General features: G+C 69.5%; 58 protein-coding genes and 7 pseudogenes (1 of these 65 only partly in view). 24 read left to right on the forward strand and 41 right to left on the reverse strand.

Translation table 11 applies throughout. The features are described from left to right. Positions 1-95 precede the first annotated feature (95 nt). Positions 96-395: pseudogene (locus tag ADK86_RS45700) on the forward strand (DUF4158 domain-containing protein); the annotation flags it as partial. A gap of 326 nt (positions 396-721) precedes the next feature. On the opposite strand, the gene ADK86_RS45705 reads toward ADK86_RS45700, so the two are convergent. Both ADK86_RS45705 and mobF read right to left on the reverse strand, forming a co-directional pair. Further along, positions 722-979 carry an AAA family ATPase gene (locus ADK86_RS45705; protein ID WP_107088549.1) on the reverse strand — a complete coding sequence of 86 codons (258 nt, stop codon included), beginning with the start codon at positions 977-979 and terminating at the stop codon, positions 722-724. Positions 980-1,529: 550 nt separating this feature from the next. Further along, positions 1,530-2,684: pseudogene (mobF, locus tag ADK86_RS44665) on the reverse strand (MobF family relaxase); the annotation flags it as partial. A gap of 202 nt (positions 2,685-2,886) precedes the next feature. Between mobF and ADK86_RS44670 the strand changes: the two are divergent. Beyond that, positions 2,887-3,765: a DUF4231 domain-containing protein gene (locus tag ADK86_RS44670; RefSeq protein ID WP_053698438.1), complete on the forward strand. Its 879-nt coding sequence runs from the start codon at positions 2,887-2,889 to the stop codon at positions 3,763-3,765. On the opposite strand, the gene ADK86_RS23915 is transcribed toward ADK86_RS44670, so the two are convergent. Continuing rightward, positions 3,751-4,299 (reverse strand): GNAT family N-acetyltransferase, encoded by a 549-nt coding sequence (locus ADK86_RS23915; protein ID WP_053698439.1) that lies wholly within the window; start codon positions 4,297-4,299, stop codon positions 3,751-3,753. The genes ADK86_RS44670 and ADK86_RS23915 overlap by 15 nt on opposite strands. Further along, positions 4,296-5,540 carry a hypothetical protein gene (locus ADK86_RS23920; protein ID WP_234345991.1) on the reverse strand — a complete coding sequence of 415 codons (1,245 nt, stop codon included), beginning with the start codon at positions 5,538-5,540 and terminating at the stop codon, positions 4,296-4,298. Before ADK86_RS23920 ends, ADK86_RS23915 begins: the two co-directional genes overlap by 4 nt. 249 nt (positions 5,541-5,789) lie before the next feature. Here ADK86_RS23920 and ADK86_RS23925 point away from each other — a divergent pair, with 249 nt between their 5' ends. Both ADK86_RS23925 and ADK86_RS23930 read left to right on the forward strand, forming a co-directional pair. Further along, entirely contained in the window at positions 5,790-6,119 is a 330-nt protein-coding gene (locus tag ADK86_RS23925; RefSeq protein WP_053698440.1) for a DUF6415 family natural product biosynthesis protein, read from the forward strand. Then, the gene (locus ADK86_RS23930; protein ID WP_053698441.1) at positions 6,116-6,505 is read left to right on the forward strand and encodes a DUF6415 family natural product biosynthesis protein; all 390 of its coding nucleotides are present in this window, start codon (positions 6,116-6,118) and stop codon (positions 6,503-6,505) included. Before ADK86_RS23925 ends, ADK86_RS23930 begins: the two co-directional genes overlap by 4 nt. Positions 6,506-6,643: 138 nt before the next feature. Here the strand turns inward: ADK86_RS23930 and ADK86_RS41270 are convergent, their stop codons facing one another. The 7 genes from ADK86_RS41270 to ADK86_RS23960 all read right to left on the reverse strand — a co-directional run bounded on the left by ADK86_RS41270 (position 6,644) and on the right by ADK86_RS23960 (position 15,884). After that, positions 6,644-7,459, reverse strand: coding sequence for a hypothetical protein (locus tag ADK86_RS41270; RefSeq protein WP_234345992.1), 816 nt, complete (start codon positions 7,457-7,459; stop codon positions 6,644-6,646). A gap of 818 nt (positions 7,460-8,277) precedes the next feature. After that, the gene (locus tag ADK86_RS23940) at positions 8,278-9,678 is read right to left on the reverse strand and encodes a phospholipase D-like domain-containing protein (protein WP_053698443.1); all 1,401 of its coding nucleotides are present in this window, start codon (positions 9,676-9,678) and stop codon (positions 8,278-8,280) included. Continuing rightward, the gene (locus tag ADK86_RS23945; RefSeq protein ID WP_234345993.1) at positions 9,665-13,174 is read right to left on the reverse strand and encodes a serine/threonine-protein kinase; all 3,510 of its coding nucleotides are present in this window, start codon (positions 13,172-13,174) and stop codon (positions 9,665-9,667) included. The genes ADK86_RS23940 and ADK86_RS23945 overlap by 14 nt, the downstream gene beginning before the upstream one ends. A gap of 216 nt (positions 13,175-13,390) precedes the next feature. Beyond that, positions 13,391-13,663 (reverse strand): hypothetical protein, encoded by a 273-nt coding sequence (locus ADK86_RS23950; RefSeq protein ID WP_053698445.1) that lies wholly within the window; start codon positions 13,661-13,663, stop codon positions 13,391-13,393. A gap of 163 nt (positions 13,664-13,826) precedes the next feature. Next, positions 13,827-14,696, reverse strand: a complete 870-nt coding sequence (locus tag ADK86_RS23955) for a methyltransferase domain-containing protein (RefSeq protein WP_053698446.1) — start codon at positions 14,694-14,696, stop codon at positions 13,827-13,829. A gap of 23 nt (positions 14,697-14,719) precedes the next feature. Beyond that, positions 14,720-14,845 carry a hypothetical protein gene (locus ADK86_RS45250; RefSeq protein ID WP_255304263.1) on the reverse strand — a complete coding sequence of 42 codons (126 nt, stop codon included), beginning with the start codon at positions 14,843-14,845 and terminating at the stop codon, positions 14,720-14,722. Positions 14,846-15,044: 199 nt separating this feature from the next. Next, entirely contained in the window at positions 15,045-15,884 is an 840-nt protein-coding gene (locus ADK86_RS23960) for a DUF721 domain-containing protein (RefSeq protein WP_053698447.1), read from the reverse strand. A gap of 462 nt (positions 15,885-16,346) precedes the next feature. On the opposite strand from ADK86_RS23960, the gene ADK86_RS23965 reads away from it, so the two are divergent. From ADK86_RS23965 to ADK86_RS44680, 3 genes are all read left to right on the forward strand, one after another. Beyond that, positions 16,347-16,661: a single-stranded DNA-binding protein gene (locus ADK86_RS23965; RefSeq protein WP_234345994.1), complete on the forward strand. Its 315-nt coding sequence runs from the start codon at positions 16,347-16,349 to the stop codon at positions 16,659-16,661. Between the two features lie 593 nt (positions 16,662-17,254). After that, positions 17,255-17,542 (forward strand): AsnC family transcriptional regulator, encoded by a 288-nt coding sequence (locus ADK86_RS44675; protein ID WP_420718880.1) that lies wholly within the window; start codon positions 17,255-17,257, stop codon positions 17,540-17,542. Then, positions 17,425-17,688, forward strand: a complete 264-nt coding sequence (locus ADK86_RS44680) for an Lrp/AsnC ligand binding domain-containing protein (protein ID WP_053698449.1) — start codon at positions 17,425-17,427, stop codon at positions 17,686-17,688. Before ADK86_RS44675 ends, ADK86_RS44680 begins: the two co-directional genes overlap by 118 nt. 27 nt (positions 17,689-17,715) lie before the next feature. Here ADK86_RS44680 and ADK86_RS23980 read toward each other — a convergent pair whose 3' ends face one another. Beyond that, positions 17,716-19,278 carry an FAD-dependent oxidoreductase gene (locus ADK86_RS23980; protein ID WP_053698450.1) on the reverse strand — a complete coding sequence of 521 codons (1,563 nt, stop codon included), beginning with the start codon at positions 19,276-19,278 and terminating at the stop codon, positions 17,716-17,718. A 278-nt stretch (positions 19,279-19,556) separates the two neighbouring features. Here ADK86_RS23980 and ADK86_RS43245 point away from each other — a divergent pair, with 278 nt between their 5' ends. Continuing rightward, entirely contained in the window at positions 19,557-19,694 is a 138-nt protein-coding gene (locus tag ADK86_RS43245) for a hypothetical protein (protein WP_159393926.1), read from the forward strand. Positions 19,695-19,708: 14 nt separating this feature from the next. Here the strand turns inward: ADK86_RS43245 and ADK86_RS42505 are convergent. After that, positions 19,709-19,954: pseudogene (locus ADK86_RS42505) on the reverse strand (MarR family winged helix-turn-helix transcriptional regulator); the annotation flags it as partial. Positions 19,955-20,040: 86 nt separating this feature from the next. Beyond that, entirely contained in the window at positions 20,041-20,802 is a 762-nt protein-coding gene (locus tag ADK86_RS23990; protein WP_159393927.1) for a hypothetical protein, read from the reverse strand. A gap of 169 nt (positions 20,803-20,971) precedes the next feature. On the opposite strand from ADK86_RS23990, the gene ADK86_RS23995 reads away from it, so the two are divergent. The 7 genes from ADK86_RS23995 to ADK86_RS24015 all read left to right on the forward strand — a co-directional run bounded on the left by ADK86_RS23995 (position 20,972) and on the right by ADK86_RS24015 (position 27,830). Further along, on the forward strand, positions 20,972-22,069 hold the full coding sequence (locus ADK86_RS23995; RefSeq protein WP_234345996.1) for a hypothetical protein: 1,098 nt from the start codon (positions 20,972-20,974) through the stop codon (positions 22,067-22,069). Between the two features lie 375 nt (positions 22,070-22,444). Further along, positions 22,445-23,080, forward strand: coding sequence for a nucleotidyltransferase domain-containing protein (locus ADK86_RS24000; RefSeq protein WP_159393928.1), 636 nt, complete (start codon positions 22,445-22,447; stop codon positions 23,078-23,080). 565 nt (positions 23,081-23,645) lie between these two features. After that, entirely contained in the window at positions 23,646-25,343 is a 1,698-nt protein-coding gene (locus ADK86_RS24005; protein ID WP_159393929.1) for a hypothetical protein, read from the forward strand. Positions 25,344-25,510: 167 nt separating this feature from the next. Beyond that, a complete protein-coding gene (locus ADK86_RS43250; protein WP_159393930.1) occupies positions 25,511-25,678 on the forward strand; it encodes a hypothetical protein in 168 nt (55 codons plus the stop codon). A 287-nt stretch (positions 25,679-25,965) separates the two neighbouring features. Then, positions 25,966-26,202, forward strand: coding sequence for a hypothetical protein (locus tag ADK86_RS43255; RefSeq protein WP_159393931.1), 237 nt, complete (start codon positions 25,966-25,968; stop codon positions 26,200-26,202). Positions 26,203-26,253: 51 nt separating this feature from the next. Further along, a complete protein-coding gene (locus tag ADK86_RS24010; RefSeq protein WP_053698454.1) occupies positions 26,254-26,517 on the forward strand; it encodes a hypothetical protein in 264 nt (87 codons plus the stop codon). A gap of 11 nt (positions 26,518-26,528) precedes the next feature. Continuing rightward, positions 26,529-27,830, forward strand: a complete 1,302-nt coding sequence (locus ADK86_RS24015; protein ID WP_078952225.1) for a helix-turn-helix domain-containing protein — start codon at positions 26,529-26,531, stop codon at positions 27,828-27,830. A 106-nt stretch (positions 27,831-27,936) separates the two neighbouring features. On the opposite strand, the gene ADK86_RS24020 is transcribed toward ADK86_RS24015, so the two are convergent. Genes ADK86_RS24020 through ADK86_RS24030 form a run of 3 tightly spaced genes read right to left on the reverse strand, consistent with a single transcriptional unit; the run spans position 27,937 to position 28,828 of the window. Next, positions 27,937-28,311 (reverse strand): hypothetical protein, encoded by a 375-nt coding sequence (locus tag ADK86_RS24020; protein ID WP_053698456.1) that lies wholly within the window; start codon positions 28,309-28,311, stop codon positions 27,937-27,939. Beyond that, positions 28,308-28,547, reverse strand: coding sequence for a hypothetical protein (locus tag ADK86_RS24025; RefSeq protein WP_053698457.1), 240 nt, complete (start codon positions 28,545-28,547; stop codon positions 28,308-28,310). Before ADK86_RS24025 ends, ADK86_RS24020 begins: the two co-directional genes overlap by 4 nt. A gap of 41 nt (positions 28,548-28,588) precedes the next feature. Beyond that, the gene (locus ADK86_RS24030) at positions 28,589-28,828 is read right to left on the reverse strand and encodes a hypothetical protein (RefSeq protein WP_234345997.1); all 240 of its coding nucleotides are present in this window, start codon (positions 28,826-28,828) and stop codon (positions 28,589-28,591) included. A gap of 260 nt (positions 28,829-29,088) precedes the next feature. On the opposite strand from ADK86_RS24030, the gene ADK86_RS24035 reads away from it, so the two are divergent. Further along, the gene (locus ADK86_RS24035; RefSeq protein ID WP_053698458.1) at positions 29,089-30,327 is read left to right on the forward strand and encodes an FAD-dependent oxidoreductase; all 1,239 of its coding nucleotides are present in this window, start codon (positions 29,089-29,091) and stop codon (positions 30,325-30,327) included. 240 nt (positions 30,328-30,567) lie between these two features. Here ADK86_RS24035 and ADK86_RS24040 read toward each other — a convergent pair whose 3' ends face one another. Then, positions 30,568-30,966 carry a hypothetical protein gene (locus ADK86_RS24040; RefSeq protein ID WP_053698459.1) on the reverse strand — a complete coding sequence of 133 codons (399 nt, stop codon included), beginning with the start codon at positions 30,964-30,966 and terminating at the stop codon, positions 30,568-30,570. Next, positions 30,963-31,247: a hypothetical protein gene (locus ADK86_RS24045; RefSeq protein ID WP_053698460.1), complete on the reverse strand. Its 285-nt coding sequence runs from the start codon at positions 31,245-31,247 to the stop codon at positions 30,963-30,965. Before ADK86_RS24045 ends, ADK86_RS24040 begins: the two co-directional genes overlap by 4 nt. Positions 31,248-31,510: 263 nt before the next feature. On the opposite strand from ADK86_RS24045, the gene ADK86_RS24050 reads away from it, so the two are divergent. Both ADK86_RS24050 and ADK86_RS24055 read left to right on the forward strand, forming a co-directional pair. Then, positions 31,511-32,218, forward strand: coding sequence for a hypothetical protein (locus ADK86_RS24050; protein ID WP_053698461.1), 708 nt, complete (start codon positions 31,511-31,513; stop codon positions 32,216-32,218). A gap of 13 nt (positions 32,219-32,231) precedes the next feature. Then, on the forward strand, positions 32,232-32,525 hold the full coding sequence (locus ADK86_RS24055; protein WP_053698462.1) for a hypothetical protein: 294 nt from the start codon (positions 32,232-32,234) through the stop codon (positions 32,523-32,525). Between the two features lie 279 nt (positions 32,526-32,804). Here the strand turns inward: ADK86_RS24055 and ADK86_RS43260 are convergent, their stop codons facing one another. The 9 genes from ADK86_RS43260 to ADK86_RS24100 form a co-directional block, all read right to left on the reverse strand. Further along, entirely contained in the window at positions 32,805-33,131 is a 327-nt protein-coding gene (locus ADK86_RS43260) for a hypothetical protein (protein WP_159393932.1), read from the reverse strand. Positions 33,132-33,295: 164 nt separating this feature from the next. Continuing rightward, entirely contained in the window at positions 33,296-33,832 is a 537-nt protein-coding gene (locus tag ADK86_RS44690; protein WP_053698464.1) for a hypothetical protein, read from the reverse strand. 83 nt (positions 33,833-33,915) lie between these two features. Beyond that, positions 33,916-34,428, reverse strand: coding sequence for a hypothetical protein (locus ADK86_RS24070; protein ID WP_234345998.1), 513 nt, complete (start codon positions 34,426-34,428; stop codon positions 33,916-33,918). Beyond that, positions 34,413-35,363, reverse strand: coding sequence for a nucleoside 2-deoxyribosyltransferase (locus ADK86_RS24075; protein ID WP_053698466.1), 951 nt, complete (start codon positions 35,361-35,363; stop codon positions 34,413-34,415). Before ADK86_RS24075 ends, ADK86_RS24070 begins: the two co-directional genes overlap by 16 nt. A 25-nt stretch (positions 35,364-35,388) precedes the next feature. Next, on the reverse strand, positions 35,389-36,195 hold the full coding sequence (locus ADK86_RS24080) for a PfkB family carbohydrate kinase (protein ID WP_053698467.1): 807 nt from the start codon (positions 36,193-36,195) through the stop codon (positions 35,389-35,391). Between the two features lie 22 nt (positions 36,196-36,217). Beyond that, positions 36,218-37,009 (reverse strand): hypothetical protein, encoded by a 792-nt coding sequence (locus ADK86_RS24085; RefSeq protein ID WP_053698468.1) that lies wholly within the window; start codon positions 37,007-37,009, stop codon positions 36,218-36,220. Continuing rightward, positions 37,006-37,725, reverse strand: a complete 720-nt coding sequence (locus tag ADK86_RS24090) for a hypothetical protein (RefSeq protein WP_053698469.1) — start codon at positions 37,723-37,725, stop codon at positions 37,006-37,008. Before ADK86_RS24090 ends, ADK86_RS24085 begins: the two co-directional genes overlap by 4 nt. Then, complete coding sequence (locus tag ADK86_RS24095) at positions 37,709-39,103, reverse strand: radical SAM protein (protein ID WP_234345999.1); 1,395 nt, start codon at positions 39,101-39,103, stop codon at positions 37,709-37,711. The genes ADK86_RS24090 and ADK86_RS24095 overlap by 17 nt, the downstream gene beginning before the upstream one ends. Before the next feature lie 670 nt (positions 39,104-39,773). Then, a complete protein-coding gene (locus ADK86_RS24100) occupies positions 39,774-40,685 on the reverse strand; it encodes a hypothetical protein (RefSeq protein ID WP_159393933.1) in 912 nt (303 codons plus the stop codon). Between the two features lie 715 nt (positions 40,686-41,400). On the opposite strand from ADK86_RS24100, the gene ADK86_RS24105 reads away from it, so the two are divergent. After that, positions 41,401-42,354 (forward strand): ribosome-inactivating family protein, encoded by a 954-nt coding sequence (locus ADK86_RS24105; RefSeq protein ID WP_053698472.1) that lies wholly within the window; start codon positions 41,401-41,403, stop codon positions 42,352-42,354. Positions 42,355-42,742: 388 nt separating this feature from the next. On the opposite strand, the pseudogene ADK86_RS24110 reads toward ADK86_RS24105, so the two are convergent. The 4 genes and pseudogenes from ADK86_RS24110 to ADK86_RS44705 all read right to left on the reverse strand — a co-directional run. Next, a pseudogene (locus ADK86_RS24110) lies at positions 42,743-43,637 on the reverse strand (IS5 family transposase); the annotation flags it as partial. A gap of 13 nt (positions 43,638-43,650) precedes the next feature. Then, the gene (locus tag ADK86_RS45255) at positions 43,651-43,776 is read right to left on the reverse strand and encodes a hypothetical protein (RefSeq protein ID WP_267888807.1); all 126 of its coding nucleotides are present in this window, start codon (positions 43,774-43,776) and stop codon (positions 43,651-43,653) included. A 285-nt stretch (positions 43,777-44,061) separates the two neighbouring features. Next, positions 44,062-44,628, reverse strand: a complete 567-nt coding sequence (locus ADK86_RS44695; protein ID WP_053698473.1) for a WD40 repeat domain-containing protein — start codon at positions 44,626-44,628, stop codon at positions 44,062-44,064. Between the two features lie 96 nt (positions 44,629-44,724). Beyond that, a pseudogene (locus ADK86_RS44705) lies at positions 44,725-46,103 on the reverse strand (hypothetical protein). A 424-nt stretch (positions 46,104-46,527) separates the two neighbouring features. Here ADK86_RS44705 and ADK86_RS43265 point away from each other — a divergent pair. After that, the gene (locus ADK86_RS43265) at positions 46,528-46,704 is read left to right on the forward strand and encodes a hypothetical protein (RefSeq protein ID WP_159393935.1); all 177 of its coding nucleotides are present in this window, start codon (positions 46,528-46,530) and stop codon (positions 46,702-46,704) included. Between the two features lie 83 nt (positions 46,705-46,787). Here the strand turns inward: ADK86_RS43265 and ADK86_RS44710 are convergent, their stop codons facing one another. Together ADK86_RS44710 and ADK86_RS24135 are read right to left on the reverse strand one after the other, a co-directional pair. Then, positions 46,788-47,309 carry a hypothetical protein gene (locus ADK86_RS44710; RefSeq protein WP_234346000.1) on the reverse strand — a complete coding sequence of 174 codons (522 nt, stop codon included), beginning with the start codon at positions 47,307-47,309 and terminating at the stop codon, positions 46,788-46,790. Beyond that, positions 47,309-47,602: pseudogene (locus tag ADK86_RS24135) on the reverse strand (DNA-binding protein); the annotation flags it as partial. The pseudogene ADK86_RS24135 and the gene ADK86_RS44710, both read right to left, overlap by 1 nt. 161 nt (positions 47,603-47,763) lie before the next feature. On the opposite strand from ADK86_RS24135, the gene ADK86_RS24140 reads away from it, so the two are divergent. After that, entirely contained in the window at positions 47,764-48,225 is a 462-nt protein-coding gene (locus ADK86_RS24140; RefSeq protein ID WP_053698476.1) for a DUF4279 domain-containing protein, read from the forward strand. A gap of 37 nt (positions 48,226-48,262) precedes the next feature. Here the strand turns inward: ADK86_RS24140 and ADK86_RS24145 are convergent. Further along, a pseudogene (locus ADK86_RS24145) lies at positions 48,263-49,799 on the reverse strand (ISKra4 family transposase). A gap of 68 nt (positions 49,800-49,867) precedes the next feature. After that, on the reverse strand, positions 49,868-50,440 hold the full coding sequence (locus ADK86_RS24150) for a hypothetical protein (protein WP_234346001.1): 573 nt from the start codon (positions 50,438-50,440) through the stop codon (positions 49,868-49,870). Positions 50,441-51,025: 585 nt separating this feature from the next. On the opposite strand from ADK86_RS24150, the gene ADK86_RS43270 reads away from it, so the two are divergent. From ADK86_RS43270 to ADK86_RS24165, 3 genes are all read left to right on the forward strand, one after another. Beyond that, positions 51,026-51,601 (forward strand): hypothetical protein, encoded by a 576-nt coding sequence (locus ADK86_RS43270; RefSeq protein ID WP_159393936.1) that lies wholly within the window; start codon positions 51,026-51,028, stop codon positions 51,599-51,601. 393 nt (positions 51,602-51,994) lie between these two features. Beyond that, positions 51,995-52,408: a transposase gene (locus tag ADK86_RS24160; protein WP_234346002.1), complete on the forward strand. Its 414-nt coding sequence runs from the start codon at positions 51,995-51,997 to the stop codon at positions 52,406-52,408. A 142-nt stretch (positions 52,409-52,550) separates the two neighbouring features. Further along, positions 52,551-53,441, forward strand: a complete 891-nt coding sequence (locus tag ADK86_RS24165) for a class I SAM-dependent methyltransferase (RefSeq protein WP_234346003.1) — start codon at positions 52,551-52,553, stop codon at positions 53,439-53,441. A 91-nt stretch (positions 53,442-53,532) separates the two neighbouring features. Here the strand turns inward: ADK86_RS24165 and ADK86_RS44715 are convergent, their stop codons facing one another. The 5 genes from ADK86_RS44715 to ADK86_RS24190 form a co-directional block, all read right to left on the reverse strand. Continuing rightward, on the reverse strand, positions 53,533-53,910 hold the full coding sequence (locus ADK86_RS44715; protein WP_234346004.1) for a hypothetical protein: 378 nt from the start codon (positions 53,908-53,910) through the stop codon (positions 53,533-53,535). 126 nt (positions 53,911-54,036) lie between these two features. Next, positions 54,037-54,414, reverse strand: a complete 378-nt coding sequence (locus tag ADK86_RS24175) for a hypothetical protein (RefSeq protein ID WP_053698479.1) — start codon at positions 54,412-54,414, stop codon at positions 54,037-54,039. A 3-nt stretch (positions 54,415-54,417) separates the two neighbouring features. Then, entirely contained in the window at positions 54,418-54,666 is a 249-nt protein-coding gene (locus ADK86_RS24180; RefSeq protein WP_053698480.1) for a hypothetical protein, read from the reverse strand. Positions 54,667-54,756: 90 nt separating this feature from the next. Then, the gene (locus ADK86_RS24185; protein ID WP_053698481.1) at positions 54,757-55,332 is read right to left on the reverse strand and encodes a hypothetical protein; all 576 of its coding nucleotides are present in this window, start codon (positions 55,330-55,332) and stop codon (positions 54,757-54,759) included. 378 nt (positions 55,333-55,710) lie between these two features. Then, positions 55,711-55,776, reverse strand: the 3' portion of a protein-coding gene (locus ADK86_RS24190) for a TIGR03564 family F420-dependent LLM class oxidoreductase (RefSeq protein WP_199834464.1). The gene runs 882 nt beyond the window's last position; only the last 66 of its 948 coding nucleotides appear in the window; the start codon falls outside the window, past its right edge; the stop codon is at positions 55,711-55,713.

Below are 55,776 nucleotides of genomic sequence, written 5' to 3' on the forward strand. Positions count from 1 at the left end.
CCGCTACGAACGCAAGCCCGAACACTTCCTCGCCTTCACCGCCATCGCCTCAACCCTCATCTGCCATCGACGACTCCAAATGAAATGACGTCTTAGTGCAGAGAAGCACGGTCCGGTACCTGGGGCTGTTCCTGGAGGACCCGCTGGACGTGCCGTGGTCGGTGGTCGCGTACGTGGCCGAGCACCTGGGCGTGGAGGACCCCTCGGTGGTGAAGCGGTACACCGAGCGGCAGATGACGGCGTACGAGCACGCCTGGGAGATCCGGGACGCCTACGGCTACCACCAGTTCGAGGACCCGGCGTGGGGCCGGCGGTTCCGCACTTTCCTGCACGGGCGGGCCTGGACGCACGCCGAGGGGTCGGTGGCGCTGTTCAACCAGGCGGTGGGGTGCCTCGCCCACGGCACCCTGGAAGTGTGCCGCGGACTGCTGCGCCACACCCTCTACCTCGAAGAACTCACCCACCAGCTCACCGCCGACTGGCTCACCTACCGTCACCGCCGCTGGCCCACCTCCACCAACCCCCACCTGCTGGTCACCCAGAAAACCGCTCCCGACCCCGACCAGCCACCTGTCTCCCCCGGAACGCTGCACCTGGTGCCGCCCAAGGGGCTGACGTTGTCCGGGCTGCGCCAGGACCGCATCCTGGACGAAGCGGCCGAGACGGCAGATCCTCTCAGGCTGATGCGGCTGTTCGGGATCGCGGAGCAGACCGCCATGCGCTACATCAACGCGGCCCACCCGGCGAGCGCGGTGGTGCGGGCGCCGTCGCGCCAGTCCTGCAGCGCGGCGCGCTCGATTAGATCGCGCTGGCGCCGGTTCTCGGTGAGCGCCAGTCCGCCGACGATGTCGTGGATGCGGGCGAAGCTGCCGCCCACGCCGACGGCGCGCAGCTGCAGTTCGTCGCCGACCATCACGACCTTCGTGCCGGTCTGGCGGGCGTGCTGAAGGAGCACGGCCAGGGCGCGGTCGTCGACCATCGCGGCCTGCGGTCAGCAGCCGGGTGATGACGCCGCGCTGCTGGCCGGAGTAGACGAAGGCGCGCTCGGGGGTGGAGTTGGCGAGCTCCATGGTGGCGATCGTCATCTCGGCGGCCTCGGCGGTCAGCTGCGCGAGATGGGCGTTCAACCCGTCACTGGCAGCCTCGGTGCTGGTCCGCTCGGCCTCGATGACCGTGCCGTGCGTGTAGCGCTGGCGGTGCAGGTAGTGGGTGCGCCCAGAGTCCGGCAGCCGCACCGCGTGCCCGTCGACGGCCAGGACCTGGTCGGTCAGCTCGGTGAGCTGCTCGGCGGACCGCAGGTAGGGCACCGCGGCCGCGACCGCGGCCAGCACGTGCACGTGCGTCACAAACTTCTTCGCCGCGGTCAGGCCGTGCTCGGGATCCCAGATGCGCGCGGCGATCTGCTCCGGGGAGGGCATGCGCGGACCGGAGCCGGCCGGCAGTGCGGGGCCGTCCGGGCCGGGGCCGGGCAGCGCGGCCGCCACCATCGCATCGACGTTCTCTTCGCCGTCCAGGACGGCGGCGGCGCGGGTGCGCCAGTTCTCGCGCGGCGCCGCAGGGCCGACGTCCTCCTTGGCCTCGGCGCTCTTGAGGGCGGCGGCCTTCTGCTGGTCGCGGGTCGCCTCACGCCCGACCAGTTCGACGATCTTCTGATGGCGGCGGGAGAAGGCGGTACGCACCCGCTGGTCGATGCCGACCAGTTCCCAGGCGCCCTTGTCGGACAGCTCGAAGCGGGCGCCGTACTTCTCGATCAGCTTGGCGCGCAGCCGGGCCTCGGCGACCTCGTTGACCAGGCGCGCGTAGCGGTGGAACTCCTCACCGCCGGCGCCGGGCGCACGCCACGCGCCGTCCGCGCAGTGCACGAGGTGCGCCAGGTTGATGTGCGCGTGCAGGTGCGGGTCGCCGGGCGAGGCAGTGTCGACCGGGCGGGCGGAGCGGTGCAGCGTGATCCAGCCGATCAGACCGGAGGACTCCACCCGCGCGGCGCGCTCGCCGTCGCCGTGGTGCCCGGCCATGCCGTACGCGGCGGCGGGCTCCAGGACCTCGGTGACGGCCTCGTGGAGGGAGTCGAGGAAGTCCTCCTCGATGGCGGCCGCGGTCTGCGCGTCGACGAGTCCGGACGCGGCGCTGATGGACTTCACCAGTTCGGCGGTGACGTCCACGCCGCGCAGGCCGACGTCGACGTGGTGGCCCTTCCACCGGTTCGCCTCGGCGATGACGTCGGCGCCGTAGAGGGCATCGGCGTTCAGGCCGGCGGCCGCCAGGCGCTCGGCGTCGGCGACGGGGATGACGTGTGCGCCGTCGCGCTTGATGCCGCGCTCGGCACGGGCGAAGCGGTCGGCCAGCCGGTCGTTGCCGAGGTAGGCCGCGGCCGTCATGCCGTCCGCCGCGGCGAGCTCGCGTACGGCGTCGACGACGACGTGCGCGGCCACCTTGCCGCGCGGGTCCAGGACCTTCTTGCGCTTCACCAGCTGCTCGCCGGTGTTCGGGTCACGGCCGTCCATCAGGGCCCGCGCCATACCCGCGTCGACAGGGACGCCAGCCGTCAGGCCGAACTCGCTCAGGCCGCTGCCGACCCACCGCAGATCGCGGCTGTCGGCGAGGCGGTACTCGACCTGCTCAGGCGCGCGGATCGGCGTCGCGTACCCCACCCAGCCCCGCCCCCTTTGCGGCAGTTCATCCATTCCCCGGACCAAGATCACATATCGGCGATACCTGGAGTGCTATCCGAACTTGATCTTCGACCGGGTCTAGACGGTACCTCTGCATTCGCAGCTGGCCAACTGGCCTCCCATCAGGCGGGAAACCAACTGGGTTATCCCTCTGACTGCTGGCTGCCTACAGGTAACTTCGGTGCACCGGTTGCATGGGAGCACGGATGGGGGCGTGGTGCTGGTGCCTGAGATCGATGGGTTACGCGTGACGGTTCAGGAGCTGGAACGGGATGTCGCCTGGAAGCGGAAACGCGCTCACCTGTTCAGGGTTTCCCTGTCCGTCGCCCTGGCGAGCATCCCGGCACTCATCGCATGGAACTCCGCGTTCGCCGACATCCGATCCGTACTCATGGCGGGCCGGGGCGTACTCGTCACCACACTGGTCGTCGGCATCCTCAGCGTCATAGCGATCTCTTTCGATCATCTGTTGAATGTCGGCTTTTTCGCTTCGGACGATTCGCACACGGTGCCGGACCGATACGCGTACAGCCTGGCCTGGATGCGCGACAGGCTGGCCTCCAAGCGCGAGGAACTCCGTCGGAAGAGTGCAGGGGCGCATCCACCACTGACGGAGCGCCGCCGCATGTACCGCGAGGACACGGTGGAGGTCATCGCCCGGTACATGGGCGAGAGCCGTCACTACCGTCGCGTCCATAACGGCCTGCAGTCACTGATCATGGTTGGTTCGACCGCGGTCACCACGGTCGCCGCCCTCAGCCCGGAGGACTGGAGCTGGCAGAAGCTCACCGTCGTCGGCCTGGGGTTCTGCGTCACCCTCGCATCCGCGTTCACCGGTTACTACAACTACCGCGAGCGCGGGTACTTCCTGCGCCAGACTGCCGACTCCATCGAGGAGGAGCTGAATGCCCTGATGCTGGGCATCGGCGAGTACCGCCAGTTCAGCGAGGCACAAGAGGATGAAGCGCTTGCCAAGTTCATCGAGCGCGTCGAGGCGTTGCGCAGTGAGCAACGACGCCGGGAGCAGCAACTGGACCAACCTGCCGACCAGGCCGCGCCCGCCGCGCCGCCGCCAGCTTCAACGCAGGGGTAGCAGCATGGCGTGGAAAAGGGGCGCGCCGGGGAGGCGGGGGCGGAGGTCGCCGAGGGTGTGCCAGCCCCAGCTCTCGTACAGAGAACGGACCTTGGGGTGGTCCTGATCGACGAGGAGCGTGGCGCGCTCTTCGGTCCGGTCTGCGAGCAGGGCGTCGTGCAGTTGCTTCGCGGCGCCGGTCTTGCGCCACGGTGTGCGGACCATCAGCTCGCTGAGCGCGTACGTACGGCTGCCGGTCTCCTTGATGACGGCGGGGTCGACGTCGCTCAGCAGGCCGCCCCACCACGGGGCGCCGGCCGCCAGCGGGGCGCCGTAGGCGTAGCCAGCGGCCTGGTCGCCGTCGTAGCCGACCACGCACGTCCAGCCGGGGCGCGCGCTCCATCCGTCGAGGCCCCGGGCGAAGCGGTCGACGCCGGCGAACGGATCCGACGCCGCGGCGTCGGCGTACACCTCGGCGTAGACCTCCAGCAGCAGCGGGCGCAGCTCGGCGGCGTGGCGGTGGTCGTAGTGCCGTATGGCGATCCCAGTGGTCACGGGCGGGGCTCCTGGAGGGTGAGGGTGCGCTGGACGGCGGCGAGCCGGCCAGCAATGCGGCGGCTGTCGAGCGAGGCGTGCTGGAGGGCGGCGACGGTGTGCGCGGCCTGCTCATGCTCGCCCTGCGCGAGGTGCAGTTCGGCGAGCTGGACACCGTAGTAGGCACGGGAGCGGCGCATCGCGGGCGGCAGCAGGGCCAGGGCCTGGACGGTGGCAGCCTGCGCCGGACGGTAGTGCCCGAGCGCCTGGTGGGCGATGGCCGCCAGCCCGGACAGCTCGCCCGCGGACAGGAACGTCAGCCAGCTCGGTGCGGGCCCGGCGGCGTCGACGGGGTCGTACGCCTGCTCGGCGGCGAGCAGGGAGCGAGCGGCGCCGGCGCGGTCGGCGGTGCGGGCCCGGCCGATGGCCAGGCGGGCGTGCAGCAGGGCGGCGATGCGCGGGTCCTGGCGCACCCGGCGGACATCGAGGGCGGCCCGGGTGATCTGGACGGCCTCGCGGTGCCGGCCCTCCAGGCGGGCCTGCAGGCCGAGGTTGGACCAGGCGCGGGCGACGGCGGACGCATCGGCGGCGAGCAGGGCGCTCTGCAGCGAGGCGGTGTGCAGCAGCCCCGCCTGCCGGGGCTCGCCGCTGTCGTGGGCGGCCCACCCGGCCGACGCGTACAGGCCGCTGATCGCGCCGTGCAGCCGCCGCTCGACGCGCTCGCCGTAGACGCAGCCGTCCAGGGCGTCGCGCAGCCGTTCCACGTAGGCGGTGCACACGCTCAGCAGCGGGCCGCCGCCGACGGCGAAGAAGTGCGCGTCCAGGCGGCCGATGCTCCGGTCGATGCGGTCCAGGTCGCTCATCGCCAGGCGGCCGCGCACCGGGGTGTCGTCGAGGCCCAGGGCGAGCGCCACCGTGACGGCCACAGGCGCGGTGACGAACGTACGGCGGTACATGTCGTCGCCTCCCCTCTCCTGAGGTGCCGTCGGGGCGGACCGGCGGACGGCGCTGTGCTTCCCGCGCGGCACGAACCCGATCGCCTCCGGCGGCCGGCCGAAGATGCGTTCCAGCGCCAGAAGATACGTCGTGCACGGCCACCGGAACTCCCCCGAAGCCCAGCGGCGCACCTGCCGGTCCGTACACCGGCCGCGTGCGCCGGTCAGCTCGCCGACCACATCGTTGACCTTGTCGGCGAGGCCGGAGTGGCTGAAGTCGTACTCGAAGAGCAACGCCTCCAACGTGGCGTTGCGCTGTCTGGTCATCAGGGCCCCCGACCATGTGGTGCGTGGCCGCGACGGTAGTCCGGACCCGGTAGCCCGCGCGGGTAAAACCGTCCGGTCCCTGGCAGGTAAGTGCCCGGAAAACGTCCGGGGCGCACACGCCGCCACGGCGGTTGGCTGGGTACCGATACCCGCACCCCGCTGGAGGCCCCCGTGCCGCTCACGACCGCCGCTCCCGGCACCCCCCAGCCCTCAACCTCACCCCCGGCCCCAGAACGCGCTGGCACCCCCGTGGACGCCATACAGGCCACCGTCGCCCACGTCCTGGCCCCGCGCCGCTACGTCCCCGGCCTGCGCACCGCCCGGCAGCAGCGCCAGGCCCCGGCGCGGCACATCGAACTGCTCGCGCCGATCGCCGAGCAGCGCACCCGCTCGGTGTGGGCCGGCAGCGAGACCGCGCACCTGGTCGTGGCCGGTCTGGCCTGCCTGCGCTACCGGCTCGACCGCCGCCTGCCCATCTCCGCAGACGCCGCCTGGACCAGCGTCCAGGTGCTGGCCCTTCAGTGCCAGGCCCTGCTGGCCCTGGCCACCGTCCCCCTGAACGGCGAGGCCCACCGATGATCCCCGCACCCGCCACCCCGCACGGCCCGGACGGCTTCGCGGCCCAGGTGCTGCCGCTCGATCGCGAGCCGTACCTGGCGCTGGTCCAGGCGGTGCTGGCCTGGCCCGGCCCCGGGCCGGAACTCCAGCCGCGCGACTACGAGCAGATCGCCCATGTACTCGCCGTCCACGCCCGCGCCCTGGCCGGTGACGTCCAACGCCGCTGCGCCGTGCTGCCGGCGGACAGCGAGGTGCGGGCCCTGACCGAGGTCGTCCTCGGCGAGGCCGGGCGGCGCCTGTCGGTCCCGCCGCGGGCCACGGTGGCCGGGGTGCAGCACCTGGCCCGGCTCGTACGGGCGCTGTACGAACGCCTCGACCGCCTGGCAGCCGCCCCGGCCGCGCCCTGACACCCACCGGAAGCCGCCGCCCGGTGGCACCTCCCCATGGACCCGGGCGGCCGGAAGCCCCGGCGCCGCACCGCCTGCACGGACTGCGGCCGCCGGGGCTTCCTTCATCACTGGTCAGCGCCTGTTGAGGCTATTAGCTCAGCTAGCGGTGGGTATGTAGGGCGCTGCTGCGGCCTGGGCCATCGTCCGAAGTCTCATGAAGTAGGAGACGCAGTACTCCTCGTTGATCAGAGGAATGATCTTGTCGAGGTCGGCTATGCAGCCCCAGAGGTAGGCGATGCCACTGTCGTCGAGTCCGCCCTTCAGTTCCCTCTGCACAAGGCCGGCGACATCGGCATCCAGGAGGACCAGGTCCACGCCGTCGAAGTCCACGCCGCGGAAGCCGTCGGGGAACAGTGCGCGCAGGTGGTCCTCCCACAGTCGCGCGAGTCTGCCTTCGGGCTGTGCTCCGCCCACGTCGGCGGCTGCCGGCTCTGCCGCGGACGGTGGGCGAAGGAGCAGGGAGACGGCATCGAAAACGGCACGCACCAGTGCGACGGCCCGGAGCGGGCGGAGAGCAGCGCTTGACTCGGCGCCCTGCGCGAGCTTGTCGCGCAGCAGTCGGCTGCGGTCGAGTTCGGCGGCGAGTCCGGCCGTGATGAGCCCTGCGTCGGTGGCCCGCTCGATGAGGACGTGGAGCGGTTCGTGCGTGGCCAGACGCTCGGCGAGGACGTGCTCCAGGGCGAACAGGGAATGTGTGACGGCGACGGTGGCGAATTCGTACCGGTAGTAGGAGTGCCGGATGAGCTCGCGGGAGGTTTCCATCGCGCTCATGACGTACATTGACGCGTCGTCGGGCAGCACCAGGTCGGCAACCAGGGCGTGCATGTCCGCGTAGTCGAGAACGAGGTGGTGGGTGCGCGGGTCCCGTCCCGGCAGGGGGAGCGGGTCGGGCGTCGGTGGCAGGGTGTTCACCGGTGCAGTCTCGTCACCGGAAGGCTGTCGGTGCCAGCACATTTGCTTGAGGCGGTTCGCGTCCCGTCCCGCGGACGCACGGGACGCCGTCGGCCGAGCCGCACAAGCCGGACGCGGTTCCTGCGGACCGGCCGCGCGAGTGGAGCGCCCTCGGCTGGGCCAAGATCACCCTGTCCGCGCTGTCCTGCACCGCCGGCGCGGCCCTCAGCCTGGCCGGCCACCCGGAAACGGGTCTTGCCCTGATCGGTGCCGGATCCCTGGGAGGAGGCGTCCGGGTGAACATCCACGTGCGCAAGGTGCGCAAGTAGCACACGGGGCGCGAGGCCCGTTTCCCTGAAGCGCCCTTCCCGCGTCGGTGCCGTGATCTTCTCCACGGCACCGACGCCTCCGTTCACGAACGCCTTCTGCGCCACACCAGGGGCAAGGCGTGCAACCCGCGCGGCTTTAAGGTCGGGGCGTACGGGAGTACGACGAAGCGGCGGCGCACTGGGGCGACGGGCCCCCGGTCGAGGTGACGCTGCCGGACGGGCAGACGGTACGGGCGGTCGTCGTCCGGCGTCGGTGCGCTGCTGCGGTACTCCCGCCGGGGCCCACTTCACCGCCTGGAGCGCGGCGAAGGCGAGCGCGGACGCCGCCGCAACCGGGGCTTCCTCCAGCTCGCCCCGCTCCGTCAGCTCCAGGAGCCACTGGCGACGGCCTCGATGTCGATGCCCAGCGTCGCGCGGACCTGGCCGGTGACGGCGGCGACGTCGTCCGGGTCGGTCAGGTCCGCGAACCAGGTGGCCGCAACCGGGCCGGTGGTGGGGCCGCCAAGGCGGTTACCGGCGTTGTTCGTCGATCAACTGGAGATAGCGGGCGTACTGGGCATCGGTGATCTGGCGGTTGCGGACGAGGCTTCCTTCTTCCATCCGGTAGGTGCGCTCGGGATCGCCCCGGAAGGAGAGCCAGTTGAAGGAGGTGGTCACCCAGACGTCGTCGTACACGAGGACCTTGGCGTGGCTGCTCTTGAGACGGGTGAAGGTGAACTTGCCGTGGTAGCGGTCGGCGAGGTTGGTGAGCTTACGTACCGCTACCGGGTCGGTCTTGGTGTCGTTGTCTTCGTAGCCGTAGGCGATGCGCACCTGCACCCCGCGGGAGAGGCGGTTTTCGAGCTTGCTGACGAACGGGGTCGTGATGATCGCGTTCTTGATCCAGGGAGAGATGATCAGGATGCGGCGCCGGGCGTGGGTGAGGGCCTCTTCAAGGACCTCCGGGTGCTCGAAGACGCCGATGGCGCGGATCTCGTCCGCCAGCGGCCGGTCGGCTTCGCCTGCCGGCGGGGCCGGCTTGGGAGCCGCGGAGGCGAGCTGCGAGGCTGCCTGCTCGGCGCGGTGCTCGGTGACCTCCTGCAGAGGGACACGGGCCTTCTCCAGGTCAGGGTCCAGGGCAGGGCGCTCGGAGGGCGGTGCCACGGTGATGTCGAGCGCCTGGGCGCCGCCGTGCCCGATCAGGGCGAGGTCATGGGTCTGGCTGAGTTCTCCGTCCACGGCGACGCCGAGCTGGATGTCGGCGCGGTCTGGGTCGGCGTAGACGAGGAGCTTGACCGGCAGGACACGGCGGGCCTTGGTCTGGTGGATGCTTTTGACCTGGAGTACTTCGCGGTCGGTGGTTCCGTTCTCGCGGAGCAGGGCGGTGATGTCGGCGGCGGTGATGTCGCCGTCGTCAACCGGCCCGGACCGCGCGGCGGGCAGCATGATCATGCCGTCTTCTTCGGCCTGGCCGCGCGGCAGGGTGGTGCGCCGGTCGTAGGGGGCGGCCTTCCACAGCATCTGGTCGAAGACCAGGGGCTGGCTGACACGCACCGGGACGATGTCGGCTGCCTCCCGGGCGGTGATGCGGCCCTTGGCGGTCAGGCGCAGGCCCGGGGACCGGGTCTCGTCGTCGGTCGGCGGCCCCCACATGAGGTCGTCCGTGCGGAAGAGCCCGGCGACAGTCTGGTCCACCATGCTCTTGGGCAGGCCGAGGGTGCCGGAGATGCGGTTGCCGCTGGTCATGTTGTGGTCGACCAGCCGCAGCACAAACTCGTCCATCAGCGGCAGGCGCTTGCTGTCCTGGGCGAGGACTTCGGCAGTGAGCAGGGCGACGGGCAGTGCCGCATCGATGATGGTGACCAGCTCATGGCCGGGACGGGCATTGCGGAAGCGGGCCGCCAGGAGACTGTCGGGGCTAAAGGTAGGCATCGCGGATCTCGCATTCCTCCGGGTGGCCGCTCATGTAGTCGAGAACATCGCGCAGGGCCCCGGGTTTGCTGCGGCAGAAGCCGGCGTCACCGACGATGACCAGGCCGTAGCGGGCGCGGCTGAGGGCGACGTTGATGCGGCGCCAGTAGGGCTGGCCCAGGAAACCGAAGCGGCCGCGGGTGTTGCTGCGGGTCACGGAGAACACGGCGAGGTCGCATTCGCGGCCCTGCACCGCGTCGACGGACAGGACCTGCGGAGTGAAGTGCTTGAACTTGACCGAGGCCAGGCGCCGCTTGAGCTCTTCGACCTGGCGGCCGTAGGGGGCGATCACCAGGACATCGAGGGGCTTGCCAGGGGGGACGGTGATGACCTTTTTGCCGATGGCCTGGTCGATCACGTTGAGGCGGTGCAGGGCCAGCTTGCTCTCCAGCGGGTTGGAGATGCTGGTCTCGGTGGCAGTGAGTTCGGATTCACGGCGGTCGGGCCGGGCGCTGGTGTCCAGCCAGAGGACCGGCTTATGGATCTGGCTGTAACCGGGCAGGGCGTGGTCGCTGGGCGACAGCAGCTTCCCGCCGTAGAAGCAGGCGCTGATCATATTGCCGATCGCCGGCGTCATGCGGTACTGCTCGCGCAGCAGGTGCTTGACCGGCGCGTCGGTGCAGTTCGCAAAGTACTGGAACAGCGTTGTCATCACCAGCTCGGGAATGAGCTGGTGCTCGTTCATGATCTTCTCGTTGCGCAGCAGGTCCTCGTCGACGGGCGGGAGCTGATTGGTGTCACCGACCAGTACCCATCGTTTGGCCCTGGCCAGCGGCACCAGGGCTTCGGTCGCGGTGGCCTTCGATGCCTCGTCGAAGATGCACAGGTCGAATTCGAGGTCCCGTGCCGCTGGGTGGCTGAGGAACCCGAGCGCAGTGCCGCCGATGACATGCCGGGTCCGCAGAAAAGCGCTGATCATGTTCTGGTCGGTGCCGATGCGCTGCAGCCATTCGCCCTGCAGGCGCAGCAGGTCCAGCATCTCCCGCCCGGTGCCGGAGGGTTCAGCCAGCAGGACTTGTACCGCGTCGCGGGCATCGGATGCGCTCATGTCCTCGCGCAGGGTGAGCTCACCGGTGAGCATGGTCTGGACTTCGGCGAACAGCTCAGCGCGCTGTTCGAGCAGTTGCTCGTGGCGGGCCCGGGCGGTGACGACTTCCTCACCCAGTTCGCGGGCGGAGGTGGTGCGCTCCGGTACGGGCTGGGTCATCAGGTCGTCCAGGCGGGCCTTGACGTGCGCCAAGTCGGCGGCCACGGAGGCAATCTCTTCCAGGACCAGGGCTGCCTTGAGGTGGTGGGCTTCGAGCCCGCTGGCAGTGGCCACCGTGTCCAGATACTTCTCCGCCCGCGCACGGACGCCTTGGGTCCACTTCTTGACTTTTCTGTCCAGGAGCAGCGGCTGGGCGCTCTTGGTGACCCGCGGATCATCGACGTGGCCCAGGCGGACGATGCCGTCGATGCCGGCGTCTTCGATGCGTTTGAGAGCGTTGTCGATCGCGATGTGCGTCTGGCTGACGATCAGGATGCGGGCGCGCGGTTGCTGGGTGAGGATCTGCTCGACGATTTCGGCGATCACGGTGGTCTTGCCGGTGCCCGGGGGGCCTTCGACGAGCAGCAGGTCCTGCGTACCCAGGGCATGGGCGACGACGTCCCGCTTGCTGGTGTCGAGGTCGGTGCGGAACCAGGTGGTGACCTCGGCAGGCGGGCGTGCGGGAATGCTGGCGGGATCGTCGATGAACGTCCGCAGGAGCGGGTTGGCCGTCTGGCCGGCAGTGACAGCGCCAAGGGCGTCCCGCTGGCGGTTGATGGCGCTGTGGCTCGGGCCGAGGAACGGCAGCAGCACGCCCCGGGACGGCAGCATGGCCGTGGGCCGCGTCATGCGCAGCACGATGGTGTCGTCGGTCTGGCTGGTCACCTCACCGCGGTCGATCGGCCGGCTGTAGGGGTACTCCGCCACCGACCACTCTTCGCCGACCTCCACCGTGTGGCCCGGCGAGGCCAGGTGAAAGATGCGGGTGCGCCCGGCTCCGTTCATCCGCTCGAACTCGATCGGCTGCCGCCCCTGAGCCGCGACTTCTTCGCGGGCCTCCAGGACTCGCCGCCACCCGGCGAACAGATCCCCGAGCTGGTGGCTCCGGTGGGCCCTGGCCTTCTCCTCGCGCGCGTCCAGGTGGGCGTCGAGGTGGTCCAGGAGCATCGTGAGCCCCTCGTACGCCGGGTCCTCCCCCGGATCGTCGAAGGTCCATGTCAGGACAGGATCAAGCTTGAGAGCGGATTCGCGGCGCCGGGCCAGCCATTCCTCCGCCCGCGCCTCCGCAGAAACGATCACACACCGGTCCCGGTGCGCCTCATCGTTGACCAGCCGCAGAAACAACGTCCGGCCAAAGACGCGCACCGTGGTGGTGTCAATCTCCCGGGTCTGCTGGTTGTAGCCGTAGTCCACATGGACGGTGCCGGAGATGTCTGCCAGGACAGCGCTTTTCGCTTGGTCCCAGTGGGACTCGTCCACAGCGGGTGTGCCGTTCAGCCGCTCCGCCGCAGGGCGGGTCATCTTCAGCCAGAGTGCGTTGCGGCGGCGGGCATCGCGGTTGCCGCACACCCGCTGCGCCTCCAGGAGCTGGTGCTCCAGCACGCTGGCGTTCGCCGGCCGCTTCTGCGGGTCGTAGTCGATGCAGGACTTCAGGATGTCGCGGATCGCCGGCTCCAGCTCGAGCTGGTCGAGCACGGGCACCAGGTCGGGATAGTCGCGCGCCTGGTTGCGGGAGAGCGGCTGGATGGCGAGGACCGCGAACGCGTAGACGTCGCGGACGTAGGGGACCGCGTCGCTGTGCTCCGGAGGGGCATACAAAGTGGAACGGAAGTCCGCGACCGTCTGGTCCGTGGCGACCGCGGCCTTGGCCAGAAGCTTGGCGATCCCGAAGTCGGCGAGCTTGACCGTACCGTCCGCTGTCAGCAGCACGTTGCCCGGCTTCAGGTCGCGGTGCTCGATCTGCTGATCGTGCGCGTAGGCCAGCGGCCCGCCGATGCGGCTGAAGTAGGCCGGCCAGTCGAGGGGGCGGCCGTCCTCCAGCTCATCCTTCAGACTGCGCTCGACCCACTCCAGCGCGATGAAGTACCGCTCCAGTTCGGCGTCCCAGCCGGAATCGAGCATTCGCACAATGTGCGGGTGGTCCAAGGACTTGAGGGCCGAGGTTTCGCGTTCCAGGAAGATCTGGCTGACGGCATCGTCACGCTGCCTGATCAGCTTGACGGCCACGTGGTCACCGTCAGCGCTGGTGACGTCAACAGCCTTGCGGACCTCGGACAGGCCACCGAGGCGCGCCGCCTGGGGGAGCAACAAAAACCGGCCGTTGATCGTCGTCCCCACCCACTGCTCCCTGCTCAACGCTGCTGCCAGCGCATCTCGCCGCAAAGTATTCATCTTTGCAGTGCACAGCGCCGCCACCAGCTCTTTGGCCAAGAAACAACCAGACCTGACGCAAACCGGTCGGGCTCCCCAGCTCAGTCCCAAGACACACGACGGACGCCCCTCAGAGGAAGGGCAGAGCCAGCGACTCCGCCGCGCATCTCCCGTACTCCCCGCGCCTGCACTCGAAGCTGCTGCGCAAGAGACATCGCACTGTCAAGGGAGCCCGGGGAGACGGACGAGATCCACAGCGCCCCGGCGGAGGAGTGGTCATCGGCGCAGGTACGCGTGGGTGTGTTCGGACAGGTCCGGCGGTCCGTCGAACAGGGTCGGCCAGTCGGGTACGGCCGGGTCGCCGCCGAGTGCCGTGTCGGGGACCACGACCTGGCCGGCGGCCCACTGGATGGTGACCGCTTCCGGGGACTGGCCGGTGACCGCAGCGAGCCGGCGCAGGTAGTCCGCGGTGGCGCCCGTGGCCGTGACGTGCGCGGTGATGCTGGGCCCGTCCTCGGGCGGCAGCTCCGGCGGCGGCTGGTTGCTCATTCGGCACCTCCTGTCGTCGTCGCTCCCCCAGTGTGCCGGGACGGCGGACCATCCCCCCCCCGCAAATCGTGAAACCGTGCCATGCGGTGCGTTCCAGCCACGCTATGCGGACTGCAGCCCATCCTTCCGGTGGCGACTGGCCGTAGGGCAGCCACGTCAAAGGTCACTTCTGCATGCGGATGTCCTGACCGTCGTGGTCGGCGGTGATGTGCAGGTCCGGAAAGCGGAACCAGCCGAGGTCGCGCCACCGGCGGTGTCCGCGCTGGCCGCGTACCGGCATGAAGTTCACGGCAGCCACCAGATGGCCCTCGGCGGAGCCATGGCCGTCGCAGCGCAGCAAAGCCAGCGCGTCCGAACCGAACGGCGTCGCGAGCGGCGTGAGGATCGTGCCGCCCGCGCTCATCTGGTCCAGCCAGGCCGGGGGGATGCGCTGGACGGCGGCCGTGGAGATCAGCCGGTCATACGGGGCGCGGGCCCGGTGGCCCTGTTCCCCGTCGCCGACGACGACGGCCGGGGCCAGGCCCAGCTCGTTCAGCTTGTCGCGTGCCCGCTGGGCGATCGTCGCGTCGATCTCCACGGTCGTGATGTTGCGGGCGCCGATGCGTGCCGCGAGCAGCGCTGTGCTATAGCCGGTGCCGGTGCCGATCTCCAACACCGCCTCCTCGGGCTGCGGGTCGAGGTGGTGGAGCATGTCGACGACGACCAGCGGACAGGAGAGCGACGAGGTGAAGTCGCTGGAGGTGGTGGGGCCGTCCTCGACGCGTACGGCCCCGTCGGCGATCTGCGTGATCAGGGCCGCATCGGCCGTGTAGACCGCCTCCAGCCACCGGTCCGGATCGGCCTGGCGGTCGAGGACCGGGTAGCGGCCGTCCTCGGCGCGCCGGTGCCACCACACCCGGTCCGGGGCGAAGTGCTCCCGTGGAGTGGCGGCGAAGGCGGTACGCAGCCACGGGCGGTCGTGGAAGTAGCCGCCCCTGTATGTGTCGATCGTGGCCATACACTGCCGGCGCAGCTCCGCCGCCGTCTTCGCCATGGCCCTCCCCTCCTTTGAGGTGGCTAACTGCTGGGCAGGCCCGGGTCCTCATCCGGCTCGTGGCCGTTGTCGGTGCCCTGGCCGGTGTCCGGCACGTCGCCCTCTTCCTCCTGCGGAGGCTCGCCACTGCTGCCGTTCGTACGGTCCACGGCCAACTCCCTTCCCCCTGCGGCTTGGCCTCGCCGGGGCCGGTGTGAGGAGCATGCCCTGGCAGAGGAATGCCGAGCCACCGACGGTCAACATGTGCAGCTTCGCGCCGCAGGCTGGAGCGCCGGGGATGACGTCCAGGCGGCCAGTGTCCGCGTCGAACGCCATGCCCTGGGCGCGCCCGGCGTCGCCTCTCTCGGCTCAAGCCGTACGCCCCAGCTGCGATGCCCTCGCCGCCCTGCCGATCACACCGTCCGCGGCCTGCCCCTTCCGGGCAGCGCGCTCGGCCCGGGCCCGGCGCAGCGCGGCGGCGTGGGAGGCGTCGGCCTGGCGGCGGCGCTCGGAGCGGGCCTGCTCCATCGGGGCCGGCGCATCGCCCGGGACGGTGTCGGGCCTGGGGAACGCGCGGCGGGACAGCTCCCGCATCGCAGTGGTCTGCCGCTCCACCGCCTCCGCGATGCCCGGGTCCACGCGGGACGGCGGGGCCGCCTCCTGGTGCGCAGCCAGCGCCCGGCGGTAGCCATCCGAGGCGGATTCCCGGGTGCGCGGCGGCCCGGCGGGCGCGGCCGCGGGCTCCGGATCGAGGTCGGCCGGCTCGGGCACCGGCACCGTGCCGGGCGCCAGAATCTGCAGGGCGCGGACGACTGTGCGGCCCGCCGACTGGTTGGCAGCCGCGATGATGCGGGTCTGCTCCAGCCGGGCCTTGGTTGCCCAGGCCGGCGACTCCGGGCACACGGTGAGCTGACCGGTGTCGGCGTCGTACGACACGGCTGCGACGTGCCCGGCGAGCTCGGGGGCGATGGCCGCCCACCGCTCGCGCAGCGTCGCACCGGCGGCTGGGAGCTCCCACGCGCGCTCGGTGACCAGCGCGCCGATCGCCGCCCCGAGGCCCATCGGCTCGCGCCCGTCCCGGCGCACCGTACGGACCGCCCGCGGCTTCGTCTTCGCCTTCTGGCCGCCGCCGTTCTTCCTGGCTGCCTCCATCGCGGCCCGCAGCGCGACCCGGGCCAGGTCGACGCCGGACACCTCGCTGCCGCTCACGCCTGCTGTAGGTTCCCGCGACCCGTGTCATCTGCCGCGTATCTGACCTCGACGGTTCCCGGGCTTCTCACACCGTGTCATCTGCTGGATTCCCAGCGCCGTGTCATTTTCCTGGCTCGCCTGGCCAAAACGGCGGCGCCGCTACCCAAGAAGAGATTCACCGGACGGCCAGAAGCTCCAGCTGTAGAGCCGCCGCCCGGACCGGCCCCGCGAAGTATTCGGTTGGTCATGACGGGCTGAACCTGCGACGGTCACCGGCATGAACGTGGTTCTGGGAGACAAACTCAGGTTCGCCGCAGAGGTCGGCGAGCCAGGCCCACTGTGCCGGGTCGACCTCTGGGCATCTGGAAAGTGGCTGACCTGCGACGACAACATGGCGTATGTCCCTCAGTTTCGCCGCGATGTGCTGGACGCCGCCGCCTGGCTGCGGTCGGCGAAGGTTCTCCCCTGCCGTTCGCCGGCTTGTCCGCCGAAGCCACACACCGTCGTCTCACGCAGCGCGCGGGGGACGACGAGTCCGAGGCCGACTACCAGTTGCGCAGCCGGTTTCGGGTGCTGCTCTGGGGTCCCACCACCGACAATGTGACGGCCTACCTGTTCCGCGAAGAGGACCGCCTGGTGATCACGCTGGAGTTCTGGCGCGAGGAACACCTGCTCAGCCACCCTGAAGACGCCGGTGCGGTCTTCGTGGTCGAGATCCCGGCTGGGGAGCTCGTCGGGATCCTCGAAGGCATCGCAGCCGCGCTCGACGCCAGCCCGAGCGAGAGCCACTCCTGAACCTCCGGTGGCATCAAGAAGGGCCTCTCTCGCGGCCGCCCTGAGCCGAGGAGAGGCCCAAGACGCCTGTTCGGCATGATTTCCAGCCCCGTGTCCTCCTGGCCACGCAGTGGCGGACGGGCGCCGTTCGCCCGCCTTGCCGCTGCCGTCGGCGTCTTCGAACACACCGTCGCCCGCCGCTACCGGCGCCTGCACACGATGGGCCTGCGCATCCTCGGTGTGCCCGGCCGCCACCCTGCGGGAGCGACCCGGTGGCTGCTGCGCGTGAGCTGCACCCCCGACGCTTCCGCCAAGATCGCCGACGCGCTGGCGCGGCGCCCCGACACCGCCTGGGGCAGCATCGCCTCCGGCGGCACCGAGCTGCACTGCGCGTTCGCAACCCGTACCGCCAGCGAACGCGACGCCCTGCTGCTGCACAAGCTCCCCCAGACCCCCAGGCCGTCTCCGTCAGCGCCTACTGCCTGCTGCACGCCTTCGAAGGCGCCTCCGACGCCTGGCACATCCCGGTCCGCGAACACCAGGGAGACGAAAACCGGACCGCGCCGCCCCCGGCGCCGCCGCAGACCCCGGCAGCGGACGCCGGGCTGGATGCCGTGGACAAGCAGCTCATGGCCGAACTGGCCAAGGACGGCCGCGCTACCGTCTCCGAACTCGCCCGCGCCGCGGGCCGCTCCCCCGCCAGCGTCACCCGGCGGCTCGACCACCTGCGCTCGCGGCACTGCGGCTCGCCGTTGACTTCATCCCGGAGCACCTCGGATACCAGATGCAGGTACGTTTCTGGCTGCGCGTGGCCCTCGGGCACCTCGGCGCCGTCGGAACCGCCCTGGCCGCCCACCCGAAAATCCCCTTTGCCGCCGTCACCACCGGCCCGTCCAACCTGATCGCGACCGGCCTGTTCCGCGACACCGACGAGCTGTACCACTACCTGGACCACCGCATCGGCATCCTCCCCGGTGTGCAGTCCATTGAGACCACCCCCATCCTGCGAGAGGTCAAACGCCTCACCTACCCCGCGGCCGCCCGATAGGCACCGCGAAGAAGCGAGAGCGGCGGATCAGCCCGGCGTCACCGCGTCCTCTGGCACTCCGAACCACTGCTCCAGCGCCTCCGCCAGCCCGGCCGTCGATGTCAGCGCCTCCGCCCCGGCGTCGGCTGCCCAGGCCGTGAAGCCGTCCGGACGGACGAGGGCCGCCGCCAGTTCCGGGCGGGACGGGCAGCCGGCTGTCAGGGTGTCGACGCGGTCGGCATACCCCGCAGCGAGGGCCCGGAGCTCCGCGTCGTCGGTGAGGTCGAGCAGGAGCGCCCGGCCGCCGTGGAGGTGGTCCGCGAGGCGGCTGCCGTCGGTGAGTTCGAGGTCCGGGGTACTGTGGCCGGTCAGCGGGTGCTCGCCCGGCAGCTCGTACCGCACTTCGCCACCGTTGAGCCGCGCGGTGAGGTATGTGGTGCCCGCGACTGTCCCCGCCAGGTCGCTGACGATCTCGCGCAAGGCCCGGGACTGCGGGTCCGGGCGCATGGCCGCGACCTGGGACCGGGTCCAGTCCAGGACCCACGCACCGACCGGGTGCCGCTCGGAGGTATACGTGTCCAGCAGCCGTTCCGGCGCCCGGCCGCCGATCACCGCGGCGAGCTTCCAGCCGAGGTTCATCGCGTCCCCGATCCCCAGGCTCAGCCCCTGGCTCCCGAACGCGGAGTGCACGTGTGCCGCGTCGCCCGCCAGCAGCACCCGGCCCTTGCGGTACTCGGTGGCCTGGCGGGCGTGGTCGGTGAAGCGGGTCGCGGTCCGCACCCCGGTGATCGTGACATCCACGCCGGATACGCGGCGCAGCCGCGCCTGGAGATCCTCGGTGGTGACCGGGGCGTCCCGGCCGGCCGGCGGGCCGTCGAACTCCACGGTGACGACGCGGCCCGGCATCGGCCCGTAGGCGTACACCCCGGTGTCCGTGACGGTCCAGCCGACCTTCAGGTCCTCGGCGCCGGTCATCTCCACGACCGCCTGGTGACAGGTGATCTCCGGGTCCGTACCGGGAAATGCGAACCCTGCGAGCTTGCGGACTGTGCTGCGGCCGCCGTCGCAGCCCACGAGCCAGCCGGCGCGTATGGTCCCGTGGCTGGTCCGCACGGTGACGGCCGCGTCGTCCGCGTCGAAACCGGTCAGCTCCACTCCCCGGCGCACGTCGACGCCGAGCTCGTCCGCCCGCCCGCCGAGCAGCCGCTCGATGTCCTGCTGCGCGATGAAAGCGATCTCGGCGGCGGGTCCGGCGTCACCGAGGCCCGGCTCCGTACGGTCGACCAGGTCGGCGCGCAGCATGATCCCGGCGAAGTGCCCGACGATTCCGAGCCCGTGGCCCGCAGCCCCGCCTGCGTCCCCGCCGTTCCGCTCGTGCACGAACGACTGGAAGCGGTCCAGCGCCTGCCGCTGCACCTCGGCCAGCGCGGGCAGCAGGCCCCGGCGGTAGAGCGCCTCGGCGCTGGGCGTGGTGATCGCCCCGCCCTTGATCGTCGGGTCCACTTCGGTGCGGCGCTCCAGGACGGCCACCCGCGCGCCTGCGAGCCGCAGCTCGCAGGCCAGCATCAGTCCGACCGGGCCGCCTCCGGCCACCACTACGTCATAGTCCATGGCGCCCACTATCACCGAGGGTCACAAAGGCCAAAAAGCCGCCGCGGTGTCAAGGAGCCGGCCCGCAAGGAGGGAGGGGAAGCGGGCCATCAGTGGCTGGACCACTTGGACGTGTCACGGAGGGCTGCCGCGGATTCGCTGTGTGCCCAGTTCAGTGCCCTCGGCGTGACCGACCCTCCTGCCGACCCGATGTCGTAGGTCATGGAAGACCTTCCGCAGCTTGCGCGATTCGTAGTACTGCGGAATCTGTGGCACGGTGCGATCGCACGCAGGAAACCGTGCGCTTCCTCGACGAGCGGTACGCCGAGCACGCTGCCGAACGCACCAACGCGGTCTCCGCTGGGCTGGACGCCACCCGCCCTCCCGGCTCCGCCGCCTACGAGGAGAGCTTGCTCACCCGCGGGCGGGACCTGTAACGGCCCTCGGGACTGGTGAGCTCGGAGAGCTCCGCGAGGAGTTGCCTGCCGCTCGGCGTCAGCCGCAGCAGCCGCGACCGCTTGTCCTGCGGATCGGGCTCCCGCTCGATCCAGCCGCGCTCGGCGATGTGCGCCACGTGCCGGCCCGTGACCGACATGTCGATCGCGAGCAGTTCGCCCAGCCTGCTCATCCGCATCTCGCCGTACCGGTCGAGCAGGGTGAGCACACCGGCCGAGGCGGGCGAGCAGAGTGGGGGCACCGATGCCGGAATGACGACTTTGTTTGCTGTGTCGGCAAGCACAGGGGCGGGAGGGCGGCGGAACGGCGGGGCGAGCCGGCCCCCGGTCAGCCGCCGGTTCCGGAGATGTAATCCCGGATCTTCTGGTGCTGCTGCTGCGGGATGTCGTCGCGGACTGCGCCGGAGTAGACGGCGATTACGCCGCCGGTGCGTATGACAGTCATGGGGATGGTCTGTTCCATCGCGATGTCCATAGTTTTCCAAGTGAAGGCGACGGCGTCGTCCCCGGCCTTCGGTGCGGACCACTTCCCGGTGACGAAGCGCGAGTCCGGAGAACTGAACGAGGCTTTGAAGGCGAAGAATTCGTGGCACTTCGGCAGTGCCTCTTCGACGGACGTCATCACCGCCTTCGCCTCCTCGACGGAGTAACTGAACAGTTCAAGCGAATGGAACTTCGTGAAGTCGATGGCGTCGCCCCTGCGGAACTGCGGCTCGATGCGGGTCCGCGCCTCCGCCACGGGCCGGTGCCGTAGGTGATCCACACTGATATCGAGCAGAGCCTCGCAGGCCGGGTAGCTGTTATAGAGGAGCTTCGCGGGCGTGGGCGGATCGTCCGCGTCGGCGTTCGGGCTTGCCGTCTCGGACGGTTCCTCAGGCTCGGCGACGTAGCCCTGGAAGGTTTTGCCGGTCGGCATCAGCGACTTCAGGTCGGTCTCGGTCAGCGGCTCGGAATGCGGCGATTGCGGCGGTCGTGAAGACTTCGCCGAACCGCAGGATGTAGTGGCCGCCAGACAGACGGTGACCGTCGCGGCAGCCACCACGGTACGCAGAAAACGAGACATCAGGCCCCCTATGGTCGAACCCGCCATTCTGCCTCCGAGCCGGTGAACCCGGTGAACGGGGCCGGTGTGCGCCCACCGGGTGCGCCGGTCGAGGTTCCCGCCCAAGGCCCGCAGCCGGCCCCGGTGGACGGGTTCGCGCGTCACGTAGGCTGCGCCTGTCGCGGGATGGGCCCGGGGCGGAGAGAGACGGCAGGTCATGGCAGCGGGGAGACGGGGACGGCGGTGGCTGCCCAGCGGGCGGGTGCTCGGGATCGTGGCGACGGCGCTCGCGGTCCTGGCGGGCGGTGGCTGGCTGGCCAAGCCGCTGTGGCAGCCCTGGTGGTACGCCGCGACGGTGTGCGGGGGCCACCTGTCGGGCGAAGACCTCGCCGGGCTGCTGCCGGACAAACGGCTGCAGCCCGCCGATGACACCTTCGGCTCCGGGAGCGGCGTGCTCAGGTGCGGGGTGAACACGAACGACGGCCGGCGCTACGTCCTCAAGATCGAGGCGCAGACCGATACGGGCACGGCGCAGGGTCCGCTGGCCACAGAGTTCACCATTCCGAGAAAGCCCCACTACGCCTTTCCCAAGACCATCCCCGGCTACTACGGCGAGGTCGGGCCAGTGATCATCCAGGAGTGTCCCGGACTCGGGCGCGACTCCGATGGCCGCGCGCGACGCCTGGTCACCAAGGTGAACGCCCTCGGGGCGGAGTCCGCCCCCTCGCCGCAGTCGCTGCGGACGGCCGTGAACGCCGCCAACGGCGCCGCATCCGAACTGGGCTGCGGCGCCGCCCCTCTGCCGCTGCCGGACCGCGTCGAGCCCATCCGCAAGCTGGCACCGAGCCAGGCAGAGGGCACCATGTGCGGCTGGCTGGGCCGTATCGCCTTGCCCAGGAGCCCGTCCGGCAGGGGCTGGAAGGTCGTTGCGCCCACCGACGAGCGGGCCCCGATCACCAACTGCTCACTGCTCGACGCCGGGACGGGGGAGCCCGCCGTGGACCTCACCGGCTGGTACGGCAGCTGGACGGACAAGCCCTTCGACACGCTGCTCTCGGCCAACGTAAAGGTCCCGAAGGGACACAGCTCCCACGACGCACTGCTGAGCGAGAACTTCGGCCGCGCCAAGGCCCGGTGCGCCGGGGAGTCCGCCAACTTCCTTGCCGCCAGTTACGCCCCGCACACCATGCGCTCGGTGCTGCCGATGAGCCAGGTGCGGTACCTGCTCAACGAATTTGCCAAGGACCAGACCGAGCGCCGCAGCTGCACCGGCCTCGAACTCCCCGACCCCACCGTCCACCCGAACGCGCGCTGACCGACCCGGGCGCCCTGCTTGAACGCCACGCTGCCGACTCGCAGCTCGTCGTCGGTGGACCGAGCATGACCAATGCGGCAGGCACGCTCGCCCGGTGGGAGATCCAGTATCGGCGCCAGGGCATCGGCCCGCCCCCCCTGGGTCGGAGAACGGCACGGCATGGCCAGTGATGGCGTGAACGATCGCTTTCGGGTGTGGCTCCTTCCCAGTGAGCCGCTGCGCTGGGCACTTGTGGCCGGTATCGCGGGCCTTCAAGCTATGACAGGCCCGGTCAGCGGGCGACCGGCATGAGCCTTCGGGGTGGGCATGGTGCGGATGGAACCTGTCGCTGCCGCTCGCGGATTCGCGCACCATTCCTTTCCCGATGCTCTCACCGTGATCGTGGGCGGTAGCGCGCTCACCGAACGACGTACGCCGACGTCCGATCTGGACATGGTCGTGGTGACCGGGCCCCGGGAGGCCCCCTGCCGCCATTCCTCGCGCTGGGCGGGGTGGCCGGTAGAAGTGCTGGTCCACGATGAGCGGACATTGGCCGCCTACTGCAACGACAACCTGGCCCGCCGCTGGCCCGGGATTCCCCGGCTGATCGCCGAGGGAACGATCGTGAGTGACCGCGGCGCACTGGGAAGAGGGCTGCAGGCCGAGATGCGCCGCCGGCTGGCCGAAGGCCCGGCCGCGGCGAGCCCGGCCGAACTGGAGGCCCACCGTTATGAACTCACCGACCTGCTCGACGACCTGGCAGGCGCCGAGGACCCGGCCGAGCTCGCCTTCATCGCCTGCCGGGTCCTGACCAGGACCGCCCAACTGGCCCTCCTGTCCGGGCGGCACTGGCAGGGCAGCGGGAAATGGCTGCTGCGCGAACTGCGCGACCACGACTCGGACCTGGCCGAGCGCCTGGCCCACGCCCTCCCCGTGCCCGCACAGCTTGCCGCTGTGGCTCACGAGGTGCTCGACGGCGCGGGCGGCGCGCTGTGGGACGGATACCGGGTCACCGACCCCCGCGATCCGTGACGCGATGGCCCCGATGCCTCTCATCGCCTCATCACCGGGCTCACTCAAGAAGAGCTGCACCCCCCCTCGTTTCAGCTCGCATACCCTGTCGACAGACGACCGCCCGCGTCCGGAACCGCGCCGTCGTCAGGCTCCTTCTGTTCGGAACAGAGCCGTGGGAGCCGCCCGGACACGGGCCGGGTGCCAAGTACCGCTGGCGCTAGAGGGCGTCTTCAAAGATCGTCATGCCTGACGGATCATGTTTGCCGTGGTGCGCCGGCGCGGATGCTCACCGCATCGACGAACGACTACGGCCTGCCTCGGGTGGGGTGGCCTGATTGCTCGGTGACAAGCCGCAGCCCCTTTACTAGCGTCCCAGCCGCATGCGCTGGGCAGGGCTGCCCGGCGTGGTCAGCCCTGCCACTGCACCGTCGGGAGGACGCTCATGCACTGGCTTCGCCCCCACCGCGGCCGGCCCCCAAGACCCTGTCACCACCGCGCCACCGCCGAGTCCGGGCGGCCTGTTGCCCGGTACGGCACACGCCGCGCCGGCGTCCGGCGCCTACGGCGTTCGTGCGCCGCAGCTGTGGCCGCGACCGTTGCCGTTTCCTGCGGCCTCTTGGCCGGGGCCGCTCCCTCGGCGCAGGCATTCGGCACCGTGGGCAATGTGTGGGTGCCGGGCAGGGGCTGGACCCATCAGAACTACGAGCACGAGTTCATCACCCGCGCGGCTCTCGGCTGCCATGCCGGGCCGACCGGCGACCCGGTGGATCCCACGGACTGCTTCGAGGATTCGCTGGGCACCCCCACCAGCGAAACGTCGTCTCTGGAGCAGATCACCGGCCGCAACCCCTCGCCGTACGACCCCGAATCGAACTGGGGCGGGGTGGGCCTGCCCGATCAGTGGCCGGCTACAGAGCCGGCGCCGGCGCACTGCGACAACGCCGATTACCTGGCCGAGATCGCCGGCAACCACACCCGGGCGGTGGCCACCGACGAGCTGCTCAAGTGCGTCAACCATGCCCGCGCCCTGTTCCGGGAGGCGGTCGAGGAGGCCAAGCCGATCGTCGACGACAACGGCAATCTCGCCGCGGACCGCGTCCTGATACCCGCCAAGCGCAATGTGCTCAGGACGTTCGGCCGGATGCTGCACACCCTGCAAGACTTCTATGCCCACTCCAACTGGTCGGACATCCCCAAACCCACGGAGCCGATCAGCCCGGTCAATCCGCCCGGGCTGGATCAGAGGACTCCCTCGCTGCTGTTCAACAACGGCTACGACCGGCACGCCCCGGGCGCATCAGACGTTCCCGAACCGCTGTCCACCGGCTGCTACGACGAGAACCAACCCGGCTCGACCTGTCGACAACCGGTCCGTGTTTCACACGGTGACCCGTTCGACGACGGTGCCACCGGCTCCCTGAACAAGGACAAGGGAAAGATCGACCCCACCACGGGGCGGACCAGCGTCCCGCGCACGGACCGCGGCAAGGTCCACAACAACTTCGCGCAGGCCGTGCGCAACGCCGTCACCGAGACCCGGCTGCAGTGGCAAGACCTCAAGCATGCGTTGAACTTCACCTACGGCATACACCGTGGGCCCAAATACGCCTGTGCACTGATGTCCGACGAGCCCTCCGGCGGCGGCCACTGCAACGCTCCGTCTCCCGCCCAGCAGCCGCCCGCCAACGGACCATGCGACACCGCGACGTGGTCGCAGCCTGGCGGAACGGGCCACACCATCTACATGAGCTACCGCAACTGCACCGACCGGCCCGCCTTCGTCGCACCGTACGGCGAAGGCACCAACGACAACCGCTACTCCTACGTGCGACAGTGCCGCAACGTCCCAGGCGGGGGCGGGACGACCCGCTGGGTCATCGACGCCGGCTACTTCCCACCCGAATGGCCAGGCATCGGCAACAACACCCAGAAGGTCGTGCACTGCTTCAAACCGTGGGGAGGCCCGAGCCCGGCCGCCGCCGCCCGGGCCGCGTCCTCGGCCGGGAAGGGTACGGCCGCCGAGCCGCCGTGCGGTGACTCGTTTGCGCAGCCCGGCGGCACCGGCACGCCGGTGACCATCTATCACAGAAACTGCCTGGCCCAGAACGTCGAGGTGGCCCCGCTGGCCACGACCGGCGCCGACCGGCGCTATGCGTACAGCAGCCAGTGTCGCTACCTGGAGACCGGGCGCTGGACCTCCTGGACCATCGGCCCGGGCTACCCCGACACCCCGTTCCCGCCCGAAAGCGTGTACCTGCAGAAAACCACCCGCTGCCTGTAGGGCCACAACGGCGGGCGGGGCCACGGTGACCTGCACCGACCCCGTCCGCCATCCCGGGCACTCGGACGGCTATGGGTCCGGTTCGTTTCGAGTGACTGGCTGGCCTGGGCGTTTGCCTGAACGGACTGGCCGGGGGTACTGGTTGCTTCTACCTCCTCGATGTGACGGTGTCCTTGCTCGAGGAGCTGGAGCGTCGCGAAGCTGCGATCCGTGAGCGCGTCGGCGAACTGCGGCAACAAGCCGCCGAGCATCAGCTCTCTATCCAGCTGACCAGCACCAGTACGCGCTCACGGCCTGACCGCGACCTCACTCAGGAAGAGCCGCACCCGATCTAGTTCGCCGCGCCACTGCGCGTACCGCGAGGCCACATCGTCCGGCCAGCGCCCACCGCTGCTCCATCCGCCCGACAGGCTCGGAAATGCAGGAACCGACGCCGTCGAGTGGGCGCCGGTTCCTGTGCAGTCCACGCGCCAACGTGAACGTGCGAAGTCCCTGCAGCTGTGGTTGGAGCCAGTAGCAACCAGGGGAGCCCATTCGTACGAAGCTCTTCGGGATCGTCGCAGTCTTGTCCCTCCTCCTGCAACTTCAATTGGGGCGGATCTGCATCTATTTCAGGAGGGGCATGACGGAGCGTTTCCCCACCCTTGCAGAACGGGCTGCTCAGAAAACCGTGCTCGGCACGCTGACCATGCCCGTCCTCATCTGCGGCTCTCGTACGGTCCGTTTCTTCGCCGGACAGGAATGCATCAAAAGCGATCTCTGGGCTTCTTGTCACCCGTCTGGCTGCCACCATGCTGTCTACGCCGCACTCGAGCAGCGCCAACTGCCCAGCGGCGGACGACAAAACCGGAGCCAGTGACATACCGTCCAACGGTTCACAGCCGCCGGACTCCAGCACCATGGAGCCATCTTGCCCAACCCTCGCCCTCTGGCCGCCTGCGTGAAGTCGCCAGACGCCACCCGGCCTCTGAGTGACAGCGAAGCCGTCGTCGTCATCGTGATCACCGTTCTGTCCGGCACGATGGCCGCCATCGGTCTACCGCTCAGTGAAGTGCTGCAGCTTCTGTCCGGGGCGAGCCTCATCGCCGTCCTCGTCCTGAGGCTGCTGCCCCGCACGGGCCGCAGTGCACGCACAGCGCTCCGTGCGCTGCTCGCCTTCGGTTCCCAAGGCTGAGGGCCGCAGCCATGGGACGCCGCGAGCGCGCGGTGATCACAGATAACCACGCCCTGGAAGAACTCGTCGAATGGTTGCGCGCAGCCCGACGCGGCACCGGGAAGACCTACACCCAACTCTCCGAGAAGGCGGGCTTCCACGCGACCACGCTGCAGCGTGCTGCCTCGGGAAGGACAGTGCCCAGGCGCGCCGTGGTTGTCGCCTACGTGCGGGCCTGCGGTGCACCCACCGAGCGTGCGCAATGTCTGTGGAGGCAGGCTCGCTACGAGGAGCGCCGTAGGAAACGGGCCGAACAATCTGTGCTGGCACCCCGGCCGGATCTGATCCGGGACTTCGCAGACCTGAGCGCTGGCCTGCGCGAGCTGTACGAGAAGGCCGGCGCCCCTCCGCTGCGGGAACTGGAGGGGCGAGCTGGCGAGTACGGACTGCTGCCGCGCAGCAGCGTGCACCGCATCGTTCATAGGCAGGCTGTCCCCCACAACCATGCTCAGTTCGTGGGGTTTCTGCAGGCGTGTGATGTGCCGAAGGATGACCGTCTGGCCTGGCTTGAGGCATGGAATCGGGCTTGGCAGCACTACAGAGACACCCGTGACGTGCAGGCGCTCTCCGGTATCCCTCGTAAGGCCCGGGAAGTCTCGGCCGAGACCCACCGGATCTTTGCCGACCTGCCGGACACCGTCATGCGCGCCACGGGGTTCCTGCCCGTCCAGTCTTTCCCCGGGCCTTTCTACCCGTGGCAATGCGTGTGCACCGCCTGCGGCGCAGTGGTGCCCATGCGGCTTGCGCGTGTTGTCAGTGGCCAGGCGGGGTGCTCTAGCTGCGGCCGCTCTGCTCCCGACGTCGGCCTCGGCAGTGACACCCCGAGGAACATTCTGGTCAATCTGTCTCTCGATCAGCTTCAAGAGGCCCTGGCATCTCGGATCCCGGAGCCGGAAGCGCTGCGCACTGCGGTCGCTGACGTGCTCAAACTGCTGCATATCGGATTCGCCGAGAAAGGCGAGGTCCGTGTTCCTGGACTTCCGTTCCACACGATTCTCGCCTGCCTGCAAGGCCAGCAGTTCCCCGGTGAGACCGTTACGGAAAAGTTCGTCCTATTCGGCCTGCCCGCCGATGAGGAACTGCAGGAAAAGGCCAGACTTCTACTGCAAGCCGTATACAGGTACGGGAAACGGAGAGAACTTCGCGTGTCCCCTGAAAATGCACGGGAGATCACCGATGTGCCACGCGGCCTCGGAGAAGCATATCCGTACGGCCCGCTAAAGGCGCGCCCCACGACCCGTCTCAGCCACGCCCGCATAAACAGCATCAGTTAGCCGTCGCACAGACGACGCGACCCCCTATGCGCGAGCGCGATGCACAGCGCCGACCGCCCATCGCCTGGTGCTGCGACATCGCCCGCTGCTCGTGACCGGTCGGTGGTCAGATGCGCCAGGAGCGCAGGCGGTCCGCGACCGCGGGCAGCTTGACCTCGCCGTCGCGGACCTCGCGGACCAGGTCGGACAGGGCGCCGTAGGGCGGGTCGATGCCCTGGCCCGACTGCCCCATGTACTGCGCGGCGACGATCGCGGCGAACAGGCTGTTGCGGTAGGGCAGCGGTTCGAGGCGGGCGATGGTGTGCAGCAGCGCGGCGGCGCGCCATGCCGCGTCGGGGTCGGCGCTGGCCAGGGTCGGCAGGCGGGTTTTGTGCCGGGCGACGGCCGCCACGAGCGCCGAGTAGTCCGAGACACTTACGTCTTCGGGTGTGGCGTGTTCCTGGACGTCCTGGAGCCAGGAGACGTCGATGTGCAGGATCACGCGGCGTCGGCTCCCGACGTGCGCTCGGAGGGCGCGTTCTCGTCGGGGAAGGCCTGGCCGAACTCTGCGCGGAGCCGGTCGGCCCACTCGACCGCGCCGGCGACGAACTGGCGCCGCTGCTGCTCACGGACGCCCAAATCGTGCAGGTACGTCTTGAGGGACTTGCCCTCGGCGGCGGCAGCAGCCCGCACGCCTTCCAGTTCTTCCGGGGTGAAGGTGACATTCAGCGATGGCATACCCTCACGGTACCTACTTGGTACCTGGGCGGGTAGGCCTTTCACACGAACCGTCGGTCCTGGCGGTCGTCCCGTCCCGGGCGGCAGCCTTGCTCGCGCAGCTGCTCCAGCCGCGTCACCAGCAGGTACTCGGCCGTGCGCTCCCGGGCCGCGCCGGTGGCCTTGGTCGCCGCCGCGACGGCGTCCGCACCGTTCGGGTTGTGCCGGTACCAACGGCGCTCCTGTTCGGTTGATACGTCCGCTGCGCCTCGGCTTCGGCCTCCTCGGTCCGGCCCAGCCACGCCAGCGCGCTGCTGCTGCACTCCGACAGGGCCTGCTCCACGGCCTGGAGCGCGGCGAAGGCGAGTGCGGACGTCGCTGCGGCCGGGTCCGCCTCCGGCTCGTCCAGCTCCACCAGCTCCCAGAGCCGCTGGCGAGCGTAATGCCCGTCGTGAGGTGTTCGCCATCGTTCCATCATGACCGGTAGTAGTCACTCGATGTCCGCTACTGGTGCCAGTGTCGAGCGCCGGAGCAGGCCGACAGTGGCGAATGGACCGAGGGAATGCGTGTTGTGGTGGTCGGTGGCGGAATCGGCGGACTCGCGCTGGGGGCAGGATTGCGCCGCCAGGGATTCGAGGTGGCGGTGTTCGACCGCGACGCCGATGTGGCGGCCACAGGCGGCTACCACATCACCTTGGACGAGCAGGCCCAGGCCGCGTTGCGGGAGCTGGTGGCGCCGGACATCGTGCGGCGTCTGCTGGTGTCGGCCTCGGCGCTGAGGCTGCGCGACCGTGATGCGCTCTGGGACCGCCGCGGCCGACTGCTCGGCCGCGGCCCGGATCTCACCGGTGACGTAAGCATCGATGCCGACCGCATCACGCTGCGCCTGCTGCTGGCGGAGGCGGTCGGCGATGACCTGCATCTGGGGCGAACCGTGTCCGGCGTCGGCCACGACGACGACGGCACACCCCACGTGCTGTTCGCCGACGCGGCACCTGTCCCCGCGGATCTGGTGGTAGGTGCAGACGGCGTCCACTCCTTGGTCGCCCGGCATCTGGCGGGAGGCCCGACGAACCGCCCGGCGGGCATCATCGGGTTTTCCGGCCGAACCCTCCGCAGGGACCTGAATCCCGGTGAACAGCGGCGGCTCGGACTGCGGTCAGGGACGGCGATGGGACCGCGGGGCGCGGCGCTGTATGTCGGTTTCCTCGACGCCGTGGGCAACGCCGCGCTCGACGCCCCCAGATTGCGGATGTCCGTCACCACGGGCCCGACCTACATCTGGGGCGCCATGTTCCCCGAATCCGCCGCGACCGACTCCCTTCGCGACCTGGACGGAGGCCAGCTGCAGGACGCGCTGTTGCGAGGGTTTCGCGACCGGGGCTGGGCCGGGCACACGCTGGAGGTCATCGCCCGCGCCGACCCGTGCAGCGTAGCCGCGTTCCGTTTCAACGCCGCCTCGACCCGGGCCGCCGAACTCGCGCCGTGGCCTGCGGGCCGTATCACCGCGCTGGGCGACGCCGTCCACGCGACACCACCCACCGCCGGGAAGGGGGCCGGCGCGGCGATCCGCGATGCTGCAGCTCTGCTTCAGGTTTTGGGCGACGTCGCTGCCAGCGGCAGCACGCTGGTCGAGGCGGTGAACCGATTCGAGGCGGGCACACGCTTGCGCGGCAGCGAGGTTCTCATCCTGGCCATGCGAATGGTCCGCCTGATCCTGGCCACTGACACCACGTTCGGCGCCGCCGCCACCGCCGTGACCACCCCGATACTGGCCGCTGCCGCCCGGCTGCGTCATTGACAAGACTGCGGGCGCAAGCCGACGGCTCCCCGGCACTCATCTCGTTCTTCAACCTCGTGGTGTTCGGCGTCGACAAGGCCCTGGCCCGGGTAGAGCCCTGCCGATCAGTAGGAGTCAAGCTGCTTCAGCGACCTACGATACTCAGGGAGTTACCCCAAGGGCGGCCGGAAGACGGATGCCCTGCGTATGGCACATCTGGGCGGCCAAACTCATCGCCGCTGTGGCTCGGCTGCTTGCCGGTCAGCGGTAGCCGAGCATTCCGGGGGAGTCGATGTCGACGGTGACCACGCCGGGCGGGTAGGCGTCCTCGCGGCCGGTCAGCAGGATCGACATGCCGGTGAACTCGGGACGTGGCAGTGCGCAGTACAGCGCATGGCAGGTGTCCGGGCCGCCGTAGCCGTCGCGGATCAGGGTGCCGACGCTGACCGCGGCCATCGTGTCGAGGCTGCCGACGACCACGGAAGAAAAGGCGAGGACGCGCTGCACGAGGTTTTCTTCACCGGCTTCGGCCTGGGTCAGGCACAGGGCGGGGATGCTCAGGCGTTCGCCGGGTGTCTTCGCCATGTTGCCGGCCAGCAGATTCAGCGTCTTGTGGCCGCCGGCGAGCGCCATGACGGCGCTGGTGTCCAGAATGATCACGCTGCGGTGCCCTTGGCGGCCCGGACCTTCTCGGCAGCGATCTTGTAGATGTTGCCGAGCACGTCGGGGGCCCGCTCGAACTCCTCGTCGCGGAGGTCCACGCCCATCATGCGACGGACGGTCTCCCGGTCGGCGGCCAGCTGCTTGGCCCGCTGCGCCGCCGTCGGCTGCTCCGCCGCCAGCGCCTCGACCAGCTGGCCGATGCTCACGCCGCGCTCCTTGGCCAGCTCGGCCAGGTGATCACGAGTCTCCCGCAGAACCTGAATCGTCGTCGTCGCCATAGCTGCAGATAGGGGTGCTATGGCAGGGTCGCTGCGTGTCCGGCCGCGCGCATCCTGAACCATGACCGACCCCATGCCCTCTGCACGAGCGGAGGTGGACCGAACACTGGCCCGACCTGTCGGGCGCAGGGTAAGTGTCAGGGTGGCGCAGGGTTCTGTCAGCGCCGAGAGGTTAGATCGGCCCACGTCGCGATACCGGGCGATTACGGTGACGGACCCTCCTGTGCTGTGGGGACAGTAGTCTCAGTAGCCGGGGGTAACACATGTCGTCGGTTCTCACGAACATCCTGATCGGGCTGATCACTAGCCTCATCAGCGGGACGTCGGTGTGGTTGTGGCAGCGCGCCAAGTCGGCGCGTGTTTGGCGCCGTCAAGCAGCGTTCTTCGGTATCAGCCCAGGTCAGCCCGGCTTGATCATCTTGACTCATCATCACTCCTCGACCTGGGTCACGTCTCACTACGACGTGTACGCGTTGCTTGAGGCAGCAGCCCTCGTGGACCAGGTGCGGGGGGAGATCGCAGTCGAGGCGGCAGCCGAGTTCCGAGGCAGTAACGGAGATCGCACCGAGTTTTGTATTGGCGGGCCCGATGCCAATGAGCGTTCTGCTGGTCATCTCTCGCATCACCTGCCTGGCGTCAGGTTCCTCCCGTTCAGCTCCGGCCCCGACGCCCTTGAAATTTTGATTGGAGACCGTGAGTTCTTGTGGGTGCGCGGCGAGCGCGAGTACGCAGTCGTCGCTAAGTTCACTCTGCCCGGAGCGCGCAGTCCGGTGTTCCTCATCTGTGGCCAGACGGGGAACACGAATTACGCGGCAGTGCACTTTCTCAGGCACCACTATCAGGAGCTGATGAAGACCCTGCCGTCCATCGGTCGGTTCTGCCTGATCATCCGGGTGTCGATGCCGAACGTCTATGGACATGAGCTGGTCGAGCTTGAGTGCGACGTCACGGCCGAAGCGTTCGCCCCGTGAGCCAAGGGGCACCGTGCGCCTGCTTCACCTGCAACTGGTTGGTGAGGTGACTGCGGTCGGCTCGGCTCGTTGCCAGAGGGTGGAGAACGACACGGAACTCGGCTTCGCGGGCCTCGTGGTGACGGGGCATAGCCGGGAAGTGGCCTGGCAGACGATCAAGGACCGTTCCGCCAACCCCACGGTGCGGAAGCTGATCGAGCACATGCAGTCGTCCGAGGCCGGGAGGAAGGCTCTGGAGCAGTCTCGCCAGGAGTGGGCTGGCCTGGGGCTTCCGCCTCCATGGGATCCGTTGGCCAACGGATCTTGACCCTCAGGCCGCTGCGACAGCCTCTGTGGCGCGGGGCTTGGCCGCGTTCGGGTGAACGGGCTGTCGGGTGAGTCGGCGGGTCATGAGTGTGATGGCGGCGAGGGTGAGCATCTGCTCGGACTGCTCGGGTCGGGTTTCGTAGTCGCGCACGTTCCGACGTGCGTGCAACCATCATGCCAGTGACCTCTCTACCACCCAGCGCCTCGGTAGTGGCACGAACCCTGCGCCCCCTTGGGCCTGCTCACGGCCTTGATCGTCACGATTCGACGGTGCGCTGGGTTAGGAGTCGCTGATGTCGTCGTGAGGAGAATGCTGGGTGAGCAGGTCGTCGAGGTGGGCCAATGGTGTGGTCCGGGGCCGGGGGAACTGCTCTTGGTGGCCGCTCCAGGTCAGGTGCACCACTACCCAGGGCAGGGAGCGGCCGGTGACATGGAACAGGACATCGTCGCAGGCTTCGCACTGTGCCGCCGCGCGAACGCGGGCACCGTACAGCGGATGATCCGCCGGCAGTTCGCGCTGCAGTTCCCATTCCAGGCCGTGCAGGCCGCCGTCGCGAACCCACCATGGGGCGGGAAGCCGGCCGGGATCGTCTGGGGTGGGCAGCACCGCTCCATGGTGGCGGGTGCCTCGCGGATCCTTCCCCGCAGCCCGCTCCGTGGGCCGGGTAGACTGCAGCTCATGCACCAGCGTTCCTCGCATCACGAAACGGATAAGCGCCTCTAGCGTCGCAGGTCGCGAAGGGTGCTCTCCGCGCGAGCGGAGGTCAGCCTTTACCCCTCAGTGCTCTGAGGCGGTGGTGTGTGTTCGCGGACTCGAATGGGGACTCCGTGTTCGTTTCGGGTGTAGACGCGTCCGCGGTTCTTGGTGACTTTGTGGTGGAGTTCGGCGTACAGGTCGCGGCCGTTCATCTGGGCGAGGGCCGAGGTGCGGAGGGCGATGTCGGCCAGTTCCCCGCCGAGAGTGTCCCGGTTTTCATGCCAGGCGGTGAGCGCGTCGCCGATCTTTTTGGTGAGCAGGCCGAACTCCAGGGGAACGCTGGCTGCCGCGTCGGGAGTGCGATGCCAGCGGGGGGCTTTTCGTTCGATCTCGGTCTGCAGGTCGATGTTGTTCATCTGGGCGAGGGCGGTGGTGTAGAGGGTGATGTCGGCCAGTTCTTCTCCGAAGTCGGGGAGGTTCTTGCGCCAGGCGGTGAAGGCTTCGCCGACTTCACTGATGAGCAAGGCGACCTCCAGCGGTACGTCGGTGGTGTTGAACCCCTTCTCGATCTTGTTTTCCCAGGTGTGTTTCTGTGCGGATCGGATGTCCACGGTTCCTCCGGGGCGCGGTGGGGTGCTGGTGCCGCCGGAGCTTAGCGATGGCCACGGTGCGGGCGCTGGAAGTCGGGCGTCTGTCATCCAGCCGGGCCGGAGGCTCTGGTAGTGGTGTCGATGGTCAGGACGGGCACGTGAGCGGCGAGCATCGCGAAGGCGCGGTGGTAGCCGCAGGTCAGGGCGGTGATCTGGGCAAGGGGGAGGGCGTGGCCGTCTCGGGCCATGAGGCGCGCGTGTATGGCCGGAGGGGTGGCGGTGATGTGGACGAAGAGCCCGTCGCGCTGGGTGACGTGCGCGGCGAGTACGAGGGTTTGCTGCCAGGTCAGCCGTGAGCCGCCGCGGAAGAGCGGGCCGTAGACGAGTTCGCTGAGGAAGCAGCGGTCCAGGATCAGGCGTCCGGGCCGGTCCAGGAGTGTGCGGTAGTGGTGGGTCAGTTCGAGGTGGTCCGGGGTCGGTGGGCAGTGGACGAGCGTGAATCCGTGCTGGTTGGCCAGGCGTCGGGCCAGGGTGCTCTTGCCGGCTCCGTCGCATCCTTCTATGGCGAGGGTGCGGTAGGAGGTGAGGTCCTGTTCGGCGTTCACCGGTGCAGCCACGTTGTGAGGTCGTCGGGGGTGCTGAGGTGGTGCCCGGCCGCGTACTGGACCATCAGGTTGCGCCAGTTCGGTTCGCGGCCGGGGGCGTGGGTGAAGACGGGGCGTGGCAGGTAGGCGCCGATGCGGCGGTCCTGGGCGGCGGCAGCGCCGATGAGGGCGGCGGCGCCGGGCGGTGTCTCGGGCCCGGAGACGTCGGCGATCAGTGTCTCGGCGTGCCGGGCTTCGTTCCAGTCGGTGCGGGCTGCCGCAGCGGTATCAGCGGCCGCGAAGCGCCGGGCCACCTTAAGACCGTATCCAGCGATTCGTACAGTTTCGGCCACCTGCTTCGGCACGGGTGTGTACGGGGAGGGCTCGAAAAAGGCGCTGCCCGCACGGGCAGGTGCCGTGCTAGGGGTTGCCCGTTCCCCGGTACCGGTGGCTGCGTCGAGAAGCGCGTCGACGCTGCGCGCGACGGCTTCGTCCGTCTGGTGGTGATTGTGGGAGGCAAAGGCGGCGAACCGGTCTGCGGTGTCGTCGGCCGGCGGAAGGGTGCCGAGGCGAGGGACGCGCACGACGCGGCGCGTGATCGTTTCGATCAGCGGGTCGGTGAACTCCCACCGGGAGCTGTTCGGGTGGTGCGAGTAGGTCTGGAAGTCGGTGGTCATGACGATGACGGGTACGCCGAGGGCGGCGGCGTAGCCGATTTCCATGCAGACGCCGTCATCCAGGCTGGGCCCGTGCAGGATGGCGATCATGCCGGTGAGGGTGCGCAGGCGCCGACGGTCGAGTTCGAACAGGCGAAGGCCTTTCACGGGTGCTTGCAGGTTTTCCTCGTCGGTGTCGCAGAAGGGCAGAAAGACGGCGTCGGCGCCGGTCTTGGCGGCGAGATGGTGGGCGAGGTGTGCGGCCAGGGCGCGGTCGTGGGCGGCGAAGAGGCGGTGGGCGATGTAGAACACCGGGCGGCTCCCTTCGGGCGAGGCGTCAAGGGCGGTACAGGGCCGGCAGAGGCAGCGGGCGGTTTGCGGTGTGATGCGCGGCCGCGGTGACCGCGGCTTCGAGGGCGGCTGCGGGGGTGGCGCCGACCAGGCGGCGGGCCAGGAAGGTGCCGGTGAGGGTGTCGCCCGCGCCGGTCAGTTCGACAGCCGTCGTGGTAGGTGGGCAGGCTTCCGCGACGGGCCGGGCGTGGTGCAGCAGGCGGGCCGGGCGGGGCCCGTCGGTGACGATGACCGCGTTCAGTGCGGCCGGGTCGACGGTGCGGGCCAGGAGCCGGTATTCGGCGGCGTTGACGAAGATCCAGTCGGCGGCGGGGAGCCAGGGCGCGGCCGCGGCGAGCAGAGGGCGGGCGCTGGGCAGGAAGAAGTCGGCGCTGAAGCGGGCACCGGCGGTGGCCAGGCGGCTGAGGAGAGCCGGCACGTGCAGGGGGCGGCGGCAGCACAGGTGGTAGAAATCGCCGGAATGCCGGGCAAGGTGGCCGAGGGCGTGCGTGGTGAGCTGGTGGGAGACGCCATAGGCCGCGCTGGTGCAGTGCACCGTGCCGTGGGTGTCGTAGTCCATCGCGAAGGCCGCGGAGTTGCCCGTGGCGCGGCGCAGGGCGGACCAGTCCAGACAGGCGAGGTCCGGTTCGCGGGTGAGGGGGGCGAGGTCGTCGCCGATGACGGCGACGGGTGCGGCGCGGGCGGCGGCAAGCGCGATGTGCAGGGCGGCTCCGCCGAGGTAATGGCCGTCGCGCCCGTCGGGGTAGCGGATGTGGTCGCGGGAGATGTTGCCGATGACCGATATGCGCTGCATGGCCGCTCCCGGAAGGCAGAGGTCAGGGACGCAGGTGGATGCAGTCGAGAATTTCGGGGCACAGGGGGCGTTGGGGGCACAGGCGGGGTGAGGGCCTGTTGAGGTAGAGGCGTTTGAAGTAGATGAGCACGAGGTGAGTCCACCAGGTCGGGGCGGCACCAGCGGGGAGGGTGAGGGTGTGCCGGGCGGCCAGGGCGCGGTAAGCCGATGGCCGGGAACGGACGGCGGCTTCGAGATGGTGGCGCATCTGTTCGTGGGCCGCAGGGCCGGGCGGCAGGGGCAGGCCGAGGGCGGGGGCCAGTTTGCTGACCATGCCCGAGTCGACGGAGATGATGCCGCAGTGGTAGCCGCGGGCGTACAGCAGCGCGCACTGGGCGACCTTGTACGAGGCGCCGTGGACCTGCTCGGCAAAGGAACGGATCATCGCGTCGGTGTCGAGGGGGCCGGTGGCCGGGTCGAGGCCATCCTTGGCCCACCTTTGGGTCACTTCGCTCAGGGAGCGCAGGTAAGCGATGCGGGCCCGGGGCAGGCCAAGCGGGGCGACCAGTGTGGCGACTTCGACATCGGTGCTGTCGGCCAGCGCATCGAAGCCGAGAGCCGCAGCGTCGCGGATGACGCGCGCGTAGGTGTCGACCATGCGGTAGGAGATGCGGCTGGACCAGCCGGCCGCGAGCATCCGCACCCGGAAGTCGGTGACGGCGGTCGGCCACCACCGGTTGTCGTCATGGTTGGCCTCGACCTCCCGGCGCACGTCGGCGAGGTCCGCGGCGCGTCCGACGAGCGCCAGGACTCTGTCACCTGAGCTGGTTCTCACAGGGGCTCTCCCATCGCGAGGCGGGCGGCATACAGGGCCATGGCCAGGGTGGAGGAGAAGACCGGCACCCCGAGCTCCTGCTGCAGTTCGGCCAGGACGGGCAGAGTGTGCCAGCCGGTGCACGAGAGCACCACGGCATCGGCGGTGCGCAGCGCCGCAGGGGGGAGATGCTGGACGAGTGTGCGGATCTGGCCTGCTGCCACCGCGGGGAAGCCGTCGGCCAGGCCCAGGCTCGTGTGGGCGGTGGTCTCGATGCCGTAGGCGGCCAGAGCGGCCGCCTCGGCAGCGGTGACCGTGTGCGGGTACGGCGTGGCCAGCACGATGCGCCGGACACCGAGGTGGGTGAGCACACCGGTCAGGGCATCGAAGGCGGTCAGAACAGCCGGCGGCAGGGCAGGCGGCGCAAGGCCGGTCGGGAAGCCGGCCGAGGTGCACGCCAGGAACACAACGTCCAGCGGCACCGGGGACAGCGCATCGAGCCCGCCGGCGACCGCCGACCGCAGCCCGTGCCAGAACGCGGCGTCGACCGCGGTGGTGCGCGAGGCCGGCACCAGACGCGTGTAGTGAAAGACGGTGTGCACCAGGCCCAGGCGCGGCAGTTCGCCTTCCACCGCCACATTCGCCCACGGCAACAGCATCCCGATCCGCACGGTGCGCTCGGCCTGCTCGTCCCACGAAGTGAGCAGTCCGAGCACGTCGTCAGCGCGCGGCCGCACGACGCCGCCCGTAAAGCATGCGGGGAGCGTGGCCAGTGACGATCAGATCCCTGGCCGTACCGACCGGCGTGGCCACATGCTCTTCGACGACCTGGATCGAATACGAGCCCAGGCGCCGCCACCACGTGCCGTTGCGGCCGACGAAATAGGACTGCAGGCCCGGAATCTCCAGCCCGACCGGGTAGACCCGCTCCTTCATCGGCCGGTCCCAGCCGTGGTCGATATCGGCCTTCCAGGAAGCGAAGTGCTCCGCCGAGGGCACCGGCTCGCGCCCGGGCAGGGCGGCCAGCGGGGTGCCCGGGTAGGCCCGCACCTGGCGCACATTGGTGCGGTGACACAGATACCCCGCCTCCAGGATCCGGCCGAGCCAGGTGAGGTTGGCGATATGCGTGCCATGACTCTCACCGGGCAGCCCGTAGATCAGGTTCAGGCCCGGCAGCAGTTTTGGCAGACCGCCCGGGCCCCGCACGGCCCCCGCCTCGTTGACATGCGCTACCGCCCGCAACAGGACCTCAGGCGTACAGGTGAGACGGTTCTCCTCGATCACACGCCGGTCAAAGGACTCGATGCCCATCGGCGCACAGTTGCCCTCCGTGCACCACTCCGCGACCAGACGGGCGATACGAGCACCGACGGGCGAAGCCACCGCCAGCGGATCGGCGTTGTCGATGTGCAGCACCACCGACTGCGGACACCGCTCCCAGAACCCCGACAGCAACGCCCTGATCGCCTCCTCGTCACGGTTGCGGTAGGAGAAGAAACAGGTCTGCTGCCCCAGACGGAAGTGCCGCACCCCGGCGGCATACAGCTGCTGCGCCTCCTCCAGGACGTCCTCCACACTGCGGAAGGCAACCACCGGGGCCTTGCCCGGCTCATTGCAGAAATCGCAGAACACCCGACGGGTACAGCCCCGGTAGAGCTCCAGCTCGGCAATCGGCCGCCAGCACATCTGCTCGACCAACCCAGCGAAGGAATCTCGCTCGGCACGCAGCCGGCCGTAGTCGGCCGGCACACGGCTGCCGACCACCAGGTCACCGGAGGTCACGCTGTGCGTGTGCACCGCATCGAACAAGCCCGCGAACTCGTGCGGGCTGATGCGCGCGTAGGTCGCCAGCGGTCCCAGCAGGTACCGGCGCCCACGCACACAGGCCAGCACCCGGCAGATCTCCTCCAAGCTCCCGTTGACGGCGTGCAGGTGCACCGACGGCACCTTGTCCCCGGCGACGACGACCACCACCTCAGCATCGTGCAGCAGCGCAATGGCCCGCTCACGGTTCACGGTCGCCGAATAGGTACGCGCATCGCTCACCGGAGGCTCGGCCTCCGGCTTCCCGCCCGCAAGGCACCAGCGCACATCATCGATCGTCAGATAGCGCACTTGCGCACCCGGACGGGCCCGCCGCAGAGCCGACCAGGCCGCCCGCACATACGTCGACACAAAGGGCGGCACACCCAGACCACTCGGCTCCACGGTGTAACAGTCCAACAGCACACAAACGTCAGCCATGCCCAAACCCACCCCTTCACCACAGACAAAAAGAGACTCAACCGGGACACCGCCGAGCCCATCCGCTGCCGGGGGCGCCCAGCACCCGAGCCGCCTCAGGAGAACGCAGCATGCGGCGGACCGGACCCTGGCACTTGTCCCAGCACCAGGTGCTGAGGCAGCTGCGCACCTTGTAGCAGCGCCTTGACCTCATCGCTACAGCCGAGCTCCCGCGCAAACGGGAACACTCGTCGATACAGGACACTGCATTCCCCTCCCCCGGAATCCAGCAGGACCAAAAAAGCCGGCAACGCGTGAGGGCCCGAGTCAAGGACGCCCCAAACAGGGCTGAGCCAAGTGAACCCTCGAATCGGCGAACAAGACCCCCGTGCGACCGGACTTTCGCCCCGGAGCCGGTGCTTCCCGCGCTCATCGGCTTTACGGTCGCGCGTAGTGATCTCCGCGCGAGAAGACGGACCAGCAGCCCGGCAGTGCAGGCGGGCGATGGTGCTCTCCGTGCAGGCGGAGGTGAGCCGACACGGAAGAGTGACGTACGCCGTCTCTATACCGGCATTCCCCTCAGTGGAGATTCCTCATCGTGGCATCCCCCAGGGACAACCTGGCCGGCGCTCGGGCGGGGCGGCATGTCGTAGACGGTCCCGTGGTGGGCGGCGGTGACGGCGGCCAGGCCGGGCAGCTCGGCGGCGATCTGCGCCCGCAGCAGGGCGGTCTCCTCGACGTCGGCGGCAGCCCGTAGCGCATTCACCTCCGGGCGGGCCAGGAGGCGATCCGCGTCCGTGCTCTGCCCGGCACGACCGTACCGGACGGGACGGTAGATGCCGACGGCGCGGGCCCGGGCAGCGCCAGCTCCATACGCCGCGGCACGAGCCGCGGACGCCGGTGCCACGGCCGCTGAGGAACGAGCGGCGAGCCAGGCACGGCTGCGCTGAGTCAGCAGGTACTCGACCGTACGGCGGCGGGCTTCCTTACCGGCCTCCTGGGCGGCCTGCCGGGCCGCTTCGGCACTGGGGTGGAGGTGGCGGCGCCGCAACTGTGCGGCGTAGGCGCTGCGGGCCTCGGCCTCGGCTTGGGGGCTACTGTCGCCGAGCATCAGCAGGGCGGTCGCCCGGTACTCATCGACGACGGACTGCGCGGTCAGCCGGGCCTGAAGGGCAACCACCTCGTCGGTTCCGCCGGCGGAGGCGAGGCGGGCGCAGGCGTCCTGGATACGGGAACGAGCCTCCTGCTCGGCCATGTCGGCCAACACCGCGGGCATCCCGGGGTCGTCGGGATCACCGCAGCCCGCGGCCGCCAGCGCGACGGCCTGCGTGACCAGGGTCTCGGTCTCCTCATCGGCCCAGCACACCCCGCACAGCCCGGCGGAGGCCGGCTCACCGCACCGGCTGCAGGGCGTCACGGACCGCCGCGTCGCCGCTGCCTCGCGCCGGGCCGCGGCGACGTGCTTGCGTTCCACCGCCGCCAGCTCGCAGTCATCGCACCGGACGGTGTCGGCGGGCCTGGCCCTCACCGTGCCCTGGCAGCCATGGCGGGAGCACGGCAGCGTCGTCAGACCGCCGGGCGTATAGGGCAGGCAGACGGTCAGCGCCCACGACAGACCGTCACGGCGAAACGCGTAGGGCCGGTCCGCGTCACCGGTGGCCAGCGGCTTCAGAAGCTGTCCCGCTTCCTGCGCTGATCGTCACAGGGCGTGATCGGCGGATGGTCCGCTCGCCAGCGTGGTTGGGCTGCCGACGAGTGCACCGGGCTGGTTCCGGGGCCAGGGGCGTCTCGCTGGGGAGGACGTTCATCCCTCAACCAGCGAAGTGGGCGCACCGGAGACATGGTGTGCGAAGCACGCTGCTAGCGGTTGACCGGGGCGCCGCACGCCCTGGTCCTTCCGCATACTGCGGGTCACGCATAGGGGCAGTTCGCTGCGGGGGCGGTGTGGTGCTGGCGTTAGAAAAGCGTTAGGTCCGCAGGGCAAGGTGAAGACCGTCCGCTGTGGCCCTGGCGTTGTCCGCCTCGGTCCCAGGGGCCGGCTCAGGCTGCCGTATCTACTCAGGCGGCCTGTCACTGATGGGCAGAGCAGCGCCGGTGTGCGTCACACGCCGCTGGCTGCTTCCTCGCCGTCACTTTGCTGCCGGGCCTCGCTGGGAGGCTCCGCGCTGAAGCGTTATGGGAGAACTTCGATGCATCCGATTCCTGCAGTACGCCGCACCGGCCGGCGGCTCGGTGTGCTGCTCCTCGCGCTGGTCGCTGTGTGCGGCCTGCTGTACGGCAACGCCGCGCAGCCGGCGCACGCGGAGAGCAGCCAGCGGTGGACCATCATCACCTGGCACGCGGAGAACCTCACGGCTGGCGAAGATGAACCGGCGCGGCGACGCCTAGGGAACGAGTACCGACAGATGGTGGCCCAACTCCGCGAAGCCGCGGGGCACCCCATGGACGGCTCCGGTAACAGCTCTACGCTGCTGGACACGCCGCGGCAGCGGACCAACCGGATCATCGAGGTCCAGGTGTGGACCGAAACCGGTATGCACCTGGCGCTCTACTTCAGCCGCGACAACCTCTACCTCCTCGGCTACACCAACCGCGGTAGGCACTGGCGCTTCTCCGACACTGACCACACGCTGGAAGCGGAATACCACAACCGCTATCCGGACGACCATAACTGGCTCTTCCAGAGCTTGGGCTACGACGGGAACTACAACACCATCGACCCGCACGGTGATCGCGGCCGCCTGCCGTATGACCGCATCACGATGGACGTGCATCTGAGCAATATCGCCAACACCAGGGACCGCCGTACCGACGAGGTGCGGTTGCCTCTGGCCTACATCATCGGCGCCACCGCCGAGGCTGCCCGCTTCGGCTGGATGCAGGAGCGCGTCGCCGCCGTCCTCGACCACGGGTCCGACCCGACCGATCCGACCCATCCGATGCATATCGGGGCCTTCGGTCTGGGGCTGCAGAATGCGTGGTCAGACCTGTCCCGCCTGGCGCACTATGACCTGGGGGGCTTCCCCCCGCCCACCGTGCGCATCGACGACCGCAACTACACCAACGTGAACCAGATCAACTACGGGACTCCGAACCTCCCGCGGATTGCTCCCTTCCTCGCGCTCTTTAAGAGCGGCCGCTGACCTTCGGGTGCCGCACCACTGTCCCGGTTCGGCCCAGAAAGGCACGCGGAGCAAGACCATGGCCCCGGCCTTCCTTCCGCACTGCCGGTTCCCGGCGCGTGCGGGAGGCGGCCGGGACCGGACCAGCTCCCGTACCGGCCGGCGGCCAGCTTGGACCCCCGGCGCCGCCGTTGCCATCGCCCGCGAAGCTGTGCCGAGCAGGCATGTCGCCTCGAACGCTTCGGCATCCTTCGGCCCAGTCCGGTTGTCCGCCCGGGCATCGGCGACGGCGGCCGAACCGTCGGAGCGGCGTACGAGATAGTCCGGGGCATGCCACATCAAGGGCACAGCAGGCCCGGCGGCGAACCGGTCGGAGGACCAGGTACTGAGCCGGGCGATCTTCCGGATCACGGTGCGGCGGGGGCGAGGCGGACGGTCCAGGGGTGCAGCCGGATGCGCAGGGGCGGGACAGGCGGAGGTGGCGGGGGCTGGGGTTCGCGCCAGTCGGCGACGGGTTTGGTGAGCCGGCGGGTCATCAGGGTCATAACGGTCCAGGCCAGGTGTGCTTCGGAGTGCCGGGGCAGTTTTTCGTAGTCGCGGCAGTTGCGGCGGGACTGCATGAGCCAGGAAATGGAACGCTCCACCACCCATCTTTTTGGCAGCAGGACAAAGCCCTTGGTCTTGGGCCGGTTGACGGTTTTGAGGGTGAGGTGCAGGCGCTCTTTTGCCCAGGTGACCAGTTCGCCGCCGTAGGCGGAGTCGGCCCAGACGAGGGTGATCTCGGGGTGGGCCAGGCGGAGGCGGACGAGGAAGTCGCGGGCGTCGTGGACGCTGGCCGGGGTGACCATCATCATCACCGGCAGTCCTCTGGTGTCCACGGCCAGGTGGCGCTTGCGTCCCGTCGCCTTCTTCCCCGGGTCGTAGCCGGTGGTCGAGCGGGGGACGGCGGCATCGACCTTGACGGTCTGGGAGTCGACCACCACCGTCACCGAGCGCGGGTTCTTGCCTTCGCGCAGCCGCACCTGCTCGTGCAGGACGGCACAGATCCGGGCGGTGACGCCGGTGGCGTGCCACTTGCTGAACCAGCGGAACACGGTCCGCCACGGAGGAAAATCCGCGGGGACCGCGCGCCACTGGCAGCCCGTGCGGTTCACATACCGTACGGCGTCGACGACGTCGCGCCGGTCATAGACCTCGGGGCGCCCGCCCGTGGGCAGGTTCGCCGCCGCCGGCGGCGGCAGCAGCGGGCAGATCAGCGCCCACTCGGCATCGCTCATGTCGGAGGGATAGCAGCGTTCGCGCATGTCACACCCGTCTCTAGCGTTCCATGCGGGTCAGGACCTCGAAGGTAGCCTTGGCCCCGCCGAGCTGCTCCAGGGCGAGGCGCACCCACTCATCCGAGGGCTGGCGGCGGGCGTGCGGGGCAAGGACCTGCTCGATCACGTTGGCGATCCGGTGCAGCTGGGCGGAAGATCGCCCGCTCGCACGCGATCCAGACGTCCGGGTCCTCCGAGAGCTGGAAGCCGCCGGCCGCCCGAGAGTACGTCACCGGCGGCAGCCCCTCCTTGACCGCGACCTTGCGCAGGAACCTGATCCCCGCCCACACCTGGCACGGCGTCCGTCCCGTCGAATAGCACAGCTGGGCCAGACTCGCCTCTGCCGGCCGCCCCTCCCTCAGTGCCTTGCGCACCGCCTCGCCATGGACGTGCGCGGGATGGCCCCGCACGGCTACTCGCCCCGCAGCAGCACCGCGAGTGCCTCGTCGAGGTCCGTCCGCCCCGTCGAGACGGCCGTTTCTATCCAGTCGGTGGTCGCGCGCAGCTTCAAGTCCGGTTCCCGCAACTGCACGGTTCCATCTATGTCTCCGCTGGTGGCGAGGGTGCGTCCGTCCGGGCTGACGGCCACGGTGTTCACCGCACCTTTGTGGCCGGTGAGCCGGTGCCGCAGGGGTACGCGGGCAGCAGCAAAGAGGCTTTCGGCAGCCTCTTTGGTAGGGGCGGTGCGGTAGGCGCGGACCGCCAGCAGGCAGGCCAGGTCGGGGTTTCGGCTCAGCAGGTTGGTGGACTGTGCGGCCAGTTGTCGGGACAGGGCGACCTGCTGCTCGGCCACGGTTCGATGCCGTTCGTTCTCGCTGGTGCGGTACTGGTCAAAAGCGATCAGTCCTGCCGCCAGGACCAGGACCAGCAGGACGGACACGGCAGTGGCGAACCGGCGCAGGCGCTGTGTGGTCCGCACGGCCGCGAGCCGTTCCCGCTCGCGCTCAGCGATGCTGCAGGTGAGGAAGCTTCGCTCCAAAGCCGTCAGGTCCTCCGCGGATGCGGCGAAGGTGTCTTCCGCTGTTGCCAGGCGGGCCCCGCGGTACAGGGCTCCCGCGTCCCGGTTGAGCGCGTCTCATGTGGCGGCGGCCTCCGTCAGCCGGCGATGCACGCGAAGACGCTCGCGGTCCTCCTCGACCCACTGCCGCAGCCGAGGCCATGCGGTGATCAGCGCCTCGTGGGCCAGATCGATGCTGTCGCCGGCCGACGTGAGCAGCCGCGCGTGGATGAAGCGGTCCAGGACGTACGCGGCGCCGGTCCGCTCGCCGGTCTCCAGTTCGTCGTGGCCGATGGGGCGACGCGTATCAGGTGTAGTGCCTCCTCCCGGCGAGATCAAGCGCAGCAAGATACGGCGCGCCGCGGTGGCCTGGGGGCCGGTGAACTGGATGTAGAGGGTTTCGGCGCTCTGGGCGATGGCGCCGTGCAGGCCGCCGGCCGCCTCGTAGGCCTCAAAGGTCAGAGTGCGGCCGTGGCGGCGGCGCCAGGTTTCCAGCAGGACGTGGGACAGCAGCGGCAGGGCGCCGGGTTCGCCGGTGACTTCGTCGATGAGGCGGGTGGTAGGGCGCATTCGACGACCAGCCCGGCGGCCATGGCGGGTTTGATGATCGCTTCGCGCAGCTCGGCCGGTGTCATCGCGGTGACGGGCAGGCTCGCCTCACGGACCACGGCCGCCAGGTCTTGGTGTTCCAGGCAGCGGGCGTAGAAGTCGGCCCGCACGCCCAGAACCACCCGTAGCCGGTTGCCTGGGACCCGGGCAGCCAGCAGCCGCTCCAGGAACTCGGTGCGCTCCTCCGGGTCGGTGCACAGTGTGAACAGCTCTTCGAACTGGTCGATGACCAGCCAGGTCACCCCGGCCGCGCCGGCCGGAACGAAGCGTTGTTCATGCTCCTGCAGCGGGCGTGCCCCAGGGGTGAAGATGCGGATCGCCGCCGGACGCAGGGCCGGGTCGTCGGCGGTCTGCAGGCGCGGGATGAGGCCAGCGCGCAGGAGAGAGGACTTGCCGCTGCCGGACGGCCCGAAGACCACGGTGACACGGTGGGCGGCTACGAGGTCCAGGAGGTTTTCGGTGAGTTGGGTGCGGCCGAAAAACAGATCGTGATCACCGGGCTCGAAGCGGGCCAGGCCCCGGTAGGGGCCATCGGTAATGTCGTCGTCGGGCGGCTGGGCAGCCTGGGCCCCAGCGACCTGATGCCAGCGCCGCTCCCAGACCGCTACGTCACCACCGCAGGCAGCGACATAGGCCAGCGTGACCTCCAGTGAGGGCAGCCGCTCGCCTGCGGCGGCCTCCGAAAGGGTGTTGGCCGCATACCGGCTGCGCGCAGCCATGGCCCGGTAGGTAGGGCCACCGGCCTCCTGGCGCAGAGCGCGCAGGGCGTGCGCGAAAGCCTGCACTGGCCCGGCCGCGGGGTCCAGCGGGCGCTCCTTGCGTCCGGCCCGCCTGTCCTGACGCCCCATCCCAGCCCTCCTCGGCTGCGCCCGCCGCTCCCCGTCAACGTACGCATCCCTTTTCTGTCCGGACAAGAGTCCGGAACCACCTGCCGCATTGGTTGCCAACCGCGTCACCAGAGCGGGTGGCAATTGATCGGGGCAGCGAAAGGCGGCTGCGGATCAATTGCCGGGCCGCTGAAGTCGATGTCAGCGGCGCCACCGGGGCGGACAGCTCCCCGCGGCGCCGGCCACCGCCAGGGCGTACGACGCGAACAGGCCCCACGGCGGGTTCCCATCGGATGGCACGCCAATAGGAGCACCGGATGAGCGCTAACGACCGAGGCCCTCCCTGCCTGTGAGCAGTGCCGGGAGCCACGATGTCGGCACCAGCCAGGGCGAGGACAGCCCGGCCCTCGCGCCTTCCGCTTCTGGGCAGACACGGAGCTGGCACGTGGCAGCCGCCAGCGCCATGGTCTCCGCCGCCCTCTGGCTGCTGAGCACCGTCGAAGGCCCGCCGGGCTCCAGCCGCACTCTGATCAACGCCTGCTACGGCTTCGCCGGGCCCTGGCGCAGTGGCCTTCCGTACACCCCGCACCGTACGAAACGGCCGGGCACTCCACGGGGGTGAGTACTCGGCCCTGACGGAGCCTTCTGACGCCAGCAGAAAGAAGTCTCAGCCGAACCCGTCTGTGTTTCTTGGCACCCAGCGCATCAGGTAGGCGCGGGTGAGCTCAATGAATGAAAACTCCGCGCCCTGGAGAGGAAGGGAAAGCCGTGAGGCCTTCGATCATGACCAGGCAGAAGAGACTGCGCGCCGCGGTGTGCGCTGCGGCCGGACTGCTGGCTGTTGCCGGCTTCAGTGCTCCGGCCAGCGCAGAAAACAGCCACAGTGGCACGAGCCATCAGGCGGCGTTTGAGGTCGGCGGCCACATTGCGGCGCCGCAGATCCCAGTACGCCTCATCCAGCTTCAGGCGGTTGGCCGCGTTCGGCGAGCGCTCCTCGGCCAGCCACGCGTACAGGGTGCGGGTCATGACGTTGATGCCCGCGCGCTCCATCGCCGCGTAGCCGGCCTCGGAGGCCGTGAGGTAGCGCAGACGGGCGGCGATGTCCCGCTCCGAGTGCGGCGAGGACTGCAAGCCCGTCACCATGCGCTCGATGCCGTAGCCGAGGGCGTCGCCGCCGCCCATGCCCTGGGCGTTGTAGCGGCCGAAGTCCATCCACCGGCCGGCCATCAGCGAGTCCCGTCAGGGGTGGTGACGGTGTAGGTGACGGGTGCGCCGTCGCGGTCGGTCTTGACCTTCATCTCCCCCAGGCCCCGGCCCTCGGGGAAGACGGGGCGCCAGTCGCCGGCGACATGCAGCTCGTCGGTGCCCATCACGCTGATGACGGTCAGGCCGGCCTGGTGGGCCTTGTAGGCGCGGTTCCACAGGTTCGCGAACGCCTGGGAGCGCACCAGGTGCATCCAGTCCGGCCTCATGATCTCGCGGTTGTGAACGGACTCGCCCAGGGTGGAGACGAACTTGGTGCCGACTCGCACGAAAGTGTCCTGCACCTTTGCAGGTGGGTGCAGCTCCTCTGGAGGGACGGATCGAAGCAACGTCGGCAGTACCTGCGTTGTGTTCGTGGGCCTCAGATGCACCAGGACGACCCCATTCAGAACAGTTTCGACGCCGATATCATCTATAGATGCCCCTGCGCCAGTACGCCTACTTTGCCTTGTTCAGCGAACGCATCTCCGCCCAGGAGATGACCTCGGAGTTGGGCATCGTCCCCGACGAGATGTCCCTTCGGGGCAGCCGCCGATCCGCTGAGCCAGCGGTGATTCCGGTTAACCACTCCTGGAAGATTGTCAGCCGGGAGCCAGATCTTTGCGTCGACGAGCAGATCAGCCGCATTCTCGACCGGCTCCACCCGCACACAAACCGTCTGGCCGAAGTCGCCAGCCGTGTGACTGCCGACGGCGGCGGGGCAGTGCTGCAGGTCGTGCGCTACTTCAACGATTCCGACCAGGACCAACTGGACACTTCGCGTGTGCCCCATCTCTATGGCTGGCATCTGAACCGCGACGTCTTGGACTTCCTCACCACCGTCGGAGCCGAACTCGATGTCGATGAGTACGATATGGCCCCCGACGAGGACGCCAGCTGAGCGGCATACCCCATCCTTTTCAAAGAGGAGGGTGGCGTCAGGCGGTGAGAGCGTATCTGTCCTGGCCGTCGGCTGGGTAGAGACGTCGATGTTCGCTGGCGACGTGATATTTCCAGTAGTCCCCGAAACTGCCGTTCGTGATCAGTGCGCGGAGTCGAAGGACGGCTTCGGCACCGGTGAGTCCCCAGCGGGCTCCGGTGATGTCGAGGCGGTCGCTGATCAAGTGACGGCAGGTGCCCTCGACGGCGCCGGTGGCGATCGGCCACCCCTTGGCGAAGGCGATGTCGTAGCGGAGCTGGTCGAGGTGACCGGTCAGATAGCGGCAGCAGACCTCGACCGCTTCCTTCCTGCCGGCCTCTTGGCCGATCCGGTCGGCCTGGGCCGTCATCTCCCGAACAGCGCGGGTGGCTTGACCTGCGAGGACCGTGGTCAGCTGGGTGGCGACCCACGCATCGGCCTCGGCGGTGCCGGGCTTGTGGAAGGCGTGCGCCGCGGTCCACACGTACTCACTGACATGCACGAAGTCGAGAAGTACGTGGACCGTGACGTCCCGGCGGGCGGCCTCGGCATGGATCAGATCGAGCTGATGGCGGGCGCCGTCGACCGGCACGATCCAAGAGCGCCGGTGATGCGGATCGCGGGCCTCGGCCTGGTCGAAGGCGTCCGCGACGACCTGCTCGGGAGGACGGACGAGGGAGGCGGTGCACCACTTCCGCTCGGCCTTCGGCCCCGGACGCGGGGCACGGGTGGTGCTGCGGCCGCCGGGCAGATGGATCACATCGTGCGGGCGCCTGGGTGCCGGGACGGCGTCGAAAACGCAGGCCACGGTGGCCATCCGCTTCCGGTTGGGCTTTCTCACCCGGTGCGAGCCGACTGCGGTGGACGCCCGGGGCGGAGGCGAGGCGGGCACGCTGGGTGGCGGGCCGCAGGGCTTCGGGCCTCATCACCACTCCCTTTCCGTCGACCTCAAGGACCAGCAGCACGTCTCGGCTGGAGGGAACGGGGATCACCTGACGGTAGAAGGCGTTGATGTCGCCGGAGGCGGCGGCCACGAGCTGTTCGAGCCTCCGTTTGCCCAGCACTCCCCCGCAGCGTCGCTCGATCGCCTGCTGAGCCTGGTCGAACGAGCCTCGCACCGCCTCCAGGGCCGCGAGCCGCCGCAGCCCCATCGAATGCCGACCCGCGGGTAGCGCCAGGGCTACGTCGGCCGGGTGGACGTTGGTGGCACCGGGCCCCCGGTGGGCTACCCGCTCCACCCGTACCAGGCCGAACAGGCAGGCCAGCCATCGTGCGTGACCCGTCTCCCGCCACGGGCGAAAGTGCCCGTCCGTGCCGATCACCGGCGGGTGAGTTCCGGTCCGCACCGCGTCCCGTTCCCTGCGGGCCCGCAGGTCCAGATGATCCTGGAAGAGCTGCCGCAACAGCTCCCGCCCCGCTTCCTCCAGGTGTTCTTCCATCTGAGCGTGGGTCCACGAACGGGCCACGTCGCCAGACAGGGTGTGTATCAGCGACTCGAAGGCACTGACTGAGCGGGCAAACAGGTCAGCACTCATATGTGAGGCATATGGTTCCATCCCAGGGCTCTTCTCGTGCTGGGTCGATTCGGTTGGCACCTTCGACTTTAGGGAGAAGAGCCCTGCTTTTACTCGGAGTCGGCCGAGGAATTCGCCCGAAGGCGGGCCGGAGTGAACAGCCCGGGCTCGGCCTCGTCCAGCCACCCCCGCTCGACCAGCCGCTTCAGCTTCGAGCGTGTCGTCTCGATTTTCCCCACCTGCACGGGCAGCCCGATCCGCGGAACGACCTGCTTGGCCCGCACCGGCCCCGGCGCATCCGCGACGACCTCCAGGATGTCCTGGTAGACCCGCGGCAGCACATCAACCCCCATGCCCGGCTGCCACTTCGGCACGGTCAGCACCCCCATCACCCGGCGTTCCGCCCCCGCGTACGGCGACGACGCCTCCTCACCCTCCGCCCCATCAGTCTGCAGCTCTTCCTCCGGAGCCACCGTGATGTCCGCCGACATCTCGGCCATCACCTCGGCCACCGTCTCCCGGGCGATCCTCAATCGCTCCAGCCCCTCCCGGGCCTCTCCCAACTGCCCTGTCAGATCGGCCAATTCCGCCTCAAGCTCTTCCACCTGTCCCCGGGCAGCCGCCTCCCGGGCCTCCAACTCCTCGAACAACGAGCCCATCCGGCACCCCTCCTCCACCGTCACGGTAGAGACCACAGGCCCTCAGCACACCCCGCTCAGCGTTCTCCCAGCTCAAACGCTTCACTTCAAAGGATCCGCACCCTTTGCAGTTCGTGTTCCCGGTGCCTCGCACCCGCTGCGCCACACAGCCCGACGTAAGCGCATGCCAGAGCCCCTGTTATCAGGACACCGGCGTGAGAGGCCAACGGACGCTGAGCCGCGAGTCGGCAGCAGGAGCTGGGCGGTCAGGGTGCGCAGGGTGGTCGTGGTGCCGCCGCTGGCGGAGCTGACCAGGACGTGCGGCGAGTCGGCATCCAGGTCGACGCAGACCGGCTTCCCGTCAGCGCCGAGACCGATCAGGACCTGGGAGGCGGGCAGCCCCGGCTGGGTAGACGAGCACGCGGAAGCTCTTTGCTCGACACCCACCCGTCTACCAGGAGCTTTTCCACGTAATCACCCCAACAGCTTCCCAAACAAGCAGGTTGGAAAGCGCTCAGTGCCTGCGTCGCCCGAGTGGCCGATTGGCTGAAAAACGGTGAATACCTTCTGTTCGGACTCGGTAGTCGGTAGGGGATCTTTACTCGCCGCCCACTGGCAGGAGGGGAACATATGGGTTTCAAGCATCGGGCCGCTGGCCGGGGGTGCGCCGCCCGCACGGTCGTTGTGGTGGCAGCGGCCGTGGCGTTGATGAGTTCTGCGCTGACTGGTCCTGCTGCGGCGGCGGAGCCCCCGGCCGCTAAGCCGGCACCGGGCGAGTACTGCGGCCCGAAGGAGAGCTTTTACGGGGCGGAGGGCTGGTCCTTCACCGACACTCAGGTGTGCCTAATACCGGCGGGGATGCCGGACGGCAACGTGATGGTGAAGGTGAAGACCGACCGCAACACGTACTACTGGGGCGGCGCCTGGTACAACGCCAGCAAGCGCTGGTCTGCTCGCTGGACGGCCAACGGTACCGTAGCCAGGGGCGACTGGACCGCCGAGTATGCGATGTTCCGCAAGCAGGGCTCGCGCGCGGACAGCAAGGGCACCAACGCAGGGAAGGCCATGCAGAAGTGCGGAACCTACAACGTCACGTTCACCTATGAGCAGGACGGACCCCGCTGGTCCAACCCCGATGAGCCGACAGGCGTGTGGTTGAAGTCAGGCAAGCGCACCTACAAGATCGACGTCCCATGCGCTGAGTAAGCATTTCCAGGGTGGCCACTGACCGGGTGACTGCGGGCAGTGCGTGACAGGCGAGGCCTCCGGGCTGTCGAGCGAGGTGTCTGACGTCTCGGCTCGGTTGCCTGGAGGCCTTTTGGGTTGTCTCCCCTGCCGCACTGAACCTGTCACACGCGCTTGTAGAGCGGGACACGATGCTGATCGTCACCCGCTAGGGGAGCGCCGCTGCAAGCTTCGCCCCTGACAGCGGGTGGTGGTGGCTTTGGTCTACCTGCGCAAGCACAAGTCCCTGGCCGAGGTCACGGCTGATTCCCCGGGGCCCGTGGTGTGTCCGTCGCCGGGTCAGCTCTCGGGGTCGTCCGGGTCGGTGAGCCAGTTGACGACGTCGGCGTCGGTCATCAGGCCCGCCTGCGTCTCGTGGGTGCTGTTGTGCTGGACGACGTGGAAGCGGCCCGAGTGCGGGGTCTGCCTTTTCGGGGCGAGGCCGAGGGCCGCGGCGCCGAGCCGTCCGCGTGCGTGCTGGACTCCCAGACCATCAAGACCTCCGCCAACGTCCACCGCTCCGGCCAGGGCAACAACGTCGGCAAGCGGATCATCGGCCGCAAACGCTACCTCGGCTGCGACACCCTCGGCCTGCTGCTGACCGTCCTGTTCACCGCTGCCAGCGTGTCCGACACCGTGGCCGGCACCACCCTGCTGACGCGCATCGCCGCGGCCCACCCGCGCGTGACCAAGACCTGGGTGGACGCCGGCCACCGCACCCGCGCCATCGACCACGGCGCCCGGCTCGGCATCGACGTCCAGCCCGTCGCCCGCCCGAACGCTCAATGAGAGGCCGCTCGCCGAGCCGCCCCGGGGCCGGTGTGCGGTCGGGGCGCGGCGCCGCCGGGCGCCGTCCGCGACTCTAGGGATTTCCGCGACCGGAGTGGAGTGCGCTGGCAGATCGAGCTTCCGCCCCCCGAAGGGAGTGACTGTGGTGTTGAACAAGGTGAAGACGATCGGCAAGGGCATCCAGGCCGTCGCCACATCCGATCCCGACACCCGCGTTCGACGGCTGTACGAACTCGCCGACCCAGAGAAGCAATTCGCGCACCGGACCACCCGGTACATCAACATCGGCTACTGGAAGGACGGCACCGCCGACCCGGACCGGGCCGGTGAGGACCTGGCCCTCGAACTCGCCGGAATTGCGGGCTTCGAGCCGGCCGACACCGTCCTCGACGTCGGCTTCGGCTACGGCGAGCAGGACTTCGCCTGGCTGCGGGCCAACCGGATTCACAAGGTCCACGGACTGGAGGTGACCCCGCGCCACGTCGCGGGTGCCCGTGCCCAGGCCGAGTCGGAAGGACTGCGGGACCGGGCCGACTTCCGCGTCGGCAGCGCCACCGGGCTTCCCTACCCGGACGGCGTGTTCGACCGCGTCGTCGCCCTCGACTCCGCTCTGCACTTCAACACCCGCAGCGCCTTCTTCACGGAAGCACTGCGGGTCCTGAAGCCCGGCGGCGTCCTGGCCGCCATCGACACCATCCCGTTGAGCGGCGCCACCCCGCGGGCCACCTTCAGGTCCGCGCGCCTGAGCCTGTACCGGTTCAGCGTGCCGGACGCCAACTGGTACGACCGGCACACCTACACCCGGCAGCTCCTCGACGCCGGATTCACCGACCCGGATGTGACCTCGATCCGCGACCGGACGTGGGAGGGCTGGTACCGCTACTGGACCGGCCTGGTCAGCGACCCGGAGGCCCTGGGGAAGCTGCACCCCGAGGCCGCGCGGGAGTTCGTCAAGGAATGGAGCGACCACCGGCGCATCCGGCGGGAGGTCGATCTGCTCGACTCCGTCGCGGTCTTCGCGCGCAAGCCGTAGACCGGGCTCCGGGCTGGCGGAACGGGGGCCGCACACGGCGGAGGGCCGCGCCGTACGGTCGTACGGCGCGGCCCTCCGGGGCGGTACGGGCTCAGCCCACCCGGTCCGGCAGCTCCGCCGACATCTCGTCCTCGCTGCTCGCGACGACACGCGAGGAAGCGGCGGCGCCCCGGTCCAGCAGGCCCGCGGCGACCGCGATGTCTTCCGTCGCCCCAGCCTCCTGAAGCTGGAGGGTCTGAGCGGCGTAGATGGGGGAGATCTGCGTGGTGATGTGCCGCTCGCAGCCGTCGTCAGAGGCCCCGGAGGCGGTGAACCCGAAGCAGGCGACGACGTGCACCATCATGCCCCCGGAGTCAGAAGCCTGCTCTCGCGCATGAGCCCTGACCTGCGGTTGCCATGCGGAAGCGGTCGAAGCGAGGCCGCCTTCCTGGCGGCGGGCCATCAGCGGGCCGAGGTCGGTCAATTTCATGCCGCCAGGTGTAGCGCACATTCCCGGCCGGTTTCCCTGCTCCTGCTCAGCCAGTGCTGGACACATGAGGTTGCGTGGAAGCGTCGTCGGGTCCGCTTCTCCTCTTCGGTGCGAGGGGCTGTCCGGTTACGCGGGGTGCAGTGACCGGAGCCGGTCGGCGATGTCGTACACCGTCAGGCGCAGTGCGCGGATGTCGTTGATCAGGTCGCGCCACGGTTCGTAGGAGGCGTCCACGGTCTCGCCGGAGGCCCGGATGTAGGCCACGGCGACGCCGTAGGCGAAGTACTCGTTGCGGGCGGGCAGCGGCCGCAGCAGCACCAGCTGTTCCAGCAGCGCGGCCGCACGCCAGTAGGCGTCGGGCTGGCCGACCTCGATGTGCGGGGTGTTCACGCGGTGCCGGGCCACGGCGGCGACGAGCCCGGAGTAGTCCCGTACGGCCAGTTCCTTGCCGAGCAGTTCCTCCTGCCGGTCCAGCAGCCAGCGGACGTCGATGTGCAGGTCCAAGGTTCAGGCCGCCCGGTGCATGCTGTCGGCGCCCTGGGGCAGGCCACCGAAGTCACGGTCGAAGGCCTCGGCGATTCCGGGTTCGGCGATGACCTCACGGAAGGCCGCGGTGGCCTCGCGCAGCTTGAGCTGGTTCTCCTCCTGGACGGCGAGTTCCGCCAGCAGCGCACGGACACTGGTGCCCCGGGCGGCGGCGATGCCGGCCAGCCGGTCTCTTGTCTCGGTATCGATCTTCACGGTCGTGTCTGCCATACCTCCGAGTATGCACCCGCGACTACCTTCATGAATACCTCTTCGGAGATACCGCTCGGCTTGGAAGGGCGTGCAGCCAGGGATTCCCGCTCAGGCGGCCCAGCCGATGGAGGAGACGTTGCTGTACGCGTCGTAGTCGGAGCCGAGGTCGGGGATGATGTCATCCCAGATCCGGTCCAAGGCGTCGGCGTCGTCGGCCAGCCACGCGTCGACCGCCGCGTCCCAGAACCGCGGGCGTACGGACAGCCGTCGGGTGGCCAGGTCCCGCTGGTTACGGCCTTCGACCCGGCTCTGGTCGACCGGGTTGATCTCGATGCGGGTTCCGCCGCTCGACATCAGGCGGCGTTTGAGGTCGGCGGCCACATTGCGGCGGCGCAGGTCCCAGTACGCGTCGTCCAGCTTCACGTGGTTGGCCACGTTCGGGGAGCGCTCCTCGGCCAGCCAGGCATACAGGGTGCGGGCCGTGACGCTGATGCCCGCGCGCTCCATCGCCGCGTAGCCGGCCTCGGAGGCCGTGAGGTAGCGCAGGCGGGCGGCGATACCCCGCTCCGAGTGCGGCGAGGACTGCAAGCCCGTCACCATGCGCTCGATACCCAGGCCGAGGGCGTCGCCGCCGCCCATGCCCTGGGCGTTGTAGCGGCCGAAGTCCATCCACCGCCCGGCCATCAGCGCACCCCGCAGGCGCGGTGACGGTGTAGGTGACAGGTTCGCCGTCGCGGTCGCTCTTGACCTTCATCTCCCCCAGTCCCCGGCCCTCGGTGCCGACTCGCATGAAAGTGACCTGCGATTTTGCAGTCCATGTTCCGGGCATCTCGCACTCGCTGCGCCACACGGCCCGACATATACGCACGTCAAAGGCCCCGCCGTCAGGACACCGCGATGAGAGGTCCACGGACGCTGAGCCGCGAGTCGGCACCCGGCCCCGCCGGAGCTTGGTCGGTGGTCCTGCCTTTCCGCGGGGGTGGTAGACCGGGCGGTCGAGAACCGCACAGCGATCACGGCGGGAGAAGCCGGAGGGGGCGGTGCGGCCGGTTCGGTCCCGAGTCACAGAAGCCGGGCGATAGCCCAGGTCCGAGCGCGGTCTTGCGCGTCGAAGAGGTCGGTGTGAGT

This window comes from Streptomyces sp. NRRL F-5755, assembly GCF_001279365.1.
Lineage (GTDB): Bacteria > Actinomycetota > Actinomycetes > Streptomycetales > Streptomycetaceae > Streptomyces > Streptomyces rimosus.

Coding starts and splice junctions, on each gene's coding strand:
- ADK86_RS23920 (WP_234345991.1), bottom strand. CDS start 5,540: ATGACCAGACAGCGCAACGCCACGTTGGAGGCGTTGCTCTTCGAGTAC.
- ADK86_RS43255 (WP_159393931.1), top strand. CDS start 25,966: ATGACGGAGCGTTTCCCCACCCTTGCAGAACGGGCTGCTCAGAAAACC.
- ADK86_RS24050 (WP_053698461.1), top strand. CDS start 31,511: ATGTCGTCGGTTCTCACGAACATCCTGATCGGGCTGATCACTAGCCTC.
- ADK86_RS44680 (WP_053698449.1), top strand. CDS start 17,425: ATGCAGGTACGTTTCTGGCTGCGCGTGGCCCTCGGGCACCTCGGCGCC.
- ADK86_RS23980 (WP_053698450.1), bottom strand. CDS start 19,278: ATGGACTATGACGTAGTGGTGGCCGGAGGCGGCCCGGTCGGACTGATG.
- ADK86_RS23950 (WP_053698445.1), bottom strand. CDS start 13,663: ATGAGCAACCAGCCGCCGCCGGAGCTGCCGCCCGAGGACGGGCCCAGC.
- ADK86_RS23955 (WP_053698446.1), bottom strand. CDS start 14,696: ATGGCGAAGACGGCGGCGGAGCTGCGCCGGCAGTGTATGGCCACGATC.
- ADK86_RS24015 (WP_078952225.1), top strand. CDS start 26,529: ATGGGACGCCGCGAGCGCGCGGTGATCACAGATAACCACGCCCTGGAA.
- ADK86_RS23995 (WP_234345996.1), top strand. CDS start 20,972: ATGGCAGCGGGGAGACGGGGACGGCGGTGGCTGCCCAGCGGGCGGGTG.
- ADK86_RS44710 (WP_234346000.1), bottom strand. CDS start 47,309: ATGGCCGGCCGGTGGATGGACTTCGGCCGCTACAACGCCCAGGGCATG.
- ADK86_RS24045 (WP_053698460.1), bottom strand. CDS start 31,247: ATGGCGACGACGACGATTCAGGTTCTGCGGGAGACTCGTGATCACCTG.
- ADK86_RS43270 (WP_159393936.1), top strand. CDS start 51,026: ATGGGTTTCAAGCATCGGGCCGCTGGCCGGGGGTGCGCCGCCCGCACG.
- ADK86_RS24025 (WP_053698457.1), bottom strand. CDS start 28,547: ATGCCATCGCTGAATGTCACCTTCACCCCGGAAGAACTGGAAGGCGTG.
- ADK86_RS45705 (WP_107088549.1), bottom strand. CDS start 979: ATGGTCGACGACCGCGCCCTGGCCGTGCTCCTTCAGCACGCCCGCCAG.
- ADK86_RS44715 (WP_234346004.1), bottom strand. CDS start 53,910: ATGAAATTGACCGACCTCGGCCCGCTGATGGCCCGCCGCCAGGAAGGC.
- ADK86_RS23990 (WP_159393927.1), bottom strand. CDS start 20,802: ATGGCGGGTTCGACCATAGGGGGCCTGATGTCTCGTTTTCTGCGTACC.
- ADK86_RS23930 (WP_053698441.1), top strand. CDS start 6,116: ATGATCCCCGCACCCGCCACCCCGCACGGCCCGGACGGCTTCGCGGCC.
- ADK86_RS24140 (WP_053698476.1), top strand. CDS start 47,764: ATGCCCCTGCGCCAGTACGCCTACTTTGCCTTGTTCAGCGAACGCATC.
- ADK86_RS24105 (WP_053698472.1), top strand. CDS start 41,401: ATGCATCCGATTCCTGCAGTACGCCGCACCGGCCGGCGGCTCGGTGTG.
- ADK86_RS24035 (WP_053698458.1), top strand. CDS start 29,089: ATGCGTGTTGTGGTGGTCGGTGGCGGAATCGGCGGACTCGCGCTGGGG.
- ADK86_RS24080 (WP_053698467.1), bottom strand. CDS start 36,195: ATGCAGCGCATATCGGTCATCGGCAACATCTCCCGCGACCACATCCGC.
- ADK86_RS24185 (WP_053698481.1), bottom strand. CDS start 55,332: ATGGCCGGGCGGTGGATGGACTTCGGCCGCTACAACGCCCAGGGCATG.
- ADK86_RS23940 (WP_053698443.1), bottom strand. CDS start 9,678: ATGCCTACCTTTAGCCCCGACAGTCTCCTGGCGGCCCGCTTCCGCAAT.
- ADK86_RS24180 (WP_053698480.1), bottom strand. CDS start 54,666: ATGGCAGACACGACCGTGAAGATCGATACCGAGACAAGAGACCGGCTG.